At 72.2% G+C, this 55,801-nt stretch carries 51 protein-coding genes, 2 tRNA genes, 1 other RNA gene and 1 pseudogene (1 of these 55 cut by a window edge); 29 read left to right on the forward strand and 26 right to left on the reverse strand.

The window, feature by feature from the left end; all coding sequences use genetic code 11:
- A protein-coding gene (locus ASG70_RS06430; protein ID WP_056883001.1) for a metallophosphoesterase crosses the window boundary here: on the forward strand, positions 1 to 592 show its 3' portion. It extends 446 nt beyond the left edge of the window; only the last 592 of its 1,038 coding nucleotides appear in the window; its start codon lies beyond the left edge, outside the window; the stop codon is at positions 590 to 592.
- A 187-nt stretch (positions 593 to 779) separates the two neighbouring features.
- Here the strand turns inward: ASG70_RS06430 and ASG70_RS06435 are convergent, their stop codons facing one another.
- The 6 genes from ASG70_RS06435 to ASG70_RS06460 form a co-directional block, all read right to left on the reverse strand.
- The gene (locus tag ASG70_RS06435; protein ID WP_056883002.1) at positions 780 to 1,286 is read right to left on the reverse strand and encodes a hypothetical protein; all 507 of its coding nucleotides are present in this window, start codon (positions 1,284 to 1,286) and stop codon (positions 780 to 782) included.
- 31 nt (positions 1,287 to 1,317) lie between these two features.
- Positions 1,318 to 2,181 (reverse strand): SDR family oxidoreductase, encoded by an 864-nt coding sequence (locus tag ASG70_RS06440; RefSeq protein ID WP_056883003.1) that lies wholly within the window; start codon positions 2,179 to 2,181, stop codon positions 1,318 to 1,320.
- Positions 2,182 to 2,190: 9 nt separating this feature from the next.
- Positions 2,191 to 2,817, reverse strand: a complete 627-nt coding sequence (locus ASG70_RS06445) for an ANTAR domain-containing protein (protein WP_056883004.1) — start codon at positions 2,815 to 2,817, stop codon at positions 2,191 to 2,193.
- 166 nt (positions 2,818 to 2,983) lie between these two features.
- Positions 2,984 to 3,415, reverse strand: a complete 432-nt coding sequence (locus tag ASG70_RS06450; protein ID WP_056883005.1) for a hypothetical protein — start codon at positions 3,413 to 3,415, stop codon at positions 2,984 to 2,986.
- A gap of 24 nt (positions 3,416 to 3,439) precedes the next feature.
- The gene (locus ASG70_RS06455) at positions 3,440 to 3,967 is read right to left on the reverse strand and encodes a LytR C-terminal domain-containing protein (RefSeq protein ID WP_056883006.1); all 528 of its coding nucleotides are present in this window, start codon (positions 3,965 to 3,967) and stop codon (positions 3,440 to 3,442) included.
- 56 nt (positions 3,968 to 4,023) lie between these two features.
- Positions 4,024 to 4,320, reverse strand: a complete 297-nt coding sequence (locus ASG70_RS06460; protein ID WP_056883007.1) for a type II toxin-antitoxin system VapB family antitoxin — start codon at positions 4,318 to 4,320, stop codon at positions 4,024 to 4,026.
- 167 nt (positions 4,321 to 4,487) lie between these two features.
- On the opposite strand from ASG70_RS06460, the pseudogene ASG70_RS06465 reads away from it, so the two are divergent.
- Positions 4,488 to 5,953, forward strand: a pseudogene (locus tag ASG70_RS06465) (helicase HerA-like domain-containing protein); the annotation flags it as partial.
- Between the two features lie 128 nt (positions 5,954 to 6,081).
- Here ASG70_RS06465 and ASG70_RS06470 read toward each other — a convergent pair.
- The 4 genes from ASG70_RS06470 to ASG70_RS06485 all read right to left on the reverse strand — a co-directional run bounded on the left by ASG70_RS06470 (position 6,082) and on the right by ASG70_RS06485 (position 9,989).
- Complete coding sequence (locus tag ASG70_RS06470; protein WP_056883008.1) at positions 6,082 to 7,005, reverse strand: AEC family transporter; 924 nt, start codon at positions 7,003 to 7,005, stop codon at positions 6,082 to 6,084.
- Between the two features lie 9 nt (positions 7,006 to 7,014).
- The gene (locus ASG70_RS06475; protein ID WP_056883009.1) at positions 7,015 to 8,922 is read right to left on the reverse strand and encodes a propionyl-CoA synthetase; all 1,908 of its coding nucleotides are present in this window, start codon (positions 8,920 to 8,922) and stop codon (positions 7,015 to 7,017) included.
- Between the two features lie 121 nt (positions 8,923 to 9,043).
- Positions 9,044 to 9,424, reverse strand: coding sequence for a VOC family protein (locus tag ASG70_RS06480; protein WP_056883010.1), 381 nt, complete (start codon positions 9,422 to 9,424; stop codon positions 9,044 to 9,046).
- 7 nt (positions 9,425 to 9,431) lie between these two features.
- Positions 9,432 to 9,989 (reverse strand): hypothetical protein, encoded by a 558-nt coding sequence (locus tag ASG70_RS06485; RefSeq protein ID WP_056883011.1) that lies wholly within the window; start codon positions 9,987 to 9,989, stop codon positions 9,432 to 9,434.
- 159 nt (positions 9,990 to 10,148) lie between these two features.
- Here ASG70_RS06485 and ASG70_RS06490 point away from each other — a divergent pair, with 159 nt between their 5' ends.
- From ASG70_RS06490 to ASG70_RS06530, 9 genes are read left to right on the forward strand one after another with little or no spacing between them, the layout of a single operon-like run.
- Positions 10,149 to 11,969, forward strand: a complete 1,821-nt coding sequence (locus ASG70_RS06490; RefSeq protein ID WP_082590207.1) for a glycoside hydrolase family 3 protein — start codon at positions 10,149 to 10,151, stop codon at positions 11,967 to 11,969.
- Positions 11,970 to 11,987: 18 nt separating this feature from the next.
- Positions 11,988 to 13,355 carry an exo-beta-N-acetylmuramidase NamZ domain-containing protein gene (locus tag ASG70_RS06495; RefSeq protein WP_056883012.1) on the forward strand — a complete coding sequence of 456 codons (1,368 nt, stop codon included), beginning with the start codon at positions 11,988 to 11,990 and terminating at the stop codon, positions 13,353 to 13,355.
- A gap of 18 nt (positions 13,356 to 13,373) precedes the next feature.
- A complete protein-coding gene (locus ASG70_RS06500; RefSeq protein ID WP_056883013.1) occupies positions 13,374 to 15,098 on the forward strand; it encodes a serine hydrolase in 1,725 nt (574 codons plus the stop codon).
- Between the two features lie 29 nt (positions 15,099 to 15,127).
- On the forward strand, positions 15,128 to 16,021 hold the full coding sequence (locus ASG70_RS20250) for a MurR/RpiR family transcriptional regulator (protein WP_056883014.1): 894 nt from the start codon (positions 15,128 to 15,130) through the stop codon (positions 16,019 to 16,021).
- 49 nt (positions 16,022 to 16,070) lie between these two features.
- A complete protein-coding gene (locus tag ASG70_RS06510; protein ID WP_056883015.1) occupies positions 16,071 to 17,024 on the forward strand; it encodes an N-acetylmuramic acid 6-phosphate etherase in 954 nt (317 codons plus the stop codon).
- Positions 17,021 to 18,313: an ABC transporter substrate-binding protein gene (locus ASG70_RS06515; RefSeq protein ID WP_056883016.1), complete on the forward strand. Its 1,293-nt coding sequence runs from the start codon at positions 17,021 to 17,023 to the stop codon at positions 18,311 to 18,313. Before ASG70_RS06510 ends, ASG70_RS06515 begins: the two co-directional genes overlap by 4 nt.
- Complete coding sequence (locus ASG70_RS06520) at positions 18,310 to 19,209, forward strand: carbohydrate ABC transporter permease (RefSeq protein WP_056883017.1); 900 nt, start codon at positions 18,310 to 18,312, stop codon at positions 19,207 to 19,209. The genes ASG70_RS06515 and ASG70_RS06520 overlap by 4 nt, the downstream gene beginning before the upstream one ends.
- Positions 19,206 to 20,108 (forward strand): carbohydrate ABC transporter permease, encoded by a 903-nt coding sequence (locus tag ASG70_RS06525; RefSeq protein ID WP_056883018.1) that lies wholly within the window; start codon positions 19,206 to 19,208, stop codon positions 20,106 to 20,108. The genes ASG70_RS06520 and ASG70_RS06525 overlap by 4 nt, the downstream gene beginning before the upstream one ends.
- A gap of 13 nt (positions 20,109 to 20,121) precedes the next feature.
- The gene (locus tag ASG70_RS06530) at positions 20,122 to 21,078 is read left to right on the forward strand and encodes a BadF/BadG/BcrA/BcrD ATPase family protein (RefSeq protein ID WP_056883019.1); all 957 of its coding nucleotides are present in this window, start codon (positions 20,122 to 20,124) and stop codon (positions 21,076 to 21,078) included.
- Between the two features lie 201 nt (positions 21,079 to 21,279).
- On the opposite strand, the gene ASG70_RS06535 is transcribed toward ASG70_RS06530, so the two are convergent.
- Together ASG70_RS06535 and ASG70_RS06540 are read right to left on the reverse strand one after the other, a co-directional pair.
- Positions 21,280 to 21,367: transfer RNA gene (locus ASG70_RS06535), tRNA-Ser, on the reverse strand.
- A gap of 41 nt (positions 21,368 to 21,408) precedes the next feature.
- Positions 21,409 to 21,870, reverse strand: a complete 462-nt coding sequence (locus ASG70_RS06540; protein ID WP_056883020.1) for a DUF3817 domain-containing protein — start codon at positions 21,868 to 21,870, stop codon at positions 21,409 to 21,411.
- Positions 21,871 to 21,968: 98 nt separating this feature from the next.
- Between ASG70_RS06540 and ffs the strand changes: the two genes are divergently transcribed.
- Positions 21,969 to 22,067: signal recognition particle sRNA small type (gene ffs / locus ASG70_RS18800), an RNA gene on the forward strand.
- A 49-nt stretch (positions 22,068 to 22,116) separates the two neighbouring features.
- Here the strand turns inward: ffs and ASG70_RS06545 are convergent.
- Positions 22,117 to 23,523, reverse strand: a complete 1,407-nt coding sequence (locus ASG70_RS06545) for a hypothetical protein (protein ID WP_056883021.1) — start codon at positions 23,521 to 23,523, stop codon at positions 22,117 to 22,119.
- Complete coding sequence (locus tag ASG70_RS06550) at positions 23,520 to 24,218, reverse strand: ABC transporter ATP-binding protein (protein WP_082590209.1); 699 nt, start codon at positions 24,216 to 24,218, stop codon at positions 23,520 to 23,522. Before ASG70_RS06550 ends, ASG70_RS06545 begins: the two co-directional genes overlap by 4 nt.
- A 173-nt stretch (positions 24,219 to 24,391) precedes the next feature.
- Between ASG70_RS06550 and ASG70_RS06555 the strand changes: the two genes are divergently transcribed.
- The 4 genes from ASG70_RS06555 to ASG70_RS06570 are packed head-to-tail and all read left to right on the forward strand — an operon-like array spanning position 24,392 to position 28,484.
- Complete coding sequence (locus ASG70_RS06555) at positions 24,392 to 26,755, forward strand: DNA polymerase III subunit gamma and tau (protein ID WP_056883022.1); 2,364 nt, start codon at positions 24,392 to 24,394, stop codon at positions 26,753 to 26,755.
- 4 nt (positions 26,756 to 26,759) lie between these two features.
- The gene (locus ASG70_RS19625; RefSeq protein ID WP_056883023.1) at positions 26,760 to 27,314 is read left to right on the forward strand and encodes an SRPBCC family protein; all 555 of its coding nucleotides are present in this window, start codon (positions 26,760 to 26,762) and stop codon (positions 27,312 to 27,314) included.
- 26 nt (positions 27,315 to 27,340) lie between these two features.
- The gene (gene recR, locus ASG70_RS06565) at positions 27,341 to 27,940 is read left to right on the forward strand and encodes a recombination mediator RecR (RefSeq protein ID WP_056883024.1); all 600 of its coding nucleotides are present in this window, start codon (positions 27,341 to 27,343) and stop codon (positions 27,938 to 27,940) included.
- Positions 27,933 to 28,484 carry a DUF5063 domain-containing protein gene (locus ASG70_RS06570; protein ID WP_056883025.1) on the forward strand — a complete coding sequence of 184 codons (552 nt, stop codon included), beginning with the start codon at positions 27,933 to 27,935 and terminating at the stop codon, positions 28,482 to 28,484. Before recR ends, ASG70_RS06570 begins: the two co-directional genes overlap by 8 nt.
- 25 nt (positions 28,485 to 28,509) lie before the next feature.
- On the opposite strand, the gene ASG70_RS06575 is transcribed toward ASG70_RS06570, so the two are convergent.
- The 4 genes from ASG70_RS06575 to ASG70_RS06590 form a co-directional block, all read right to left on the reverse strand.
- On the reverse strand, positions 28,510 to 29,649 hold the full coding sequence (locus ASG70_RS06575) for an ABC transporter permease (protein ID WP_056883026.1): 1,140 nt from the start codon (positions 29,647 to 29,649) through the stop codon (positions 28,510 to 28,512).
- Entirely contained in the window at positions 29,646 to 30,560 is a 915-nt protein-coding gene (locus tag ASG70_RS06580) for an ABC transporter ATP-binding protein (protein ID WP_056883027.1), read from the reverse strand. The genes ASG70_RS06575 and ASG70_RS06580 overlap by 4 nt, the downstream gene beginning before the upstream one ends.
- Before the next feature lie 99 nt (positions 30,561 to 30,659).
- Entirely contained in the window at positions 30,660 to 32,270 is a 1,611-nt protein-coding gene (locus ASG70_RS06585) for a radical SAM protein (protein WP_056883028.1), read from the reverse strand.
- An 84-nt stretch (positions 32,271 to 32,354) separates the two neighbouring features.
- Positions 32,355 to 33,668 (reverse strand): MFS transporter, encoded by a 1,314-nt coding sequence (locus ASG70_RS06590; protein ID WP_056883029.1) that lies wholly within the window; start codon positions 33,666 to 33,668, stop codon positions 32,355 to 32,357.
- 373 nt (positions 33,669 to 34,041) lie between these two features.
- Between ASG70_RS06590 and ASG70_RS06595 the strand changes: the two genes are divergently transcribed.
- The 9 genes from ASG70_RS06595 (at position 34,042) to ASG70_RS19215 (ending at position 42,936) form a co-directional block, all read left to right on the forward strand.
- Positions 34,042 to 35,322 carry an aspartate kinase gene (locus tag ASG70_RS06595; protein WP_056883030.1) on the forward strand — a complete coding sequence of 427 codons (1,281 nt, stop codon included), beginning with the start codon at positions 34,042 to 34,044 and terminating at the stop codon, positions 35,320 to 35,322.
- Positions 35,319 to 36,410 carry an aspartate-semialdehyde dehydrogenase gene (locus ASG70_RS06600; RefSeq protein ID WP_056883031.1) on the forward strand — a complete coding sequence of 364 codons (1,092 nt, stop codon included), beginning with the start codon at positions 35,319 to 35,321 and terminating at the stop codon, positions 36,408 to 36,410. The genes ASG70_RS06595 and ASG70_RS06600 overlap by 4 nt, the downstream gene beginning before the upstream one ends.
- Before the next feature lie 230 nt (positions 36,411 to 36,640).
- Entirely contained in the window at positions 36,641 to 37,501 is an 861-nt protein-coding gene (locus ASG70_RS06605; RefSeq protein WP_056883032.1) for a LytR C-terminal domain-containing protein, read from the forward strand.
- A gap of 68 nt (positions 37,502 to 37,569) precedes the next feature.
- Positions 37,570 to 38,529: a M15 family metallopeptidase gene (locus tag ASG70_RS06610; RefSeq protein ID WP_056883033.1), complete on the forward strand. Its 960-nt coding sequence runs from the start codon at positions 37,570 to 37,572 to the stop codon at positions 38,527 to 38,529.
- A 326-nt stretch (positions 38,530 to 38,855) separates the two neighbouring features.
- Positions 38,856 to 39,401 (forward strand): L,D-transpeptidase, encoded by a 546-nt coding sequence (locus ASG70_RS06615; RefSeq protein ID WP_056883034.1) that lies wholly within the window; start codon positions 38,856 to 38,858, stop codon positions 39,399 to 39,401.
- A 44-nt stretch (positions 39,402 to 39,445) separates the two neighbouring features.
- Positions 39,446 to 40,645 carry a pyrophosphate--fructose-6-phosphate 1-phosphotransferase gene (locus tag ASG70_RS06620; RefSeq protein WP_056883035.1) on the forward strand — a complete coding sequence of 400 codons (1,200 nt, stop codon included), beginning with the start codon at positions 39,446 to 39,448 and terminating at the stop codon, positions 40,643 to 40,645.
- 12 nt (positions 40,646 to 40,657) lie between these two features.
- Positions 40,658 to 42,382, forward strand: a complete 1,725-nt coding sequence (locus tag ASG70_RS06625; RefSeq protein WP_056883036.1) for an AMP-binding protein — start codon at positions 40,658 to 40,660, stop codon at positions 42,380 to 42,382.
- A 65-nt stretch (positions 42,383 to 42,447) separates the two neighbouring features.
- Positions 42,448 to 42,696, forward strand: coding sequence for a DUF2630 family protein (locus ASG70_RS06630; RefSeq protein WP_056883037.1), 249 nt, complete (start codon positions 42,448 to 42,450; stop codon positions 42,694 to 42,696).
- A gap of 93 nt (positions 42,697 to 42,789) precedes the next feature.
- Entirely contained in the window at positions 42,790 to 42,936 is a 147-nt protein-coding gene (locus tag ASG70_RS19215) for a hypothetical protein (RefSeq protein ID WP_156399858.1), read from the forward strand.
- Between the two features lie 30 nt (positions 42,937 to 42,966).
- Here the strand turns inward: ASG70_RS19215 and ASG70_RS06635 are convergent, their stop codons facing one another.
- Positions 42,967 to 43,620 (reverse strand): MBL fold metallo-hydrolase, encoded by a 654-nt coding sequence (locus tag ASG70_RS06635; RefSeq protein ID WP_056883257.1) that lies wholly within the window; start codon positions 43,618 to 43,620, stop codon positions 42,967 to 42,969.
- 20 nt (positions 43,621 to 43,640) lie between these two features.
- Entirely contained in the window at positions 43,641 to 44,726 is a 1,086-nt protein-coding gene (locus tag ASG70_RS06640; RefSeq protein ID WP_056883038.1) for an S-(hydroxymethyl)mycothiol dehydrogenase, read from the reverse strand.
- Positions 44,727 to 44,921: 195 nt separating this feature from the next.
- On the opposite strand from ASG70_RS06640, the gene ASG70_RS06645 reads away from it, so the two are divergent.
- The gene (locus tag ASG70_RS06645; RefSeq protein ID WP_056883039.1) at positions 44,922 to 45,506 is read left to right on the forward strand and encodes a hypothetical protein; all 585 of its coding nucleotides are present in this window, start codon (positions 44,922 to 44,924) and stop codon (positions 45,504 to 45,506) included.
- Positions 45,503 to 48,532, forward strand: coding sequence for an EAL domain-containing protein (locus tag ASG70_RS06650; protein ID WP_056883040.1), 3,030 nt, complete (start codon positions 45,503 to 45,505; stop codon positions 48,530 to 48,532). Before ASG70_RS06645 ends, ASG70_RS06650 begins: the two co-directional genes overlap by 4 nt.
- A gap of 98 nt (positions 48,533 to 48,630) precedes the next feature.
- Here the strand turns inward: ASG70_RS06650 and ASG70_RS06655 are convergent, their stop codons facing one another.
- Entirely contained in the window at positions 48,631 to 49,128 is a 498-nt protein-coding gene (locus ASG70_RS06655) for an AAA family ATPase (RefSeq protein ID WP_056883041.1), read from the reverse strand.
- 182 nt (positions 49,129 to 49,310) lie between these two features.
- Here ASG70_RS06655 and ASG70_RS06660 point away from each other — a divergent pair, with 182 nt between their 5' ends.
- Positions 49,311 to 49,667 (forward strand): YciI family protein, encoded by a 357-nt coding sequence (locus ASG70_RS06660; RefSeq protein WP_056883042.1) that lies wholly within the window; start codon positions 49,311 to 49,313, stop codon positions 49,665 to 49,667.
- Positions 49,668 to 49,683: 16 nt separating this feature from the next.
- On the opposite strand, the gene ASG70_RS06665 is transcribed toward ASG70_RS06660, so the two are convergent.
- The 4 genes from ASG70_RS06665 to ASG70_RS06680 all read right to left on the reverse strand — a co-directional run bounded on the left by ASG70_RS06665 (position 49,684) and on the right by ASG70_RS06680 (position 52,502).
- Positions 49,684 to 50,397: a class F sortase gene (locus tag ASG70_RS06665; RefSeq protein WP_082590212.1), complete on the reverse strand. Its 714-nt coding sequence runs from the start codon at positions 50,395 to 50,397 to the stop codon at positions 49,684 to 49,686.
- Complete coding sequence (locus ASG70_RS06670) at positions 50,397 to 51,158, reverse strand: CHRD domain-containing protein (protein ID WP_056883043.1); 762 nt, start codon at positions 51,156 to 51,158, stop codon at positions 50,397 to 50,399. The genes ASG70_RS06665 and ASG70_RS06670 overlap by 1 nt, the downstream gene beginning before the upstream one ends.
- A gap of 189 nt (positions 51,159 to 51,347) precedes the next feature.
- Positions 51,348 to 51,422: transfer RNA gene (locus ASG70_RS06675), tRNA-Pro, on the reverse strand.
- Positions 51,423 to 51,572: 150 nt separating this feature from the next.
- Positions 51,573 to 52,502, reverse strand: coding sequence for a metallophosphoesterase (locus ASG70_RS06680; RefSeq protein ID WP_369818877.1), 930 nt, complete (start codon positions 52,500 to 52,502; stop codon positions 51,573 to 51,575).
- A 75-nt stretch (positions 52,503 to 52,577) separates the two neighbouring features.
- Here ASG70_RS06680 and ASG70_RS06685 point away from each other — a divergent pair, with 75 nt between their 5' ends.
- Positions 52,578 to 53,042: a GatB/YqeY domain-containing protein gene (locus ASG70_RS06685; protein ID WP_056883045.1), complete on the forward strand. Its 465-nt coding sequence runs from the start codon at positions 52,578 to 52,580 to the stop codon at positions 53,040 to 53,042.
- Between the two features lie 67 nt (positions 53,043 to 53,109).
- Here the strand turns inward: ASG70_RS06685 and ASG70_RS06690 are convergent, their stop codons facing one another.
- Entirely contained in the window at positions 53,110 to 55,566 is a 2,457-nt protein-coding gene (locus ASG70_RS06690; protein WP_056883046.1) for a transglycosylase domain-containing protein, read from the reverse strand.
- Positions 55,567 to 55,801 lie beyond the last annotated feature (235 nt).

Here is a 55,801-nt window from a genome sequence, read left to right on the forward strand (position 1 = left end):
GGGTGCCCCGGCGCGGGTGACGGTGCCGGACGCGGCATACCCGGAGAACGTGGCGCTGCGCCGCGATGGGGTCTCCTTCGCCACCCTCCACGTCGTGGGGAGCAACAACGACCTCCAGCCCTGGACCGGCATCGGGCAGACCACCGCGACACCCGAGCAGTTCGCCGAGGAGCGCGGGCGGATGGACGCCTCGATCGCCTCGCTGCGCCGGACGTTCGCGGAGGCGACCCAACGACACGACCGTGCCGTCATGGTCCTGCAGCAGGCCGACATGTTCGACCCGACCTACACGCCGACCGAGGCCGACATCTCCGCGTTCCGGCCGCTGGTGCAGGCACTCGCCGAGGAGACCAGCCGGTTCGACGGCGACGTCTACCTCGTCAACGGCGACTCCCACATCTACAACTCCGACCGCCCGCTCGCGCCCGGGTCCGTGTGGCTGGAGCGGTACGGCGTCACGCAGCCGGCCGCCGGCCTGGAGCGGATCACGGTCGACGGCTCGGACAACAACAAGGACTGGCTCAAGGTCACGGTCAACCGTCCCGGTGCGACGTCGACGCTGAGCTGGGAGCGCGTGCCCTACACGGGTTGAGTGCTCGTGGAGGTGCCTGTCCAGGCCGATTTCTCGGTGGTCGNGTGTGGGTTAACGCCCACCGTGGGTTCAAATCCCACCGCCACCGCCAGCCAGACGAAGAAGGACCCGACAAGCATTTCGTCGGGTCCTTCTTCGTGTGATTGAACGCTGATCGCGTCGACCTGGTGGCAAACCGCGGTCATCGTCAGGGACGAGGGCGATCTGCCACCACCTCGGTGCCGGGGTCAGGGCCGGGGCCGGTGTCGCGACGGGAACGAGGGCGGCGGGCGCGGCTGCGTACCGCCATCCCGAGGGCGAGCAGGACCAGGAGCCAGTGGGGCACCCCGACGAACCACACCCGGTCGGCGTGGGGAGCGGCATCGGTGGGCGAGTCGCCGGCGGCAGCGTCGGCGTGGACCCACCAGAACCCCAGCCGGTTCCAGGTGGAGCGGGTCCCGATCGGCCGTGCGGGCCGCAGGATCTCGGCGCCGAGGTCGAGCCGCTGCACCTTCGTGGCCGAGAGGTCGCGGTGCTCGTCGATGCGCCCGACCAGCATCGAGCCGTTGCCGGGCCAGCGCACCCGGTAGAACGTCTGGTCCACCCACTGGCCGTGCCGGCCCTCGAGGTCCAGGCCGACGGAGGTGTAGCGGTAGGTCAGCGGCCACGCGATCAGCAGCACCACCAGGACGACCCACCAGCCCCTGCGTACCACTGCGCCTCCCTGTCCCGCGCCCCCGCCGGCGTCAGAAGACCGGCTTGCCCCCGGTCACCCCGAGCACCGTCCCCGAAACATAGCTGGCCTCGTCGGAGGCGAGGAAGACGTAGGCGCTCGCGACCTCGACCGGGTGCCCGGCCCGTCCGAGCGGGGTGTCGGCGCCGAAGCCCTCCACCTTGTCGGGCGCCATCGTGGCAGGGATGAGTGGCGTCCAGATCGGTCCGGGCGCGACCGCGTTGACGCGGATGCCGCGCGGGCCGAGCTCCTGCGCGAGGTTGACGACCATGTTGGTCAGCGCCGCCTTCGTCGAGGCGTAGTCGAGCAGGTGCTCGCTCGGCGCATACGCCTGCACCGACGTCGTCATGGTGATGCTGCCGCCGCCCTCGAGCTCGCCGGCGAGCGCGTGGCTGAGCCAGAACGGCGAGAACACGTTGGTCTCGAAGGTCCGGGCCACCTGCTCGGGCGGGAACTCCTCGAGCGAGTCGTGGGTCATCTGGTACGCCGCGTTGCAGACGAGCAGGTCGATGCCTCCGAGCGCCTCGGTCGCCTTCGTGGCGAGCTCGGCGTTGGCCTCCTGCGTCCGCAGGTCGGTGGGGAAGGAGAAGCCGCGAGCGCCGGCCGCCTCGACGTGGCGCAGGGTGTCGTCGGCGTCCGCCTGCTCCTGCGGCAGGTGGGCGATCGCGACGTCGGCGCCCTCCTTCGCGAAGGCGATCGCGATCGCGCGCCCGATGCCGGAGTCGCCGCCGGTGACCAGGGCGCGCCGACCCGAGAGGCGGCCGTGCCCGGTGTAGCTCTCCTCCCCGTGGTCGGCCTGCGGGTCGAGGGCGCTCACCGAGCCGGGCCAGTCCTGGGACTGGGCGGGGATGCTGGACAGGTCGGGTCGAGTGGTCATGCCGGGCCCCTACCCGGCCGAGGCGCCCTCGAACCCCTCGGCGGACAGGAGCGTGTCGAGCAGGCTGCGTACGGGGTCGTCACTGGGGGCGCCGCGCTCGGTGAGGCCGGAGACCACGCGGTAGGCCACGGTCGAGAGCTTGACGTTGTGCTGGTTGGAGTGCGAGCGCAGGAGCTCGAACGCGACGTCCTCCTCCACCCCGAACCCGAGCATCAGGGCGCCCTTGGCCTGCTCGATGGTGGCCCGGTGCTCGGAGGCGGCGGCGACGGCGGCGTCGGTGCGCTCGCGCACGGCCTCGGTGATGTCGACGAGGAATCCCAGGAGGCGCACGACCCGGTCGCCGGCCTTCTCGCTGCGGCCCACGACGACGACCGTGCGCTGGGGCCCGCCGGCCGTGGTGAGCCGGTAGGTCCAGGAGAACGCGCCGGGCGTGGCGACGGCATGCTGGACGCGCGCCGCGACGGTGTCCCGCTCCCCGTCGACGACGTGGTCGAGCAGGAGGGCCGTGGTCGGCTCGGCGTCCGCCGGCAGCCCGTGCAGGGCCCGCAGCTCGGGTGACCACGTCCACCGGTCGGCGATGACGTCGTACTGGAAGTGGGCCGCCCCGGGTTCGGGCGCAGCGGCGTGCAGTGGCATCAGACCTCGATCTCACCTGGCCGCGCGAGAGCGGCGGGTTCACATGACCTGGCCGCTGTTTGACCGGCGGTGAGCATATGTCGGCTCGGGAGATGTCCTCAACTCACTGCCACTGCACCGCCGTTCGGGGTGGAGGACTGCTCCGCCTGCAGTCCGGTCTTCGACGTCAGACCAGGCTGAGCAGGGCCAGCGCGTAGGCGCACTCGGGGTCGGCGTCCCGGAACGTCGTGACCCCGCTCGACCCGTCGCCGTCGCCGTCGCCGTCGGCGTCGGCGTGGTCGGCCACGACGTCGACCAGCCAGTCACCACCCTCGCGACGCAGGCCGACGAAACGGTCGCCCAGCAGCACGCGGAGCTGGTCCTCGCGCGGCATCCACAGCGCCGTGTCGAGGGTGACCGAGTCGAGCGCCCACTCGGTCGTCCCGTTGAACCCCAGCAGCGGCTGCCCGTGGAACGTGTGCACGTCGATCGTGAGGTGGCTGATCCAGAAGACCTCGCCCACCACGTTGGGTTGGTCGATGGTGAACCGGTCGCCGGGCGCAGGCTCCCACAGCACGCCACCCTCGCTGAGACCGCGCGCGAGCTCGACGGAGATCATGCCCTCGAGCCTACGTCCGTCCGGTCAGCAGGGCTTGGTCGTCGTGGGCGACGGCTTGGCCTTGGCCGCGGCCGCCAGGACGGTGAACTTGTCGCCGAGGACGAGGTCCACCGAGGAGTCGGTACGGCTGTCCTTGACCGCCTTCGCGCCCTTGACCAGCGTGAGAACCAGGCGCGCACCGGGGCGGCCGGTCGTGCCGTACCGGACCTCGGCGGGGCCGGACACGGTCTTCTGGAGCGGGTCGTTGGCGACCGTCGCGATGCGGTAGCCGCGCTTGCGCACCGCGCTGGCCGTCGTGGCGGCGAGGCCGCTGCGGTCGGTGGCGTTGTAGACGTTGACCGTCACTCCGGCGGGGGTCAGGGCGGGGGCGGCGGTCGTCGTGCAGGTCGGCTTCGTCGCGGTGCTGGGTCGCCCGTCGGACGCCTCGAAGTAGGAGTAGGCGTACCAGAAGGCGAAGAACAGCATGAGGGCGACGAGGCCGAGCGTGATGAGGGCGCGGCGTCGTCGCGCGCGCCGGGAGCTCGACGCCCCCGACTCCACGATGTAGCTCACCGCCCACCTCCGCCCCGTCGCGTGCGGCACCTGCTGCGCGCAGGGCCTGGTCGGGGCTAGTCAAGCACGAGGACGCGGGCGTGCAGGGTAGGTCGCTGCTGAAGGGCGGCACGCAGGGCGCGGTGCAGGCCGTCCTCGAGGTAGAGGTCGCCCTTCCACTCCACGACGTGGGCGAACAGGTCGCCGTAGAAGGTGGAGTCCTCGGCGAGCAGCTGCCCGAGGTCGAGGGTGCGCTTGGTGGTGATGAGCTCCTCGAGACGCACCATCCGTGGGGGCACCTCGGCCCAGTCCCGCGGCGTCTGCTTGCCGTGGTCCGGATACGGCTTGCCCTCGCCCACCTTCTTGAAGATCACCCAGCCACCATAGGGGTACGTCGCGTGCGACCCCAGTCGCCCGCGTCGCCTCTCGTCTCCCTGCGCCCGGGATCGCTGCCGCACTAGAGTGCCGGAGGTGACCGAGAACGCGAGTGGTGACCAGTCCGCGAAGTCCACCGAGCAGCTCGACGCGATCCGGGCGGGGNACGCGCCCGTCAAGGTGCCGCTGGCGACGCTCAACCGGCACGGCCTGGTCGCCGGAGCCACCGGCACGGGCAAGACGAAGACGTTGCAGCTCATGGCCGAGCAGCTCTCCGGCCAGGGCGTGCCGGTCTTCCTCGCCGACATCAAGGGCGACCTGTCCGGGATGGCGACCGCGGGGGTCAGCAACGACCGGATCGCGAGCCGGGCGACCGACGTCGGGCAGCAGTGGGTGGGCACCGCGTACCCCACCGAGTTCCTGTCACTCGGCGGTCTCGGGCAGGGCATCCCCGTCCGCGCCACCGTGACGTCGTTCGGCCCGACGCTGCTGTCGAAGGTGTTGGGGCTCAACGACACCCAGGAGTCCAGCCTCGGCCTGGTCTTCCACTACGCCGACAAGAACGGCCTGGCGCTGCTCGACATCAAGGACCTGCGCGAGGTCGTCTCCTACCTCACCTCCGACGAGGGCAAGGCCGACCTCAAGTCGCTCGGCGGCCTGTCGTCGGCGACGGCAGGTGTCATCCTGCGGGAGCTCGTGGCGTTCTCCGACCAGGGCGCCGACGCGTTCTTCGGTGAACCCGAGTTCGACACCGCGGACTTGCTCCGCACGGCTGCCGACGGCAAGGGCCTGGTCACCTGCCTGGAGCTGCCCGCCGTGCAGGACCGGCCGGCGCTGTTCTCGACGTTCCTCATGTGGCTGCTCGCGGACCTGTTCCACGACCTCCCCGAGATCGGCGACGCCGACAAGCCCAAGCTGGTGTTCTTCTTCGACGAGGCCCACCTGTTGTTCAAGGACGCGAGCAAGGCGTTCCTGTCGGCGATCGAGCAGACCGTGCGACTCATCCGGTCCAAGGGCGTCGGCGTCTTCTTCGTGACCCAGAGCCCCAAGGACGTGCCCAGCGGGGTGCTGGCCCAGCTCGGCAACCGGGTGCAGCACGCGTTGCGCGCCTACACGCCCGAGGACGCCAAGGCGCTCAAGGCCGCGGTGTCGACCTACCCCCGCAGCGACTACGACCTCGAGGAGCTGCTCACCTCCCTCGGCACCGGCGAGGCCGTCGTCACGGTGCTGTCGGAGAAGGGTGCGCCGACCCCGGTCGCGTGGACCCGCATGATCGCCCCGCAGTCGCTGATGGCGCCCTCCGACGCGGCGACCGTCACCGCGCTCATCGCGGGGTCACCGCTGGCGGCGGAGTACGCCACTGCCGTCGACCGCGAGTCCGCCTACGAGAAGCTGCGCGCCCGCCTCGAGGCGGCACCCGCCGCGCCGCCGGCCGCTCCCGCTCCCGCTCCCCAGTCCGCTCAGTCCCCGGCGCCGGCCCCGCACGCCCCGAAGCCGGCGAAGGAGCAGCCCGGCATCGTCGAGCAGGTGGTGACGTCGAGCGCGTTCAAGTCGGCCCTGCGCTCGGCCGGCACCGTCCTCGGCCGCGAGATCACCCGCTCGATCTTCGGCACCGCCCGCCGCTCCCGCTGACCCGTCCGCCGACTCCGACCGCACCCATACCCGGCCGCCCTCCGACGCCGGTTCGAGGTATTCGGCGACCGGATCCCGGCGGCGGAATACCTCGAACGGCGAGGGCTCGCCAGGCGAACGCGGGGCGGTCAGCCGAGGACGGTGGCGACGAACAGGATGACGGGGACGGCGCCGACCGTCGTGATGAGGATCGTGTCGCGTGCCAGGACCGTGGCGCGGCCGTAGCGCGTGGCGTGGACGAAGATGTTCTGCGCGGTCGGCAGGGCCGAGGTGACCACGATGGCGAGCAGGGCGTGCCCCTCGACGCCGATGAGCTGTGAGGCGACGAACCACGCCACGAGCGGCTGCAGGACCAGCTTGAGAGCGGACGTCGCGGCCAGCTCCGTGACCGACCCGGCGCGGCCGAGCCCGGGCCCGAGGCGCAGCGCGATGCCGTAGGCGATGAGCATGCTGGGCACCGCCATGTTGCCGATCAGCCCGAGTGGACTGGCCAGCGGTGCCGGGAGCGTCCATCCGGTCACCGACAGCAGCACGCCGGCGAGCGAGCCCACGGTCAGCGGGTTCCTCAGCGGTCGGGACAGCACCTGCCACACCGAGCCCGAGCGTCCCCGGGCGTCGACGTCGAGGACGGCCAGGGCCAGGGGCTGCAGGACGAGCAGCTGCAGCAGGAGCGTCGGCGCGACCAGGGCTGCGTCGCCGAGGACATAGCTGGCGACGGGGATGCCGAGGTTGCCGGCGTTGACGTATGACGCGGAGAGCGCGCCGATGGTGGCGTCACCGAGGCGACGGTGCCAGACCCAGCGGGCGAGGGCGCAGTACGGCCCGGCGGTGGCGACCACGCCCGCACTGGTGGCGAGCAGGTTGGCCGACAGCACCGAGTGGACGTCGGCACGGCTGAGGGTGATGACCATGAGGGCCGGGCTGGCCACGAAGAACGCGAGCTTCGACAGGAGCCGCTGCGCCTGGAGGTCGAGCACGCGCAGGTGGGCGAGCAGCGCACCGACGCCGATGACGACGGCGATCGTGGCGAAACCGGTGAAGACCCCCTGCACGCCGTCAGGCTAGACGGGAGGGCGCAGCACAGGTGCGAGGGTCTCGAGAAGGCCGGCGTCCTCGATGGTGCCCGGCACGACCGGCGTGTGCCCGTCGGCCATCTCGCGCATCGTCTTGCGCAGGATCTTGCCCGAGCGCGTCTTCGGCAGGGCCGGCACGATGTCGACGCGGTGCAGGGAGGCGACGGCCCCGACCTCGTCGCGCACCCGCTGCACGAGCTCGGCCCGGATGCGCTCGCCGTCGGTCGCGCCGTCGACACCGGCCTTGAGCACCACCAGCCCGCGCGGCACCTGGCCCTTGAGGTCGTCGGCGACCCCGATGACCGCGCACTCGGCGACGGCCTCGTGCCCGGCGAGGGCGGCCTCGATGGAGCCGGTCGACAGCCGGTGCCCCGCGACGTTGAGGACGTCGTCGGTGCGGCCCATGACGTGCAGGTAGCCGTCCTCGTCGACGAACCCGCCGTCGCCGGTGAGGTAGTAGCCGTCGAAGGCCGACAGGTAGCCCGCGACGTAGCGCTCGTCGTCGCCCCACAGGGTCGGCAGCGTGCCGGGTGGCAGTGGCAGCTTGATGCAGATGGACCCCTCCCGACCCGCGGGCACCCGCTCACCACGCTCGTCCAGGACGTGCACGTCGTACCCCGGGCAGGGCACGCTCGGCGAGCCGGCCTTGATGGGCATGGGCTCGAGGCCGCGCAGGTTGGCGGCGACCGGCCAGCCGGTCTCGGTCTGCCACCAGTTGTCGACGACGGGCACCCCGAGCCGATCGCAGGCCCACGCATACGTGTCGGGGTCGAGCCGTTCGCCAGCCAGGAACACCGTCTGGAGCGACGAGAGGTCGTGCCCCTGCATGAGCCGCCCCTCGGGGTCGTCGCGCTTGATGGCGCGGTAGGCGGTGGGGGCGGTGAACATCGCCTTCACGCCGTACTCCGCGATGACGCGCCAGAACGCGCCGGCGTCCGGGGTGCCGACCGGCTTCCCTTCGTAGAGAACGGTGGTCGCGCCGGTGAGCAGCGGCGCGTAGACGATGTAGGAGTGGCCGACGACCCAGCCGACGTCGCTGGCGGTGAACCACGGGTCGCCGGGCCCGATGCCGAACACGTTCTCCATCGACCAGCGCAACGCCACCGCGTGCCCGCCGTTGTCGCGGACGATGCCCTTGGGCCGGCCGGTCGTGCCGGAGGTGTAGAGGATGTAGAGCGGGTCGGTGGCGGCCACCTCGACGCAGTCGGCCGGCTCGGCGTCGGCGACGAGCTCGTCCCAGTCGAGCTCCTCCCAGTCGGTGTCGCGCTCACCGACGGCGGCGCGGGCCTGCGGGCGCTGGAGCACGATGACGGTCTCGGGCTTGTGGCTGCTGCGGTCGAGCGCGTCGTCGAGCATCGGCTTGTACTCGACGACGCGGCTCGGCTCGATGCCGCAGCTGGCCGCGACGACCACGGTCGGACGCGCGTCCTCGATGCGGGCCGCGAGCTCGGCCGGCGCGAAGCCCCCGAACACGACGGAGTGGACGGCACCGAGGCGGGCGCAGGCCAGCATGGCGACCACTGCCTCCGGGACCATCGGCATGTAGATGACGACCCGGTCGCCCTTGGTCACCCCGAGCGAGTCCAGCGCCCCGGCGAAGGTGGCGACCTGTGCCAACAGCTCGGCATAGGTGAGCGTCTGCTTCGTGCCGGTCACCGGGGAGTCGTAGAGGAGCGCGGCCTGGGGACCGCGTCCGGCCGCGACGTGGCGGTCGAGCGCGTTGAAACAGGTGTTGAGGGTGCCGCCGGTGAACCAGCGGTAGAACGGCGGCCGGTCGTCGTCGAGCACCCGCGGGGGAGGGGTGACCCAGTCGACGAGCCGGGCGGCCCGCCCCCAGAAGGCATCCGGGTCGGCCAGGCTCTCGTCGTACGCCGCGCGGTAGGCACCGTTGCTCATGGGTCCATCGTGCGGCGCGACCCCTGACCGCGCCAGAGGCGTGGACGGCCGGCGCGACGGGAGCGCGGCTCGCTGCGGCGAGCGGTACCCGGTGCGCCCTTCCCGTGACGCGGACCGGTCGTCAGGTGGGGGTGACCGGGGGTGCCCAGCCCGGGCGCGGGATCAGGCAGAAGGGGTGGCCGGCCGGGTCGGCATACACGTGCTCACCCGGCGGGCTGAGCAGCCGCGCCCCGAGGGCGACCGCCTCGGCGCCCAGCACGACGGGGTCGTCGGCCATGACGTCGAGGTGCACCTGCTGCGGCCGGGCGGGGTCGCCCCAGACGGGTGGCTGGTGGTCGGGCGCGAGCTGGAACGCCAGTCCCGACGTGGTGTCGTCGACGGACACCACGACCCAGGTGTCGCTGGTGCAGGTCACGGGCAGGTCCAGGAGCGCCGACCAGAACGCGGCCACCGCGTGCGGGTCGCGGCAGTCGAGGACGACGTGGTGCAGGCGCCCGGGCACGAGCGGCCTAGTCGACCGGGCGGTTGCTGTAGCGGATCCAGGCCGAGGAGTCGCGGTGCCACCACCGGACCAGCGTCCAGGCGCCGATGAGCAGCAGGGACAGCGCGAGCGTCCTCGCGAAGAGCCCGGCGGTGGGCAGCAGGCCGCCGAAGAAGACGACCAGCGCGATGGCGAACAGCGCGCAGCCGAGCCACCGGGCCCACGACGACCCGCGCGAGGCCGCCTGCGCCAGGCTGAACCAGGCGACGGCCGACACCACGGCCCAGGCGATCGAGATGGTCAGGCTGAGGGCGACGATGCTGTCGAGGTCGCTGGCGTTGACGCGGGCTCCCTGCGACCTGGCCTCGGCGGCGAACGCGGTGTGGAGGGCGCCGCGGGTGAAGAAGGCGCGCGGGACCTCGAGCAGGCTGAGTACGGCGCCGACCTGCAGGAGGCGCACGGTCTCGAGGATCGACTGCGGCGGCACCACCGGGGAGCCGGGGCGCCACGTGGTGCGCTCGGCAGCCCGCCCGTCGCCCGCGGTGTCGGGGCTGAGGGCTCCGCGCCAGCGGATCTGTCGCGCCATGGGTCGACCCTAATCCGCGAAGGGGTGCTGGTCACCGGGTGACCTGACGAAATCCTGACCAAACCGGACACCTGAACCCCTTGTCCCGTCTCTGCAAACGTAGGTAAGTTCCGCAGGAAGTCATTCAATGGTGAATCGTTCACTTCCTTGGAGGAGCCCATGTCCGGGTCTGTCCTGTCCCGTCGTTCCGTTGTCGCCGGGGCCGCCGGCATCGCCCTCCTCGGCGCCGGGCTGTCCACCGCAGCCGCCGCGCCGACCACGGCGCCACCCCTTCCCCCCGCGGCGGAGAACGGCTGGGTGACCTCGACCCTCGCGCGGATGACGCTCGAGGAGAAGGTCGGGCAGCTGTTCATCCAGAACGTCTACGGCAAGGACGCCACCACCCCGGACGCACGCAACATCCCGCTGTACGGCGTCGCGAGCCCGGCGGAGGTCGTGCGCAAGTACCACCTCGGCGGGGTCATCTACTTCGCCTGGACCGACAGCGTCCAGAACCCGCAGCAGATCACCGGGCTGTCCAACGGCCTCCAGCAGGCCGCGCTCAGCCAGGACTCGAAGGTCCACATCCCACTGCAGGTGGCGACCGACCAGGAGCAGGGGGTGGTCACCCGCATCGGCCCTCCGGCGACGCAGTTCCCCGGGTCGATGGCGCTCGGCGCCGGCCGCAGCACCGACGACGCCCGCACCGCGGCGCGGATCACCGGTGAGGAGCTCAAGGCCATGGGCGTCAACACCGACTTCGCGCCCGACTCCGACGTCAACGTCAACGCCCTCAACCCCGTCATCGGCACCCGGTCGTTCTCCTCCGACCCGGCGCTCGCAGCCAGCATGGTCGGCGCCCAGGTGCGCGGCTACCAGGACGACGCCGGCATCTCCTCCTCCGCCAAGCACTTCCCAGGGCACGGCGACACCGCGACCGACAGCCACGTCGCCTTCCCGGTCATCACGCACAGCCGCCAGCAGTGGGAGCAGATCGACGCCCCGCCGTTCAAGCAGGCCATCGCCGACGGCATCGACATGATCATGACGGCGCACCTGAGCTTCCCGGCGCTCGACGACTCCGGCAACCCCGCGACGCTCAGCCGGCCCATCCTCACCGGCCTGCTGCGGGGCGAGCTCGGCTACAAGGGGGTCATCGTCACCGACTCGCTGGCGATGCAGGGTGTGCGCGACCTCTACGGCGACCCCGAGGTCGCCGTCCGAGCCCTGTCCGCCGGTGCCGACCAGCTGCTCATGACGCCGGCCATGGACGACGCGTACGCCGCCGTGGTCGACGCCGTGCGCACCGGCCGGATCAGCCGGGCGGAACTCGACGCCAAGGTGCGCCGCGTCCTGGAGCTGAAGTACTCGCGCGGCATCGTCGCCCACCCGTACGCAGACCCGGCCGCCCTCGACTCGGTCGTCGGCACCCCGGAGCACCTCGCTGCGGCCGACGCCATCACCGACCGCACGACGACGCTCGTGAAGAACGACGCCGGCACCCTTCCGCTCGCCACGTCCGGCCGCAAGGTCCTCGTCACCGGGTACGGCGTCACGACCACCCAGACCCTCGCCGGCGGGCTGGCGGAGCAGGGTGCGGTCACCACGGTCAAGCAGACCGGCACCTCGCCGACCGACGCCCAGGTCGCCAGCGCAGTCGCTGCCGCGGCGGGCCAGGACGCCGTCGTCGTGACCACCATGAAGGCCTGGGACACCTCGGCCACCGACCCGCGCGGTGGCCAGCAGAAGCTGGTCCAGGCGCTGCTCGCGACCGGCAAGCCGGTCATCGTGGTCGCCACCCGCGACCCCTACGACATCGCCTACATGACGCAGGCGCCGACCTACCTCGCGACCTACTCCTACAGCCCGGTCGCCATCGAGGCGGTCGCCCGCGTCATCGCCGGCAAGGTCACCCCGACCGGCAAGCTGCCGGTCGACATCCCGGTCGCCGGCGACCCGTCGACGGTCCTCTACCCCTTCGGCCACGGCCTCACCTACTGAGGCGCAAGGAGAGCTCCCATGGGCAACCTCGACCGACGACAGCTCCTCACCGCAGCGGGTGCGGGGGCACTGGCCCTTCCGCTGGGTATCGCGTCCGCGACCACCGCGGGCGCCTCCACCACCGCCCGGGTACCCGGTGGGGCCGGGCCGGCGGGCGCCCCCGCCGGCCCGGCTGCGGGCTCCTTCCCGCGGCGGCCGGTCACCACCGGCGCGGAACGTGCAGCAGCGGACCGGTGGTCGACGCTCGCGGGGCAGAAGGTCGGCGTCATCACCAACCCGACCGGGATCCTCGGCAACCTGCGGACGAACGTCGACGAGATGCACGAGGCGGGCACTGTCGACATCGTCGGGGTCTTCGGCCCGGAGCACGGCTTCCGCGGCACCGCACAGGCCGGCGGCTCCGAGGGGACCTCGACCGACCCGCGCACCGGCCTGACCGTCTACGACGCCTACGGTGCCGGGGTCTCCAAGCTCACCGAGCTGTTCCGGACCGCCGGGGTCGAGACCGTGGTCTTCGACATCCAGGACGCGGGCGCCCGCTTCTACACCTACATCTGGACCATGTACACGGCCATGCGCGCGGCCGTCGCCACCGGGGCGAGGTTCGTCGTCCTCGACCGCCCGAACCCGTTGGGCGGCAAGGCCTACGGGCCCATGATGACCACCGCGTACACCTCGGGCGTGGGTGCGAAGGAGATCGTGCAGGCGCACGGCATGACCGTCGGCGAGCTCGCGCGCTACTTCGACGGGGAGTTCCTCACCGCCGACGCCGGGAGCCGCCTCGAGGAGCTGTCGGTCGTGGAGGTCGGCGGCTGGCGCCGTGACGTGACCTTCGCGGCCACGGGCCTGCCGTGGGTCATGCCCAGCCCCAACATGCCGACGCCCGACACCGCCCTCGTCTACCCCGGCACCGGGATGTTCGAGGGGACCAACCTCTCGGAGGGCCGCGGCACGACCCGCCCGTTCGAGCTGGTCGGCGCCCCCTACGTCGACTACCGGTGGGCCGAACGCCTTGCGGCACTGGACCTCCCGGGCGTCGGCTTCCGTGAGGCCTACTTCACGCCGACCTTCAGCAAGCACGTCAACACCGTGTGTGGCGGCGTGCAGGTCCACGTCACGGACCCGTCCGCAATCGACCCCATGCGCGTGGGCGTGGAGATGCTCGTGGCCGCGAAGAAGCTCTACCCCGAGTTCGCCTGGCGCTACGACAGCTACGACCCGGCGCGCCCCTACTGGGTCGACAAGCTGTCCGGCTCGACCCGTCTGCGCGAGCAGGTGACCGCGGGTGCCTCCGCCGACGAGGTCGTGGGCGCCTGGCGCGACGAGCTCGCGGCGTTCGACCGTCGCCGGCAGCAGTACCTCCTCTACCGCGGCCCCGCCGCCTGACCCGATCGGTGCCCCTCCATGCGCCTGCGCCCAGCCCTGTCCGCGACCGTCGCCGCGTGCGCCCTCGTGGCCACCGGTGCCCTCGTGCCCACGCCCGCCGTGGCTGAGGACTTCAGCAAGCCGTTCCACGGCTTCGCCCCGCCCAGCACGGTGCTCGCCGACGCCTCACCGGCGTCCGTGGGCCTCGACCCGGCGCCGATCGCGACCGCGGTCGAGCAGATCCGGGGGCACGAGACGGCTCCCGCTGGCGGACACCCCATGTACGCAGGAGCGGTTGGGCTCATGGGCCACGACGGCAAGGTCGTCGAGCGTGACGCCAGCGGCTACGCCCTGAAGTACGCGGACGCGACGACCAAGCTGCCGCGCGACCAGTGGGTGCCGATGCGGGACGACACGGTCTTCGACCTGGCCTCGGTGTCCAAGCTGTTCACCTCGCTCGCCGTCGTGCAGCTCATCGAGGAGGGCAAGGTCGCCCTCGACGCACCCGTGGCGACCTACCTGCCGGAGTTCGCCGCCGCGGGCAAGGAAGCCGTCACCATCGGGCAGCTGCTCACGCACACCTCCGGGTTCACCTCGTGGCTGCCGCTGTGGAGCAAGTACCCGGACAAGGCGTCACGCATCAAGGCGGTCATGGACCAGCCGCTGACCAACCGGCCCGGGTCGACCTACCTCTACAGCGACCTCAACATGATCACCCTCGGTGTCGTCGTGGAGAGGCTGCGCGGCAAGTCCCTCGACCAGGTCGTCGCGGAGCGCATCACCGGTCCGCTCGGGATGAAGGACACCGGCTACAACCCGACCGACCGGACGCGCACCGCCGCCACGGAGTACCAGACCGCACCGGCCCGCGGCATGGTCTGGGGCGAGGTCCACGACGAGAACGCCTGGTCGCTCGGCGGAGTCGCCGGCCACGCCGGGGTCTTCTCCACCGCCGACGACCTCGCGGTGCTCATCCAGGCGCTGCTCAACGGCGGCACCTACCGCGGTCACCGGATCCTCAGCCGTGCCAGCGTCACCCAGCTCATCACCGACTTCAACGGCGACTTCCCTGGCGACGCCCACGGCCTGGGCTTCGAGCTGGACCAGCGGTGGTACATGGACGCCCTCTCCGGGCCGCGCACCGCCGGCCACACCGGGTACACGGGCACGTCGATCGTCATCGACTTCGCGTCGCGCTCGTTCGCGATCCTGCTCACCAACCGCGTGCACCCCTCGCGCAGCTGGGGCAGCAACAACCTGGCCCGGCGCGAGTGGGCCGGCGGCCTGGCCCAAGCGATGCGCGTGCGGCCGAAGCACGGTGACACCGCGTGGTTCTCCGGTGCTCGCGACGGCTCCACGTCGACCCTCGCCACCGCGCCGCTGCCGGTGCCCGCTGCGGGTGCGCACCTGGGGTTCGACCTCTTCCTCGACACGGAGGAGACCGACCTGCTGGTGCTGGAGCGGTCGACCGACGGTGGTGCGACCTGGGCGAAGGTGCCGTTCACGGTGCGTGACCGCGGCGAGACGACCGCCAGTGACGGGGTCGTCTCGGGCAGCGGCGACCGTCGCTGGGCCCAGGCGCGGGCCGACCTCCCGCCGGGCACGCAGTCGCTGCGCTGGCGCTACACCACCGACGGCTCCTACCTCGGGCGTGGCGTGTACGTCGACGACGTCAGGGTCGCGGGGCCCGGCGGGGCGCTGCTCGACGGTGAGTCCCACCCGGACGCCTTCACCGCCGACGGCTGGAGCCTGCAGTCACGCTGAGGCGGGCGGCCACGCCGTACGGTAAGCGCATGTCCACCCGCGCCTCCGACGCCACCGCGCCGCCCGTGCCCCTCCTGCTGCGGCTGCGGGGGATCCGCCCGTCGCTGTCGCCCGCCGAGGACCGGGTGGCCGAGCAGGTGCTCGCCGACCCGCGCGCGGCCGCGGCCCTGACCATCAGCGAGCTCGCGGCGACGGCGCGGACCTCGGAGACGACGGTGCTGCGGTTCTGCCGCCGGCTGGGGCTGCCCGGGTACCCCCAGCTGCGCCTGGGCCTGGCCGAGGAGAGCGCCCACCCGCGGTCCGCCGCCGCGGCCGACACCGACATCAGCGCCAAGGACTCGATCGACGACATCATCGCCAAGGTCGCCTGGGTCGACGCGAGCGCGGTCGAGGAGACCGCCCAGCAGCTCGACCGGCAGGCCCTCGCGGCCACCGCCGCTGCGGTGGCCGCGGCCAAGCGGGTCGACATCTACGGCATCGGCGCCAGCGCGATCGTCGGCACCGACCTCCAGCAGAAGCTGCACCGCATCGGTGTGGTGGCCTTCGTGTGGAACGACCCGCACATCGCCCTCACCAGCGCCACGCTGCTGTCGGCCGGTGACGTCGCGATCGGCATCTCGCACTCCGGCACGACGAGCGAGACCATCGCCGCCCTCGACGCAGCGCGGGGCAGGGGGGCCACGACGGTCGCCGTGACCAACTTCCCGGTCTCGCCGCTCGCGGGGGAGGCCGACCTGGTGCTGACCACGGCGGCCAGGGAGACCAGCCTGCGGTCGGGCGCGACGGCCAGCCGCATCGCGGCCCTGACGGTCGTCGACTGCCTGTACATCGCTGTGGCACAACGGAACCTGCCCCGGGCGCGCAAGGCGGTCAAGGAGACGCGCCAAGCTGTCGCGAGCCGTCACGTCGACCCGCAGACGTGACTGATTCACACCATTGACGCATACGGCGTAGGAAAGTAACCTCGGCCGCGTGACCAGCCACGTGAGCGTCAGCGCGCCCACCGAGGAACGCCATCCCGGGACCACCGCGATCGACACGCGGTCGACCCTGGACATCCTGCGGCTCCTCAACGACGACGACGCCAAGGTGGCCCCGGCGGTCGCGGGGGTGCTGCCAGAGCTGGCGGTGCTCGTCGACCGCGCCGTGGCCTCGATCCGGGCCGGCGGGACCGTGCACTACTTCGGCGCCGGCACGTCGGGGCGGCTGGCCGTCCTCGACGCCGCCGAGCTGCTGCCGACCTTCAACGCCCCCGAAGGCCTGTTCGTCGCCCACCACGCTGGCGGCCTCGGTGCCCTCCTGCGCGCCGTCGAGAACGTCGAGGACGACGTCGAGGCCGGGCGCCGCGAGGCAGAGAGCCTGCGCGCCGGCGACCTGGCGATCGGGCTCACGGCCTCGGGCCGTACGCCGTTCGTCGGCGGGGCGCTGGCCAGGGCCCGCGAGCTCGGCGCCGTCACCGCGCTCGTGACCTCCAACCCCGAGGCCGCCCTTGCCCGGCACGTCGACCACCTGCTGGCCGCACAGACCGGGCCCGAGGTCCTCACCGGCTCGACCCGCCTCAAGGCGGGGACGGCGCAGAAGCTCATCCTCAACTCGTTCTCGACGGCGGTGATGATCCGCCTCGGCCGGACCTGGTCCAACCTCATGGTCGACGTCGTCGCCACCAACGCCAAGCTCCGCGGCCGCGTGCTGCGGATCCTGCAGGAGGCCAGCGGCGCGAGCGAGGGCGACGCCCGGCTGGCGCTCGAGCAGGCCGACGGCGAGCTCAAGCCAGCCCTGCTGTCGCTGCTCGCCGGCACCGACGCGGCCACCGCCCGGGCCGCGATCGTCCAGCACGACGGCTCGGTCGCCCAGGCCCTGGCCGCCCTCGCTCCCACGACAACCCCGACCACCCCACCGCAGTCCCTGACAGGAGACCGTTCATGACTCGTCCAGCGCGCAGGTCCACCGCCCTCGTGGCCGTCCTCGGCGCCACCGCCGCCCTCGCCGCCTGTGCTCCTTCCGGCGGAGGCTCGGACTCCGGCAGCGGTGACAAGGGCACGACCCTGACGGTCTGGTCGTGGCGAGTCGAGGACGAGGCCGCCTACACCAAGATCTTCGACGCGTACGAGAAGGCCCACCCGGGCGTCACGGTGGACTTCAAGGCGTTCAAGGCCACCGAATACAACAAGATCCTCGCGACCGGCCTCGCCGGGTCGGACGGCCCCGACGTGCCGCAGGTCCGCTCCTACGGGCAGCTGCAGACCACTGTCGCGTCCGACGCGCTCGTCCCGCTCGACGGCAAGGTCGACCTGGCCGGCTGGGACGACAACGTCGTCGCCAGCGCCAAGGGCAAGGAGGACGGCAAGATCTACTCGGTGCCGCTCGCCCGCCAGACGACCGTGATGTTCTACAACGAGGACGCGTTCGCCAAGAACGGCCTCAAGGCACCCACGACGTGGGACGAGTTCATGGCCGCGAACACCAAGCTCGCCTCGGCCGGCATGACGCCGATCGCGGTCGGGGCCAAGGACGACTGGACCCTGCCGATCGTGCACGAGGTCCTGGCGGCACCGCGGTTCGGCGGCAAGGCGTTCCAGGACCAGGTCGCCAGCGGCAGCAAGGACTTCACCGACCCCGACTGGGTCGCCTCGGTCAAGGTCGTGAAGGACCTCGAGAAGTTCATGCCCAAGAACGTCACCGGCGTGGCCGTGACCGACGCCCAGACGCTGTTCACCGCCGGCAAGGCGGCCATGCTGCCCGGCGGCTCCTACGACCTCGCGGTGCTGCAGAAGGCCAACCCGCAGATGAAGATCGGCGTCATGCAGGTCCCGCCGCCGCCCGGCTCGCCGAGCGGCTCCGAGGCCACCACAGCCGGCTGGGCCGACGGCAACTTCGCCGTCTCCAAGAAGTCGACGCACCAGGCGCAGGCCATGGACCTCGTGAAGTGGATGTCCACCAAGGAGTTCGGCCAGATGGTCGCCGACGACGTCAAGCAGATCTCCGCGGTCCCCGGCGTCGAGTACAAGGACCCGCTGCTCAAGTCGATGAGTGACAACTACCAGAAGGCGGGCTCGCCCTACCTGCTGCTCACCGACTTCCGCTACGGCGCTCCCTCGGGCACCGACCTGCTCGGCAAGGGGATCCAGCAGCTGCTCCTCGGCAGCAAGGACGCCTCGGCGGTGAGCAAGGACCTCGACACCGGCGTCAAGACCTGGTTCAAGCCGGCCTCGTGACCCGTCGCACCGGACTGCTGTTCGTCCTGCCGGCCCTGCTGCTCTTCGGGATCTTCGTGCTCTACCCCATGGGCACGGCGTTCTCGTACGCGTTCTTCGAGTGGCGGGGCACGGCACGGGGCGCGTTCGCGGGCCTGGACAACTTCCACACCCTGTTCACCCGCGCGCCGTTCACCACCGACCTGCCCCGCGCGCTGCTGCACAACATCCTGTTCTTCGTCGGGACGATGGCGTTCCAGAACACCATCGGCCTCGGGGTGGCGTTCCTGCTGCACCGCCGGGCCCGCACCCGGCGGCTGCTGCAGACGCTCTACGCGATGCCCTACCTCGTGAGCCCGATCGTCATCGGCTACCTGTGGACGCTGCTGCTGTCGCCGACCTTCGGCCCGGTCAACCAGCTGCTCACCAAGGTCGGCCTCGACTCGTGGGCGCTGCCGTGGCTGGGTGACCCGAAGACGGCCCTGTGGGTCGTGGTGCTCGTGAGCGTGTGGCAGTGGATCGGCTTCCCGGTCCTGCTGTACGGCGCCGCGCTCGGTGGGGTGCCCGATGAGCTGACCGAGGCCGCCCGCGTCGACGGCGCCAGCAACCGGCAGGCCTTCCAGAAGGTGACGCTGCCGCTGCTGGTCCCCGCGATCGGCACGGTCTCGGTGCTGACCTTCATCTTCGCGATGGAGGCGTTCGCCCTGCCCTACGCGTTCGGTGGTTCGACCGGAAACCCCGCTGGGTCAACGGACTTCGTGTCGCTGCTGTTCTACCGCACCGCCTTCGACTCCGGCTCGGTCGACGCGATCGGCAGCTCGTCGGCACTGGCGACCCTGCTGTTCATCGTCATCTTCGGCGGGGCCGTGGCGGCCACGTCGGTGCTGCGACGCCACGAGCGGAGGATCACCGCATGAGCGTCGTCGCGCCGGCAGCCACGGCGGCCCCTGACGCCCCGGTCCTCGCGCAGCCGAAGGGGCCACGGCGCCGTACCGGTCAGAAGCCCGTCGGCGGCGTCGCGGCGAGCATCGTGCTGTGGGGGTACGCGGCCATCGCGCTGGTCCCGCTGCTGCTCATGGTCGTCAGCTCGTTCCGCACCAACGCCGACCTCATCACCGACCCGCTCGGGCTGCCGTCGCCGGTGTCGACCCAGAGCTACCGCGAGGCGTGGACGACCGGCAGCTTCGCCACCTACTTCGGCAACTCCCTGCTCGTCACCGTCGGAGCCGTCGCCCTCTCCACGGTCGTCTCGACGATGGCTGCCTACGCGCTGGCGCGGGTGCACTCGAGGGCGTTCCGCGCGCTGGAGTCGCTGTTCCTGTCGGGCCTGATGCTGCCCATCCACCTGGCGATCCTGCCGATCTTCTACCTGTTCGACGGCCTCGGCCTGATCGACTCCCGGTTCGGCCTGGCTCTCATGTACGGCGCGTCCGGGGTGCCGTTCTCGATCTTCGTCCTCACGACGTTCTTCCGGCAGCTGCCCGGGGAGCTCGAGGAGGCCGCGGCGCTCGACGGCGCGTCGCCGTGGCAGACGTTCTGGCGGATCATGGTGCCGCTGGTGCGTCCTGCGCTGGCGACCGTGGCCGTCTTCAGGTTCGTGCCGATCTGGAACGACTTCCTCTTCCCGCTCGTCCTGCTGCGGCGCGAGGAGAAGTACACGTTGCCCGTCGGCCTGACGACGTTCTTCGGCGAGAACGCGACCAACTACTCGGCCGTGTTCGCGGGCCTGGTCATCACCACCATCCCGCTCATCGTGCTGTTCCTGGTCGCCACGAAGCAGATCGTCGCGGGATTGACCGCCGGCATGTCCAAGTGATCCCATCGCCCGCGTGAGCAACGGGGCCTGGGTCGCGGCCGTCGACGCCTGTGTCGCCGCGGTCGACATCGGCGGCTCCGGCCTGCGGGTGCAGGTGCTGCGCGGTGGGCAGACCGGCCCGGTGCGCACTGCCCCCGGGGTGCGTATCCAGCCCGGCGGGATCGACGTGCCGACCCTGGCGCTCGCGGCCCGGGGTCTGCTCGCGCAAGAGCTGGAGGACAGAGCCCCCGACGTCGTGGTGTGGTCGATGCGTGGGCTGCTCTTCCTCGCCGACCGAGACGAGGTGCTGCGTACGGTGCGGTCGACCCTCAGAGCCGCGCGCACCGTCGTCGTCAGCGACGCCGTCGCCAACCTCGTGGGCGCCCTCGGCGGCCTGCGCCCCGGAGCCGTGGTTGCGGCCGGGACCGGGGCGGTCGCGTTCGGCACGGACTTCGCCGAGACCTGGCGTCGGGTCGACGGCTGGGGCCACGTGCTCGGCGACGTGGGTTCGGCTGCCTGGCTCGGCCTCGAGGGACTGCGGGCGGCCCTGCGCGCACACGACGGACTGCCTTCGGGTTCGCGGGCGCTGCTGCGGTCGAGTACGGCGGCGTTCGGTGAGCCGGCGACGTGGCCGCGGCAGGTGATGAACGCGCCCGACGCCCCCGAGCGGCTGGCAGAATTCGCCCCCGCCGTCGCGGACGCGGCAGCCACCGACCCGGTCTGCGCCGACCTGTGCACCCGAGGGGGAGAGGGACTGGGCGACGCGCTGCTCGCCGCGGCGGCGGGCCTGCCCGACCCCGTACTGGCCGCGACCGGAGGGGTGCTCGGTGCCACACCCGTGCGGGAAGCGTTGGAGCAGCGGCTCGCTCGCGACGGGCGGGCGCTCACCGCGGCCGAGGGCAGCGCGCTCGACGGCGCCCGGCTGCTGGGTGCCCACCTCGTGGAGACGGGCGGCCTCCCCACGCACGCGTCATACCTGCTCATCGGCTGACACCCCACGAACGGCCCGTGGGGCGAGCAAGAAGGGCAAGGAGAAAGGCCCCCGCGCAAGCTTGGGGGCCATCTCGTGTGGCGGAGGACAGGGGACCCGCCTTCGCGGCCGGCTCGTTCCTCGCCGCCCGCTCAGGCTCCCGTCACCACCTACCTCCGCACATGAGAAAGGCCCCCGCGCAAGCTTGGGGGCCATCTCGTGTGGCGGAGGATAGGGGATTCGAACCCCTGAGAGCTTTCACTCAACACGCTTTCCAAGCGTGCGCACTAGGCCACTATGCGAATCCTCCGCGGGCGAGGCTACACGGGCGGGGGCCCCGTCCTGAAATCGTCAGCTGGGGGAGCCTGCCGGGGGTCCCACGAGCAGCGCGAGAGTGGTCAGCGCAGCCACCGCGAGGAGCGCCACGGCGGCCGCGGCGAGGGGTCGGGCGAGCATGCGCGCCTGCACCCTCTCGGGCAGCGAACGCGGGGTCTCGCCCCCGACGGAGAGCCGCCAGCCGCCCTCGAGCAGGTGGCGGCGCTCGGCCCGCCAGTCGAACCACACGGTCATGAACGGCGGTACGGCGCTGGCGAGCCCGAGCAGCGTCACGCCCGCCGACCAGCGCTGGTTCACGGCGACGAACAGCGTGCCGAGGCAGTAGGCGATGAACACGATGCCGTGCAGCATGCCGAACACCTGCACGCCCAGCTCGGTGGTGCGGGTGGCGTACTTGAGCACCATCCCGAGCAACAGCAGGGCCCAGGTCGTGGCCTCGGCGACGGCGAGGCGGCGGAAGAGGACGAGCGGTGACATGGGGGCTCCGGGGTCGGTGCGGACGACGTGCGGGGGATGTCGGCCCATTGTCTCAAGAGGGGATTGGCTGCCACGGCACGGCCCCGTCTACACTGGCGACCGGCACCCCGCGTGGTGGTACCTCTCCGAACTCCCCCAGGGCAGGAATGCAGCAAGGGTAGGAGAGCTCTTCCAGGTACGCGGGGTGTCCCTGTGTCTGCGGGGCTTCAGGCCGGGGTTGGCTCACGCCCTGAGCCCGCGCGGAGGTCAGGCGCGGTGGGCCTCGTCGAGGCGGCGTACGCGGCGCATCCCGAAGATCGCGGTGCCGGCGGTGAAGAGCACCAGCACCACGAGCCCGTGGCCGACCCCCGAACGCCCCAGGGCCGCGGTCGCCGCGACGACACCGACGACGGCGAGCAGCAGCGGCCGTGAGTACCAGAACACGACCGAGATGACGGCCGAGCCACCCGAGAACAGCGACACCGGCGGCAGCCCGCGGAACGCCGCCATGAGGTGCGCCGCGGCGACGAGCCCGGTCACGGCCAGCGGCCACCAGATCGCGGTGGTCCCTGCCGACGGGGACGTGATCGTGGTGACCGCCCCGGTGAGGAGGGCCACGACGGCGTACAGGGCCGACGGCACGAGCAGGTGGGCCCTGGCCTCGTCGCGGAACGGCAGCCCGATGAGCGCCGGCGTCCCGGCGTTGTCGCCCTGCAGGCGCACACCCTCCGACCACGCGCCATACCCGAGGTAGGCGGCGAGGATGCCCACGAAGGCGACGATGCTGGGTACGCCCGGGGTCGTGGAGTGGGCCAGCGCCCAGGAGCCTCCGACGGTGAGGACCAGGCCGGCCACGACCGCCCCGGGGGAGCGGCGCAGGCCCAGGGCGTCGCGCGCGGCGACGACGCCGACCGGCCCGTGGGCGCGAAGGCGGGTGTGGCGCAAGCGGGTGTTGGGCGCCGCGACGTCGAGTCGTGCGGCGCGCAGGTCGCCGGCGAGGACGGCGCCACCGACGGTGACCGCCCGGGCCGACTGGGTGCGCAGGCCGACGTGGTGCAGGGCGCGCAGCGACCGCCGTTCGCGCAGGACCGTCGAGGGCCCCCGCATGCCGGTCGGCCACGAGCGCACCTGGCCCCACAGCCACGCGCCGGCGACGGCGAGGCCGAGCAGGATTCCGCCCAGCGTGGAGGGCAGCAGCGCGAGCGGCGAGGCGACCTTGGCCACGACCATGCCGGTGCCGACCACCGCGCCGGTGAGCAGCCCGCCGAGCAGGCAGGCCAGGAAGCTGAGGCGCCACCAGCGCCGCAGGACCACCGCGCGGTCGAGCGCGCTCGTCGCGACGTGGTCGAGGTAGGGCAGGTCGGGCACCACCGGTCCGCGGATCGACCCGACGCGGAACGCGAGCAGCACCAGGGCGAGCACGACGGCGCCGATGACCAGCACCCCCTGCACCCCCGTGAGGTGGCGCGACAGCCAGGCCGGGTCGACGAAGATGAAGAACGCGCGCGAGGCCGGGACCCCGTAGACCAGGGAGGCGATGACGGCGACGTAGGCGGCGTACACCGCGTTGCCCGCGCTCCGGTCGGCCTCGCCGCCGTGGATCACCTCGCGCGCCTGCGCGAGGCGCTCGCGGTCGGTGGTGGGCGCGCTGGCCGGGGTGGTGGTCGCGCTCATGCGCCGGTGATGTCGAGGACCTTGTCGGCCAGCGCCGAGGTCATCACCGGGTCGTGGCAGGCGACGACGAGCGCCGTGCCGGAGGCCTTGCGCGCGCGCAGGATCTCGGTGAGCAGCTCGCGCTTGTGGGTGTCGAGGCGCTGCTCGGGCTCGTCGAGCAGCAGCACCTGGGACGGCCGGAACAGCACCATCGCGAGGTGGAAGAGCTGCTGCTGCCCGGAGGAGAGCTCGTGGGGGAACCGCTCGGAGAGGTGGTCGATCTCGAGGGTGGCCAGCATCGCGTCGGCCCGCTCGTCGGCGGTGTCGATCGCCCCGCCCCACGTCGAGTCGATGAGCACGAGGTGGTCGATGAGCGTGAGGTCGCGGTATGCCGTGGGCGAGCCGACCAGCGCCGCGACCCGCGCGCGGGTCGCCGCGTCGCGTTCGTCGAGGGGTCCGTCGTCGAGGGTGGCGGTGCCGGTGGAGGGCTCGAGGGCGCCGGCGAGGACCTTGAGCAGGGTCGTCTTGCCGCTGCCGTTGGCGCCGCGCAGCACGACGCACCGGCCCGAGCGGACGGTGAGGCTGACCGGCGCCAGCAGCACCGCCCCCTCGATGTCCTTGCCGGCCTTGGACACCTTGATGGTGACCGGTGCGGCAGGGGTGCCGTCACCCGTGGCGGTGACCGCGTCGCCGGCCTGAGCTCGTCGTCCGAACATGGACCTCCCTCGTCACCGGCCAGTGTGTCACCGGGTCGCGGGCGGCCGTGCCGGCAGCCTCAGGAACGGTTCAGGGAGCCCGGGGTTGGCGCGGGGACGAGTCCGGCACGGGCCCCTGCGGAGCCCTCGGCGGCGGGTGCCTCGTGTCAGGCGCGGCGACTAGGGTTCCCCTCGTGAGCACCGCCCTGTACCGCCGCTACCGGCCCGAGTCCTTCGCCGACGTCATCGGGCAGGAGCACGTCACCGAGCCGCTCATGCAGGCGCTGCGCACCGGCCGCGTCAACCACGCCTACCTGTTCTCCGGCCCCCGCGGCTGCGGCAAGACCACCAGCGCCCGCATCCTGGCGCGCTGCCTCAACTGCGAGCATGGCCCGACCCCCGACCCGTGTGGCGTGTGCGAGTCGTGCGTGGCGCTGGCCCGAGGCGGCTCCGGCTCGGTCGACGTCATCGAGATCGACGCCGCCAGCCACGGTGGTGTCGACGACGCCCGCGACCTGCGCGAGCGCGCGTCCTACGGCCCGGCGCAGAGCCGCTTCAAGATCTACATCATCGACGAGGCCCACATGGTCACCCCGCAGGGCTTCAACGCCCTGCTCAAGATCGTCGAGGAGCCGCCGGAGCACGTGAAGTTCGTCTTCGCGACGACCGAGCCCGAGAAGGTCATCGGCACCATCCGCAGCCGCACGCACCACTACCCCTTCCGCCTCGTGCCGCCGGGCCAGCTGTCCGACTACATGCAGCGGCTGTGCGAGCAGGAGGGCGTCGCCGTGGCGCCGGGGGTGCTGTCGTTCGTCACCCGCGCCGGCGGCGGCTCGGTCCGTGACTCCCTGTCCGTGCTCGACCAGCTCATCGCCGGGTCCACCGACGAGGGCCTCACCTACGAGAGCGCCGCGGCCCTGCTCGGGTTCACCGACGGCGAGCTGCTCGACGCCACCATCGACGCCTTCGCCGTGGGTGACGCCGCCGGGGTGTTCCACCAGGTCGACCGGGTCATCGAGACCGGGCTCGACCCCCGCCGGTTCGTCGAGGACCTGCTCGAGCGGCTGCGTGACCTCATCGTCGTCGCGGCCGTGCCCGACGGTGCCTCCTCGGTCCTGCGCGGCCTGCCGGAGGACCAGCTCGAGCGGATGCGCGAGCAGGCGGCGGCGTTCGGCAACGGCGCCCTGTCGCGGGCCGCCGACATCGTCAACGCCGGCCTCACCGAGATGTTCGGCGCCACGGCGCCCCGCCTGCAGCTCGAGCTCATCTGCGCCCGTGTCCTGCTCCCGGGTGCGTCCGGCGAGAGCGGGTACGCCGCACGCCTCGACCGCCTCGAGCGTCGCCTCGACGTCGAGGGCGTGCCCACCGTGGCCGCCCGCGCTCAGGCGCCGGTCCAGCCGGTCGCGTCCGCCGCCGCCCCGGAGCCCGTACCCGCCACCCCGCTGTCCGCGCCCTCGAGCGTCCGGGTGCCGGAGTCGTCCTCGCCGGAACCCGCAGCCGTGCCGAAGTCGTCCCCAGCGCCGGAGACCGCCGCGGTGCCGGAGCCGGCCGCGGCGACCTCGGCGGCCGAGCAGTCCCAGCAGTCCCGACCCGAGCCGGTTCAGCAGTCCCGTCCCGGGCCGGTCGCGTCAGTGGAGCCCGAGCGCGTCCCGCAGGCAACGGTCCAGCACGCACCGGTCCAGCAGACGCCGGCCAAGCCTGAGCCGCAGGAGGCCGGTCGGCCGCAGGCCGGTGGCCTCGACACTGCTGCCATCCGTCGCGCGTGGCCGGACATCCTGGCCTGGATCTTCAAGCACAAGCGCACGACCTGGACGCTGCTGTCGGAGCACGCGACCGTCCACGAGTTCGACGGTCGCCGGGTCATCCTCGGCATCTCGACCGTCGGCATCGCCAACACCTTCCGGCACGGCCCCCACGCCGACCTCGTCCGCCAGGCACTCATCGACGTGCTCGGCGTCGACGCCCGTGTCGAGGGCATCCCGGTCCCCGACGCCCGCCTGTCGGCCCCCAGCGGCGAGTCCCACCCGGTGGTCGGTCGCGAGGAGACCTCCCAAGGCTTCCACGAGCCGGGTTCCGGAGCGTCGTCCTCGGGACCCGAGGCGGGAGGCGGACCCATGGCCGGGGCCGGTGCCTCCGGTCCGGCAAGCAGCGGGCACTCCAGCGGCGGGGCATCCTCCTCCGGTGACGCAGGCGGACGCGCAGCCGCCGCCTACGCAGCCACCGGTGCGGTGGCGCCCACGCCCGAGTCCGGAGACGGAGGCTGGGCCGGCGCCGCCTCCGCGCCGGGAAGCGGCCCCTCGTGGGCGACCGAGCCCGGCCCCGGCGCACCGGGTTCCCAGGGAGCGCCGGCCGTCGCCGTGGCCCCCGCCCCGCCCGGCTCCCTGCTGGCCCGAGCCAAGGCCGAGGTCGCCGCCGAGGAGCCCGAGCGCAAGCCGGAGACCTACGTGGCCGACGACAGCGCGGCCAGCGACGACGACGAGGACATCGAGGCGGTCGGCGACGTGGGTCGCCCCGTCATCGAGCGCATCCTCGGCGGCAGGGTCATCGACGAGGGCTGAGCCCGTGTTGACCCGGCCGACCGCCGCCGAACGAGCCGCCGCCCTCCCCGGTGACGGGCTCGTGGCCCCGGCGGACGTGGTCATGGACCGCGCGTTCAGCCTGCCGGCACCCCCGGATGCGGTCTGGCCGTGGCTGGTGCAGCTCGGCAAGCGGAGGGCCGGCTGGTACCTGCCGGGTTTCCTCGAGCGGGTCGTCCCGCCGTCGCGCAGGGGCCTGCGGCACCTCGACGACCGGCTCGGGCACCTGGCGGTGGGTGACGTCATCCCCGACTGGGGCGGCCGCGACGCCACGTTCACGGTGGCCTCGCTCGAGCCGTCGCAGCACCTGCTCCACACCTCCACCCGGGGACACACCCGCCTGACCTGGTGCCTGCGCCTCCGGCCCGAGGACGGCGGGGGCACCCGCCTGCACCTGCGGCTGCGCATGGCACCGGTGCGGCACCCGCTGCTCGCCGCGCGGTTCGGCGGCCTCGTCGACCAGCTGACGGTGATGGGCCTCGCGGCCGGGCTGCGCGAGCGCGTCCGGTCGGTGTCCGAGGCCCCACCGGCCGGTGGCTGACACCGTCAGGGCATAGGCTCACCCGTGTGTACGAAGGCGTGGTCCAGGACCTGATCGACGAGCTCGGGCGGCTGCCCGGGGTCGGCCCCAAGAGCGCCCAGCGCATCGCCTTCCACCTCCTGCAGTCCGACGCCGTCGACGTGAAGCGGCTGGTCGACGCGCTGACCGAGGTCAAGGCCAAGGTCCGCTTCTGCGCCACGTGCGGCAACGTCGCCGAGGGTGAGCAGTGCAAGATCTGCGCCGACCCCCGCCGCGACGCCAGCTCGATCTGTGTCGTCGAGGAGCCGAAGGACGTCGTCGCCATCGAGCGGACGCGCGAGTTCCGCGGTCGCTACCACGTGCTCGGCGGCGCGATCAGCCCCATCGAGGGCGTCGGCCCCGACGACCTGCGCATCAAGGAGCTCATGACCCGGCTCGCGTCCGGCGAGGTCACCGAGGTCATCATTGCCACCGACCCCAACCTCGAGGGCGAGGCCACGGCGAGCTACCTCGCCCGGTTCCTGCGGCCCATGGGGCTCAAGGTCACCCGGCTCGCCTCGGGCCTGCCGGTGGGTGGAGACCTGGAGTACGCGGACGAGGTCACCCTCGGCCGCGCGTTCGAAGGAAGGCGGTTGCTCGATGTCTGAGGACCTCAAGGTGCTGGCCGACGAGTCCGCCGGCGACGCGCGGCACTACCTGGCCACCGTGACGGAGGTGGCGTCAGGGTCGGCGCCCGACGCGGCCATCCCCATGACGCTGCTGGCGCTCTCGCAGGCCCTGGTCATGGGCACACGGCTCGCAGCGATCCAGGACATCGTGCCCGCGGAGCGCTTCGAGGCCGACACCACCGAGGCCGAGCTAGACCCGCTGCGCACCGGGTTCGCCAACCTGTTCGAGGGCCTCGACGAGTACGCCGACGTCGTCGACCCGGTGACCTCGCCCGAGCTGACCACCGGTTCCCTGTCCAACGACGTCGCCGTGGTCGCCGGCGCGCTGTCGCACGGGCTGCGCCACTTCGACGAGGGGCGGCTGTCCGAGGCCCTGTGGTGGTGGCAGTTCAGCTACCTGTCCGACTGGGGCGAGCGTGCCGCCTCAGCCCTGCGCGTGCTCCAGTCGCTGCTCAGCCACATCCGCCTCGACGCCGACGCGGAGACCATCTCCGAGGCGGAGTTCGACGCGCTGCACCCCTGACGCTGGGTGGCTCGACCGCGCCTCCTCAGGCGATCCGGGTCCCGTTCGGCAGCCGGCGGACCGGGGTGCGCAGCCGGCGCCCGGCCACGGTCGCGGCGCCGGTGCCTGCGAGGAGCAGGAAGGCCAGCCCGTAGGGCCAGACCGGGGCGGTGCCCAGCGCCTTCTCGATGGGGTCCTGGTTGCTGGAGCTGCTCGCCTCGTCCACCCAGCACTCGTCGCTGACGCCGCCGGGGCCGTTGCGCGCCAGCCTCGCCCCGCCGCTGATCCAGCGCATCGGTGTGAAGCCGGCGGAGGTGGACACCTCGTTCCGCTGCGGCGGGCGGGGCTTGGACGGGGCCGCGTCGGCGACGACGACGAACGGGTTGAGCGGGAGCATCCACCAGATCCGCTCGGTGTGGGCCACGTCGGTGGTCCGCGTGAAGGTCGTGCAGTCGGCCCGGGTGGGCTGGCCGGCCTTCATGAGCTGGTCGATCTGCTCCTGCGTCAGCGTCGGGTCGGAGGGGTCGACGTTCGGCGGCTGGTGCGTGTCGTACCAGTTGTCGGGGATCCCGAAGACCGTCTGCTGCTCCTTGTCGGTGACGAGGAACGCCGACAGGGCGAAGCCGATGGTCGTCCCGAAGACGAGCGCACCCATGGCCAGGTAGGTCAGCACCGCCGACGCGATGGGCCGGGCCGTCAGGGTCGAGAACATCAACCCGACCGTGCAGATGACGGCGAGCACGAGCACGAGCACCAGCAGTGACAGCAGGATCCGGCCGAACGAGACGCCGCCCTCGAAGAAGGCCCAGGCCATGAACGGCAGCGCGCTGACGAGGAACGCCATCGACAGCGCCCAGGCGGCCACCAGCTTGCCGAGCACGATGTCCCAGTGCGTGAGCAGCGTGGTCTGCAGCGTGGCGAGCACCCCGTGCTCGCGGTCCCCGTTGACCGAGGTCGCGGTGAGCGAGGGCACGATGAGCATGGCCAGGCCGAGGACGAAGAAGACGACGACGTCGTACATCGCCTCGCCGGAGCGCAGCTGCTCGTCGTTGGTGGCGTAGTAGGCGAGGAACGCCACGAGAGCGATCACCGCGACCCAGATGCCGAGGACCACCGGCCACTTGGAGGTGCGCACCCGCTGGCGCAGCTCGAGGGCGGCGACCGTCCTGATCCCGTGCCAGCTCATCGCCGGTCCTCCGTCGCTGCGAGGTAGGCCGACTCGAGGGCGCCCTGGCTGCGCGCGTAGCCGGTGACGCGGATGCCGTCGCGGACGAGGTCGGCGAGCAGCCGGGCGGCGTTCTCCTCGCCGGCCACCTCCACCTCGGTGAGCCCGCCGCCGACGCGACGCGCGGGCACGTGGTGGTCGGCCAGCCAGGCCGTGAGGCCCTCGAGGTCGAGGGAGTCGATGCGCCACGACGCCGTGGCCGTCAGCGCGTGCTCGTCGTCGAGGCGCTGGGTCTCCAGGCTGCGGCCGCGCGCGACGATGACGGCGCGGTCGGCCACCTCCTGCAGCTCGGTGAGGATGTGGCTGGACACCAGGACGGTCTTGCCCTGGGCGGCGAGGCCGCGCAGGACGTCGCGCAGCTCGATACGGCTGCGGGGGTCGAGGCCGGAGGCCGGCTCGTCGAGCAGGAGGACGCTCGGGTCGTTGATGAGCGCCCGGGCCAGGCCGAGGCGCTGCTTCTGGCCGCGCGACAGGACGCGCGCCCGGCGGTCGGCGAGGTCCTCGAGGTGCACGGTGGCCAGGAGCGCGTCGGTGCGGGTGCGCGCCCGGTCGGGCGCGATCCGGTACGCCGCAGCGACGGTGAGCAGCACCTCCCTCACCGTGAGCGCGTCCCACGTGCCGAACCCGTCGGGCATCCACCCGATCCGCGCACGCACCTCGGTGGGCTGCGTGACGGGGTCGAGCCCGTCGATGCGGATCGCACCCTGGTCCGGGACCAGGAGGGTCGCGAGCATGAGCAGCAGCGTGGTCTTGCCGGAGCCGTTGGGACCGATCAGCGCAGTGACCTCACCGGGGTTGGCGGTGAGGCTGATGCTGTCGACCGCGAGGACGTCGCCGAACGCGCGGCGGACCCCCTGTACCTCGATGGTCATGGGGGGAAGGTAGTGCCTGGGCGCGGCCCCGACGCGGCTTTCGGCGAAGTGGTGCCGAACCGGCGACCGCCCCACCGACCGGCCCAGCCCGGCCGGCGTCTACCGGTGGACCGGCGGCGCGGGGGCGGGGGACAGGGGGGTCGCCTCCGCGAGGTCCGGCCGGTCGTTCCACCGCGCGATGAGGTCGACGGACTTCAGGAGCCGGGTCGAGACCGGCCCCGCTGTGCTCGCGACGTCGACGACCTCACGCACCCAGGTGTCGACGTCGACGCCGGCCGCGACCAGACGGTAGGCGACCGCGATGACGCCGGTGCTCTTCCAGATGCTCTCGCCCGAGGGGATGCCGTGGACGTTGGGACGGCCGCCGAGCAGCTCGTTGAGCCGGCGGCCCACCGCCCGCGGCGGGCCGAGCGGGCAGTAGAGGCTGGGCTCCTCGAAGCTCGGCCCCGCGCCGGCATACACGTGCTGGGGCTCGACCGCGGCGATCCTGGACACGGGCAGGCCGGGCAGGATCCGCACCCCGACGCCCCACGTCACCTGCACCGCCTCGGGCACCTGGCGGGCCCAGGCGACCGTCTCCAGCGCGGTCTCCCAGGTCTCGCCGGGCATGCCGAACATGATGTTGAGCACGGAGGTGACCTCGTGCCGCACCAGGACGTCGACGAGCTGGTCGAGGTGGCGCCGTCGCACCGGTCGGCGGTTGGCCACCAGGACGCTGTCGACCGCCGAGTCGACCGTGATCTCCGGGAAGCCGTTGGTGGCCTTGACGAGCTCGGCCAACCGGTCGGAGAACGGGCGCGGGTTGAGGTATCCGGACCACCGCAGGTCGGGTGCGTAGCCGCGGTCGACGATGCCCTGCAGCACCGCGACGGCGTGGTCCTCGGTGGGCAGGTTGAGCTCCTCGTCGGCGAAGTGGATGTCGCCGACGACCCCGATCTCCCGGGACCGGTCGACGACCTCGCCGATCTCGTCGAGGACGAGGTCGAGGGAGTAGTTGGCGTTGACGCCGGAGGTGTTGGACGAGGTGCAGTAGGAGCAGAACATCCCGCAGCCGGTGCGGGTGCGGACCGGGGCCGAGAAGACCGGGGCGAACAACGGGTCGCGCCGCGTGGTCGTCGCCAGGGCGGCGGTTGCGGGGCGCACCGGCAGCGTGCAGCCCCGGTGGACCAGGCCGTCGACCCCCGACAGGGGTGCCGACGTCCGGATCCGGTGCGCGAGGTCGACGACCGCGGCCTCGCCGTTGCCGAGGATGCCGAGGTCGACGCCGAGCGCGTCGAGGAGCATCTGCGGTGCCGTCGGGAACGCCGCGCCGCCCACGACGAAGGTGGCGTCCGGGGCGCCGCGCCTCGCGGCGTCCACGAGGCCCCGGATCTGGCGCAGGAGCGGGGTGCTGTCGCTGGAGGTGTCGGCGCCGTCCGTGGTCTCCACCGGGACCAGGGTGTCGACGACGCGCAGCGAGAAGCCGACGAGGTCGGGGGCCAGCTCGCGCAGGCGGGTGGTGAGGTGCCCCTCGGCCTCGTCCTCGGGCCGTTCGAGGTACGGGTCCACGATCGTCACGACCGCGCCGGAGTCCTCGAGGGCGGTGCGGAGCCGGTACAGGCCGTACGGGGGCACCGGCCGCCAGGTCTGCCAGGGGTTGGCGTGCACCAGGGCGACCCGCATCCCGCCGAGGTCGGCCCGCATCACCGGGGCCGGCGTCTGGCTGCGCATGGCTCGGGCTCGTCCTCCCTGTCGGGTTCGGTCAGCGGTGGTGTCGGGCGGGCGCCCGGGTGGTGCGCCCGGATCGTCGCACGTTCACTCCGTACGGCGGTCCGACCACTCCGCAGGCCGGTCCGGCCGGGCTTCGGCGCCGGCGTCGCGGGGGATGTCGGTGCGGGCGTCGGTGGGCGTCGCCGCACCGGCCAGCAGCACGACGTCGAGGTGGTGCCAGCTGCGCGCGGCCACCGCGAGGGCGGTGAGCCCGGCGAGCGCGAACGACCACCGGGGGCCGAGGTAGCCACCGGCGAGCGCGCCCAGGCCGAGGGCGACCATCGACGCGAGGCGGCTGGCGCCGTTCGCCGCGGCACTGACCTTGCCCCGGTCGGCCTCGACGGTGCGCGTGAGCAGCACCGGCCAGAGGCACACCGTCGAGGCCATCACGAACACCCCGATCCCCGCGAAGGAGAGGGCGAGCACCAGCTCGTCGGGAGCGGCGCCCGCCACGAGCATGGACGCGCCGGCCCCCGCCACGCCGCCGATCGCCAGGCGCACGCGTGAGCGCTCGGTGCGCATCTGGGAGGCCCAGGCGGCGCCGGCCACGGTGCCGGCGGCGCTCGCGGCCTGGACCAGGCCGAAGACGGTCGTCGACGCGTCGAGGCTGTCCCGGACGAGGAAGACCTCGAGCACGTTGGCCGTCTCCAGGGCCAGCACGAAGGGCACCATCGACGACAGCAGGGTCCAGCTGACGGGGTCGGCGTGCAGCACCCGGAAGCCCGCCGCCGACCAGACCTGGGCGGCGAGGGTGAGCGGGGCGGCGTGCCGGTCACCGCGCCGCCGGGTCCGCACGGCGGCTGCGGCGGCGGCGAGGGCCACGAAGGCGCCGAGGGCGATCCACAGGGGTGCGTCGTGACCGAAGTGACCGGCGCTCACGCCGGCCACCGCGGCACCGACCACGCCGGTGACGGCGAGCGCCCCCTGCTGGACGGCCGTGGCCCGGCCCAGGTTGTGCTCGCCGACGGCTCGCGGCAGCAGCGCGGCCCAGGTCGGGTTGGCGAAGGACTGGCCGAGCTGCAGGGCGATGACGAAGAGGTACATCTGCGGTCCGGTGCCGGTCAGCACGAGGCCGGCCAGGGCGGCGGCCTGCACGAGCGAGGCGGTGACCAGGACCCGCCGGGAGTCGCAGCGGTCGGCGACGTGCCCGGCGATCCCCACGGTGAGCGCCATCGGCAGGGCGAAGGCGGCGAGGAGCAGTGCCATACCGCTGGCGCCGCCCCCCTCGTCGTGCACCCGGAGGGTCAGCGCGAACAGCGTGAGGGTGTCGCCGGTGTAGGACAGGACCCGGGCCGGGAGGATGACGCGCAGGTCGCGGATGCGCCAGAGCGCGCCACGGCCTCGGCTCCTGGCACCCATGGTCACAACCCCTGACATGTCCAACCCGCTGCGTGCGCGATGGCATCGGCGGGGCCCCTGCTTGACCCGCGGCGCCTCGACGCGAAGCCGGAGGAGCCACATTCCGCCTACGGTGCAGCAGGTTGCACTGTAAACGGCACGGGGGCCTCGTGCCGCTCGAACGAGCAGGTGAATCCGTGGACCGCGGCCCACCCCGGCTGGGTACGGCGTCCGCGTGGCTGCCGCCCGCGCGGCCCGACGCCCGTGGGGTCCGGCGTCCGGTATGCGGCGGCCGCGTCCCACCATGAGGACGGTCGTTAGACTGGCCGCTCCGCGCGGACGTGGACCCCACGTGCGCCCCCTGCACCGTCGTCTGGTCCCCAGGAGTCCCACCGTGCCGATCGTCGTCCAGAAGTACGGCGGCTCATCGCTGGCTGACGCCGCCAGCATCAAGAGGGTCGCCCGCCGGATCGCCGAGGCGAAGAAGGCCGGCAACGACGTCTGCGTGGCCGTGTCGGCCATGGGTGACAGCACCGACGAGCTGCTCGACCTCGCCAACGAGGTCAGCCCCCAGCCCCCGCCGCGCGAGATGGACATGCTGCTCACCGCGGGTGAGCGCATCTCGATGGCGCTGGTCGCCATGGCCATCGCCGACCTCGGCTACACCGTGCGCTCCTTCACCGGCAGCCAGGCAGGCGTCATCACCGACTCCTCGCACGGCAAGGCGCGCATCATCGACGTGACGCCGGGCCGGGTGACCGACGCCCTCGACAAGGGCCACATCGTCATCGTCGCCGGGTTCCAGGGCGTCAGCCAGGACACCAAGGAGATCACCACGCTGGGCCGTGGTGGCACCGACACCACCGCCGTCGCGCTGGCCGCCGCCCTCGGCGCCGACGTGTGCGAGATCTACACCGACGTCGACGGCGTGTTCACCGCCGACCCGCGCATCGTCCCCGCGGCCCGCAAGATCGCCCGCATCTCCAACGAGGAGATGCTCGAGCTCGCCGCCTCCGGCTCCAAGGTGCTGCACCTGCGCAGCGTCGAGTACGCCCGCCGCTTCGGCATCCCGATCCACGTCCGCAGCTCCTTCTCCGCGAAGGAGGGCACCATCGTCACGGACACCCCCACCACCACCACCGCAGGAGAGACCGTGGAAGCCCCCATCATCGCCGGTGTCGCCCACGACCGGAGCGAAGCGAAGATCACGGTCGTCGGCGTCCCCGACCACCCCGGCAAGGCCGCCGAGATCTTCCAGACCTGCGCCGACGCCGAGATCAACATCGACATGATCGTCCAGAACGTGTCGGCGACCGAGACCGGCCTGACCGACATCTCGTTCACCTGCCCCAAGACCGACGGGCAGACCGGCGTGCAGGCCCTGCGCAAGGTGCAGGACTCGGTGGGGTTCAGCTCGATCCAGTACGACGACCAGATCGGCAAGCTGTCGCTCGTGGGTGCCGGCATGCGGTCCCACCCGGGCGTCTCGGCCACCTTCTTCAAGGCGCTGGCCGACACCGGCGTCAACATCGAGATGATCTCCACCTCCGAGATCCGCATCTCCGTCGTCACCCGTGCGGAGGTGCTCGACGACGCCGTCCGTGCGGTCCACACGGCGTTCGGGCTCGACTCCGCCGACGGGGAAGCCGTCGTCTACGGGGGCAGCGGCCGGTGAGCTCACTCGCCTCGAGGGCCCCCAGGCCGACCCTGGCCCTGGTGGGTGCGACGGGCGCGGTGGGCTCGGTCACCCAGCAGGTGCTTGCGATGCGGGCCGACATCTGGGGGGAGATCCGGGCTGCCGCCGCGCCCGAGGACGCCGGCACCGAGCTGACCGTCTGCGGTCGCGACGTCGTCGTCCAGCACCTCACGCCGGAGTTCTTCGACGGGGTCGACATCGCCCTCGTGGACCTGCCCGCACCGGTCGCCGCCCACTGGGCCCCGGTCGCGGCGGCCCGTGGCGCGGTCGTCATCGACAACAGCTCGGCGCTGCGCGGCGACCCCGACATCCCGCTGGTGGTGCCGGAGGTCAACCCGCTCCAGGTCCGCAACCGCCCCAAGGGCATCATCGCCAACCCTGGTGCCACGACGCTCACGATGATCGACGCGCTCGGCGTGCTGCACACCGGGTGGGAGCTCACCGAGCTCGTCGTCGCCACCTACCAGGCGGCCTCTGGTGCAGGACGCGCCGGTATGGCGCGCCTGCACGACGAGCTCGAGGTGGTGGCCGGCCACCGCGAGCTGGGCCAGCAGCCCGGCGACGTGCGCCGCCTCATCGAGTTCGAGCTCGGCACCGAGTCGCCCTTCCCGGCTCCGCTGGCCCTCAACGTGCTGCCCTGGATCGGGACCGCGGCCGAGGATGGCTGGACCACCGAGGAGCTCAAGATCCGCAACGAGACCCGCAAGGTGCTCGGCCTCCCTGACCTGCGCGTGTCGGCGACCTGCGTCCGCGTCCCGGTCGTCTCGACGCACTCGGTGGCGGTGCACGCGACGTTCGCCCGGCCGATCGACGTCGACGAGGCCCGGCAGGCGCTCATCGAGGCGCCGGCCGTCGTCGTGCTCGACGACCCGGAGACGACCGAGTTCCCCACGCCCAACGACACCGTGGGCTCGGACCCCCGGTTCGCGGGGCGGCTGCGCCAGGCGCTCGACTTCCCCAACACGCTCGACTTCTTCATCTGCGGCGACAACCTGCGCAAGGGCGGGGCGCTCAACATGGTGCAGGTCGCCGAGCTCGTCGCCCGAGACCTCGCCGTCGCCGCCTGAGCAGGCCGGTCCCACCCGCTGAGCGGTGGGGTCCCACCGGCTGGGCACCGACCCTGGGCCCGGTGCGCATGCCGGACACTGTCCGTGGGGTCGGCCGTGGGGTCGGTTCGTCGGATGCTTCGTCACGGCTCGGTGACGAACGCGCCGGCGGGCGTGTCGCTTGACATGTGACTCGTGTGACTGATGTGACGATTGGGGCTCCACCGTTGATGAGCCAGGGGGCAGAAGACATGGACGACGAGGACCGCACTCCGACCCGCGTCTGGCGGCGGCACCGGCTGCGCCAGATCATGCTGTTCGTCACCGTCCCGGGGGTGCTGCTCGGCACCGCGAGCATCACCGCTGCCTACTCCAGCGGGTGGATGACGCCGGCCCCGCCCAAGGCGGCCTGCCAGCCCACCATCGTGCCGGCGCCGGCCCGTGGGTCCTTCACGGTCAACGTCATGAACGCCACCGGGGTCAGCGGCACCGCGGCCCAGGTCGCGGCCGGCCTCGGCAAGCGCAAGTTCACCGTCGGCGGCATCAGCAACGCCCCGGACTCCTGGTACGTGACCCCGCCGGCCGTGATCCACCACGGGCCGCAGGGGCTCGACCAGGCGCTGCTCACGGCGACCCAGATCCCCGGCGCCAAGCTCTTCGAGGACACCCGCACCGGCACCACCGTCGACGTCGTCGTCGGCCTGGGCTACAAGGACCTCGTGCCGCTGCCCGCACGGCTCAAGCCGATCCCGTCCGAGGTGGCGGTCAACGTCTACAACACGACCTACAAGACCGGTCTGGCCAAGACCGTCGCCGACGAGGTCGCGGCCCGCGGCTTCAAGGTCAAGGACGTCTCCAACGACCCCCTGCGCACCATGCAGCTCGGCACCGCCGTGATCCGCTACGGCGAGGACGGCGACCTCGCCGCGGCCCTGCTCAAGCAGCACGTCCCCGGCGCGCAGCTCGTCAAGGACGACCGCCGGGGCGCCGGCCTCGACCTGGTCATCGGCAACGCCTACACCGGCCTCACCCCCGCGGCCGACGTGCCGCCGCTGCCCGCGCGACCCAAGCTGCCGACGCCCACGGTCGCCCGCCCCTGCTCCGACAGCTGAGCTGAGCCGTCGCCCGGCGGCGGACCGTGGTTGTCCGGAGGGGACGAACCGGGCACAGTGGTGGCCCGATGCGCCTCCCACACCGGTATGCCGTGCCCCTCCTGGTGCTGCCCCTCGCCCTGGTCGCCGGGTGCGGAGGCGACCCCGCGTCCCCCGCGGCGGACGTCACCGGGGCGATGACGAACACCACGACACCGCCATTCCCCACGACCCCTCCTGGTAGGACCACGACCGCCACGAAGGCCCCGACGAAGGTCACCAAGGCCACCAAGGCGGCCACCGCATCGACCAGGACCACGCGCCGTACCGCGTCGCCGTTGCCCACCCGGGCGGCCGCTCAGCCACCGAAGCCGGTGACCTCCCTCGCGCCCGTGCCGCGCGCCGGTGCCGAGCCCACCACCCGCTTCCCCGCCAACGAGCCGGCGGTCGGTTCCGGGGCCAACGCCACCGTCGGGCCGGTTCCCGACTCGGAGTGGTCGCGGATGGCCGGGTACTCGTGGACCCCGGGCTGCCCGGTGGGGCGTACGCAGCTGAGGTGGGTGCGCGTGAACTTCTGGGGGTTCGACGGCAAGCGCTCCCGCGGGTCCCTGGTGGTCAACGCCTCCATCGCCGACGAGGCCGCGGCAGCCTTCACGAGCCTCTACGGGGAGCGCTTCCGGATCCGCCAGATGAAGCCGATGGACTCGCGCTGGGGCCACAACCCCAAGGGGCCCGGTGCCGACGACTACGCCGCGATGGAGGCCGACAACACCTCGGCCTTCAACTGCCGCTACGTCGGTGGCCAGGAGGCGAGCAAGGTCTACAGCAAGCACGCCTACGGCACGGCCATCGACGTCAACGACTTCGAGAACCCGTATGTCGCCGACGACGGCACCGTGTACCCCGACCGCTACTGGCTGACCCGGCGCGGACCCGCCGCCGGGGTGTTCTCCTCCAGCGGCAGCGCAGCCGTCCGCGCGTTCACCTCCCAGGGCCTGCACTGGGGCGGCCTGTGGAGCAACCCCGACCTGCAGCACTTCGACCGATGAGCCGCATCCGTCCGGTGCTCGTCTCGGCCACCGTCGCGCTCGCGGTCCTCGGCGCCGCAGGCTGTGGGGGCGAACGACAGGCCGCCGCGCCGACGACCTCTGCTCCCAGCGCCACCTCGAGCACGACTACCGTCGCGCCGGCACCGACGTCGCCGACCACCCCCACGACGACCCGGGCGAAACCCGCACCCAAACCCAAACCCAAACCCGAGCCGAAGCCCAGGCCCAAGCCGTCGCACCGCCCGACGACGACGAGGCCGAGCGCGCAGCCATCCAGCAGGCCCGCACCCAAGCCGTCCCCAACTCCCGCGGCCGCGACCTGCCAGGTGCCGTCAGGCGTCACGGCGTCGCAGGTCGTCCTCGTCACCTCGGCCGGGTCCTCGGCGACCGTCCGCGCGTGCCGACGGTCCGGCGGCCGCTACCTGCTGTCCCTGGGCCCCTACTCGGGACACGTCGGCCGCAACGGGGTGAGCTCGGCCAAGAGGGAGGGCGACCTGCGCACGCCGGTCGGCACGTTCCCGCTGCGCGGCGGCTTCGGCGTGCGCGCCAACCCGGGCCTGGCCATGGGCTGGTTCCGTGTCGACAGCCAGGACGTCTGGGTCGACGACAGCGGGTCCTCGCTCTACAACACCCACCAGCGCACGCCCACCAACGGCCGGTGGGACTCGGCCGAGGAGCTGCTCAACAGCCCGGCCTACGACTACGCCCAGGTCGTCGGCTACAACGAGTCGCGCACGCCCGGCCGGGGTTCGGCGATCTTCTTCCACGTCGACCTCGGCCACGGCACCGCGGGCTGCATCTCGCTGCCGGCGGGCCCGCTCCTCGCGGTGATGCAGTGGGAGCGGCCCGGCGCCGTCATGTCCATCCGCTGAGTGGCGCTCTGGCCGGACCCGCGAACACGCGGCAGAGTGGACCCATGCCAGTGCAGACCGTCGCCATGCTCACCGCGGGCGGACTCGCCCCCTGTCTGTCCTCGGCCGTCGGTGGCCTCATCGAGCGCTACACCGAGATCGCCCCCGACGTGCGGATCATCGCCTACCGCAACGGGTATGCCGGGCTGCTCACCGGTCACTCGGTCGAGGTCACCGAGGAGGTGCGCGCCCACGCCCACCGGCTGCACGCCTTCGGTGGCAGCCCGATCGGCAACAGCCGGGTCAAGCTCACCAACGTCAAGGACTGCGTGAAGCGAGGGCTCGTGCGGGAGGGGCAGGACCCGTTGCACGTCGCTGCCGAGCAGCTGACGAGGGACGGCGTGGACGTGCTGCACACCATCGGCGGCGACGACACCAACGGCACGGCCGCCGACCTCGCCGCCTACCTGCACTCCAACGGCTACGAGCTCACGGTCGTCGGCCTCCCGAAGACCATCGACAACGACGTGGTCCCCATCCGTCAGTCGCTCGGGGCCTGGACCGCAGCGGAGCAGGGCGCGGTCTACGCCCGCAACATCGTCGCCGAGCACTCCTCCAACCCCCGCATGCTCATCGTCCACGAGGTCATGGGGCGCAACTGCGGCTGGCTGACGGCAGCGACCGCCCTCGAGCACCACCGCTGGGTTCAGCAGGCCGACTTCGCCGGCTGGCTGGAGAACGCGCCGGAGCGCTGGGACGTGCACGGCGTCTTCCTGCCCGAGCGGCCCTTCGACATCGAGGAGGAGGCCAGGCGCCTGCGCGGCGTGATGGACGAGCTCGACGGGGTCAACCTCTTCGTCTCCGAGGGGGCCGGGCTGTCCGAGATCGTGGCGTCGATGGAGCAGTCCGGCGCGGAGGTGCCGCGGGACCCCTTCGGCCACGTGCAGATCGACAAGGTCAACCCCGGGCAGTGGTTCGCCAAGCAGTTCGCCGAGCTGCTCGGCGCCGACAAGGTGCTCGTGCAGAAGAGCGGCTACTTCTCGCGGTCGGCGGCCCCGAACGCCGCCGACCTCAGCCTCATCCGGGAGTGCACCGACCACGCCGTCGACGCGGCCCTGCGCGGCGAGTCCGGGGTCGTCGGGCACGACGAGGAGCGCGGCGACGAGCTGCGGGCCATCGAGTTCTCGCGCATCAAGGGTGGCAAGGCCTTCGACCCCTCGGTCGAGTGGTTCACGACGCTGCTTGCCGACCTCGGCCAGTCGTAGCAGGGTCGGGGCATGACGACGACGTCCACCCCGTCCTCCGGCACCGCTGCCTACCGCGAGGCGCGCGACACCCTGCTGCGCCTCGCCGGCCAGCACGACCGTGCGCTCACCGAGTTCCGTTGGCCCGACGTGGGCGAGCGGTTCAGCTGGGCCGTCGACTGGTTCGACGCCGTGGCGCGCGGCAACGACCGCCTCGCGCTGTGGATCGTCGAGGAGGACGGGTCGCAGACCAAGGTCACCTACGACGAGATGGCTGGCCGGTCCGACCAGGTTGCAGCGTGGCTCGAGGGGCTGGGCGTCGGGAAGGGTGACCGGGTCCTGCTCATGCTCGGCAACCAGGTCGAGCTCTGGGAGACGATGCTCGCGGTGGCCAAGCTGGGGGCGGTCATCATGCCCACCACCGCCGCCCTCGGACCGGCCGACCTGCGCGACCGGGTCGACCGTGGCGGTGCCCGCGTCGTCGTGGCCAACGCCGCCGACGCACCCAAGTTCGAGGAGGTGCCGGGCGACTATCTCCGCGTCGCCGTGGGCGATGTCGACGGCTGGCACTCCTACGCCGACTCGTATGCAGCGCAAGGACATCCGTTCGACGGCGTCACCGCCGCGACCGACCCGCTGCTCGTCTACTTCACCTCCGGGACGACCAGCAAGCCCAAGCTCGTCGAGCACACGCAGGTCTCCTACCCCGTCGGGCACCTGTCGACGATGTACTGGATCGGCGGCCGGCCCGGCGACGTGCACCTCGCGATCAGCTCACCCGGCTGGGCCAAGCACGCCTGGTCGTGCTTCTTCGCGCCCTGGATCGCGGAGGCGACGATCTTCGTCTACAACTACACGCGGTTCGACGCGGCCGCACTGCTTGACCAGATCCGCCGGGCCGGGGTGACGACCTTCTGCGCGCCGCCGACGGTGTGGCGCATGCTGATCCAGGCTGACCTCGGGGGCGGCAGCGGGTCGCTGCGCGAGCTGCTCGCCGCGGGGGAGCCGCTCAACCCCGAGGTCATCAGCCAGGTCGAGAAGGCCTGGGGCCTGACGATCCGTGACGGCTACGGCCAGACCGAGACCACCCTGCAGATCGGCAACATCGCCGGCGACCGCGTGAAGCCGGGGTCGATGGGCCGGCCCATGCCCGGCGTCCCGGTGGCGCTCGTCGACCCCCTCACCGGCGAGGTCGGCGACGAGGGCGAGATCGTCCTGGACCTGTCCAAGCACCCGGTCAACCTCATGACCGGCTACCTCGGCGACCCCGAGCGCCAGGCCGACGCGATGGCCGGCGGTTTCTACCACACCGGCGACGTGGCCCAGCGGGACGCGGACGGCTACATCACCTACATCGGCCGCACCGACGACGTGTTCAAGGCCAGCGACTACAAGATCTCGCCGTTCGAGCTCGAGAGCGTGCTCATCGAGCACCCGGCCGTGGCCGAGGCGGCCGTCGTGCCGGCGCCGGACCCGACGCGGCTCGCCGTGCCCAAGGCCTACGTCGCGCTGGCGGCAGGGTGGGAGCCTGACGCCGAGACGGCCAAGCAGATCCTGGCGTACGCGCGCGAGCACCTCGCGCCGTACCTGCGCGTGCGTCGGGTCGAGTTCTTCGAGCTGCCCAAGACGATCTCCGGGAAGATCCGCCGGGTGGAGCTGCGCGACCGCGAGCAGCGGGCCTTCGACGGGGGGAGGTCGCTGTCGGAGGAGTTCCGGGACGACCAGTTCCCCGAGCTGAAGGGCGCTCCCCGCTCCTGACCGTGGGGTCTCGCGCACCGCGCGCAGCCCTCGCCAGCGCTGTGGGCCGGTGCGATAGTGGGCGGATGGCCGACGACATCGACATCCAGCAGCAGATCAGGGGCCTCCTCGACGAGGAGCACGGGCTGCGCACGCAGCTCGGCGCCGGCAAGATCAGTGTCGAGGAGGAGAACCAGCGGCTGCGGACCATCGAGGTCGAGCTCGACCAGTGCTGGGACCTGCTGCGCCAGCGGCGGGCGCGGCGCGAGTTCGGTGAGGACCCGACCGGTGCACAGGTGCGGGACGCCAAGGTCGTGGAGAGCTACCAGGGCTGATGCCCGCGGCGTGGCGCGGCGTCGTCCGGCGCCCTCGGCGTACGCTCGAGGTGGCCGGGTACCCGAGGTGAGGGGGTGCGCACCATGCGCACGATGTCCACGACACACGACCGTCTCCACGTGACCCACCACTCCTCGCGGTGGTGGGTGGGCCACACCGCCGCCTACGTCGCGGGCACGGTCGTCATGGTCTACCTCGCAGCCGTCGCCGTGACGCTGCTCGCCGTCTACGTCCTGTAGCCGGGTCTGACGGCAGGTCGGCAGCCTCGGTCAGTGGCCGCGGTCGAGCCACTCCTGGAGGTGCGGCGCCTCCGCAGCGATGACCGTCGAGTCGCCGTGCCCGGTCAGCACGACCGTCTCGTCGGGCAGGGTGAGGACCTTGTCGCGGATCGACTCGATGATGGTCCCGAAGTCGCTGTAGGACCGCCCCGTGGCGCCGGGGCCACCGTTGAACAGGGTGTCGCCGGTGAAGAGGACGCCGAGCGCCGGCGCGTAGAGGCAGCACGAGCCCGGGGTGTGGCCGGGGGTGTGGATGACGTGCAGGTCGACGTCGCCGACCCGGATGACCTGGCCGTCGGCCAGCTCGTGGTCGGGGGTGACGGGGTAGAGCTCGTCCCACAGCATCCGGTCCGCGGGATGCAGGTAGGCCGGGGCGCGCGTGCCGTCGCAGACCTCGCCGACCGCGTTGATGTGGTCGTTGTGGGCGTGGGTGGAGATGACCCCCACGACCTTGCGCTGCCGGTCGATCGACTTCACGATGGCGCGGCCGTCGTGCGCGGCGTCGATGATGACGCACTCCTTGTCGTCACCGACGACCCAGACGTTGTTGTCGACGTCCCAGCTGCCGCCGTCCAGCTCGAACTGGCCCGACGTCACCAGCCGCTCGACCCGCACGCCGCCCGCGGAGGGAGCGATCGACGGCATACCGGAGTCGCTGGAGTCGCTCACAGCACCACCACCGACCGCAGCACCTCGCCGCGCTCCATCTTGTGGAAGGCCGCCTCGACGTCACCGAGGCCGATGCGCTCGCTCACGAAGGCGTCGAGGTCGAACCGTCCCTGCCGGTAGAGGTCGACGAGCATCGGGAAGTCGCGCGAGGGGAGGCAGTCGCCGTACCAGCTGGACTTGAGCGCGCCGCCTCGACCGAAGACCTCGATCATCGGGAGGGTGACCTCCTTGTCCGGGGTGGGGACGCCGACGAGGACCACCGTGCCGGCGAGGTCGCGGGCGTAGAACGCCTGCTCGTAGGTCTCGGGGCGGCCGACAGCCTCCACGACGACGTCGGCGCCGAACCCGCCGGTCAGCTCGCGGATCCGCTCGACGACGTCCTCGTCCTTGCCGTTGACCGTATGGGTCGCGCCGAACGACCTCGCGCCCTCGAGCTTGCGGTCGTCCACGTCCACGGCGACGACGGTCGTCGCGCCTGCGAGCACCGCGCCGGCGATGGCGGCATTGCCGACGCCTCCGCAGCCGATGACGGCGACCGAGTCGCCGCGCCCGACGCCACCGGTGTTGACGGCCGCACCGAACCCGGCCATCACCCCGCACCCGAGCAGGCCGACGGCGGCCGCGTCGGCCCCGGGGTCGACCTTCGTGCACTGCCCGGCGGCCACCAGGGTCTTCTCGATGAACGCGCCGATGCCCAGCGCGGGCGAGAGCTCGGTGCCGTCCTCGAGCGTCATCCTCTGCTTGGCGTTGTGGGTGTTGAAGCAGTACCAGGGCTTGCCCTTGGCGCAGGCGCGGCACTGCCCGCACACGGCACGCCAGTTGAGGATGACGAAGTCGCCGGGGGCCACCTCGGTGACGCCCTCGCCGACCGCCTCCACGACCCCGGCGGCCTCGTGGCCCAGCAGGAAGGGGTACTCGTCGTTGATGCCGCCCTCGCGGTAGTGCAGGTCGGTGTGGCAGACGCCGCACGACTGCACCTGCACGACGGCCTCTCCGGGGCCCGGGTCCGGCACGACGACGTCGACGAGCTCGACCTCGGCGCCCTTGCTGCGGGCGATGACGCCCTTGACGGTCTGTGGCATGGGACGACCCTATGCGCGGCCCCCGGGCCCTGCCACAGTGCAGCAACGGTGCAGCGCATCGGCCGATCGGTCCGGATGCGGGGCAGCGCGCGGCAAGAGACCGCGAAGGCATACAGACCGCACATATCATCCTCCACACCACGCAGGGTGCCTCCCGCACCAGGCACGCGTGACCGAGCCGCTGGAAGGAGCACCATGCTGTTGCACGCTGCGTTCTTCCCGCCGCACGAGGCGGTGGCCGAGCTGGCCGACGTGGTCCGATCCGTCGCGGGGAACCAGCGGGAGTTCACGCCCGTGTCCGTGGATGACATGCACGTGCACGTGACCAGCTTCGGCAACCTCGCCCGGGCCGACGCGGCCGGGCTGGCCGACCGCCTCGTGGCGGCGGCCGCCGACTGGGCCCCTGCGCCGCGACTGTCGATGGCCGGCTGCTCGGCCCTGGCGGGGGAGGGGGACCTCACGGTGTGCGCCCCGCTCGCCGGCCAGGTGGACCAGCTGCGCAGCATCGCCCGGGCGATCCCCGAGGTGGTCCAGACCATGGGCCTGCACGTGGACCGCCGCCGCTTCAAGCCGCAGGTCCCGGTGGGGGAGGTGACTGCCGACACGAGCCTGCCCTACCTCGAGCGGCTCGTGGGCGCCCTCGAGGGCTACCGCGGCCCGGAGTGGGTGCTGCCCGACCTCGTGCTGCTGAAGCCGAGCTGGGCCAGCGCGGACCACGAGACGTCGACGGCCGACATCTACGCGGTCATCCCGCTCGGCGCGCCCCAGGCGTCGGCGTGACGACCGGGACGACGCGCCCGCGCAAGCACGCCGTGGTCGTCCGGGTCGCCAGCACCTTCACGCGAGCCGCGACCGGTGCACGCCCCACCGAGCAGGACGTCGTGCCCTTCGCCGTGCTGCTCCTCGGTGCGGTCGGGGCCATCCTGGCGCCCTCCCGGCAGCAGCTGTCACCACAGGCGGGGTCGGCGCTCGCCGTGCTCGGCATCGCCCTGGTGGCGATCTGGGTGGCGGCGCGGGGACGGCGTCGGACCTGGGTGGACCCCGTCGGGCCGTGGCTCGTCCTGCTGTGCGTGGGCCTGCTCCGTGACGCGCTGGGAGGTGCGGCCTCGGGCGTGGGCTCGCTCGTCGGCGTACCGATCGTGTGGCTGGCCCTGTTCGGGACGTTCGGTGACCTCGCCGTGGCCGCGCTGCTGGCGGCGCTGGCCTTCCTCGGCCCGGCCCTGCTGGCCGGGGACGCCCGCGACGCCGGGCTGGAATGGCGTCCAGCCCTGGTGTGGGCGGGCGTCGCGCTGCTCGCCGCCCCGGTCGTGCAGTCCGTCGTACGCCGCTTCGCCCGCGAGAGCACGACCGAGCGGGAGGCCGCAGCCCAGCTGCGCGGCATCATGGGCGGCGCGACGCTGACCAGCATCATCGCCACCGACCCGCAGGGCCGGATCACCGACTTCAACCTCGGCGCCGAGCAGATGCTGCGATACACCGCCGTCGAGGCCGTCGGGCGTCCCGTGCACGAGCTCATCCACGACGCCGAGGAGCTCGCCGCCGCCGCTGGACAGCTCGGTGTGGCGCCCGGGATCGAGGTGTTCGCGACGCTTGCCGAGCACCAGATGCCCAGCCGCGAGTGGACCTACATCCGCCGGGACGGCCGACGGATCTCGGTGCGGCTCGCCGTGACCGAGATCCGCAGCGACGACGGTGACCTCGTCGGGTACCTGGGCGTGGCCGTGGACACCACCGCTGCCGTCGAGCTGCGCCGGGAGCTCAAGGAGGCCCAGGCCCTCTGGCGGCTCTCGATGGACCACCTCCCCGACACCAGCGTGCTCGTGCTCGACCGCACCCTGGAGGTGTCGCTGTCCACCGGAGGCGGGGCGCGGCGGCAGGGCCTGGCCCACGCCGCCGGCCGCCAGGTGGACGAGGTGTTCAGCCCGCGCAACGCCGCTCTGCTCCAGCCGCTGATCGAGGCGGCCATCGAGGGACGTGAGGGTGTCGTCGAGCTCACGGCCGTGGAGACCGGTGACGAGCACGAGGTCTGGGTCAGCCCCCTGCCGGGCACCTCGACCACCTCCGGCGCGGCCCTCATCATGGCGCGCGACGTCAGTCGCGACCGTGCCCGCGAGCGCGAGCTCCGGGCCAGCCACGACCGCGTGCAGCGCCTGTTCGTCGACGCGCCCCACGGCATCGCCGTCCTCGGCCGCGACGGCGTCATCCGCCAGGTCAACCCCTCGCTGTGCGTCCTCCTCGGCCGCGACGAGGACGACCTGGTGGGTATGCCGCTTGCCGGGCTCGGCGCCGCCCAGGACGAGACCGTCGCCGAGCTGCTCGCCGGCGCGACCGACGGTGACGCGGCCGCCGGCCGGGCGGACTGGACCGTCGTCACCCCCGCCGGGGGCCAGGTGCACCTCAGCCTCTCCAGCACGGTCCTGGCCGGCGCCGAGGACGAGGTACTCGTGAACTTCGCCGACGTGTCCGAGCGCTTCGTCTACGAGCAGCAGCTGGCGCACCTCGCCGACCACGACGTCCTCACCGGGCTGGCCAACCGGCGCAAGTTCTCGGCCGAGCTCGACCGCCACCTGGCCTACTGCCGCCGCTACGGCGCCCGCGGTGCGCTGCTCCTCATCGACCTCGACCACTTCAAGGAGGTCAACGACACCCTCGGCCACGGCGCCGGCGACGAGCTGCTCGTCGGGCTGGCCGGGGTGCTGCGGCGCAGCGTCCGGGCCAGCGACGTCGTGGCCCGGCTCGGTGGTGACGAGTTCGCGGTCCTGCTCATCGAGACCGACCTCGCCGGCACCGAGCTCGTCGCCGCGAACCTCGTGGCGGCGGTCCGTGCCCACGAGACGACGCTCGGGCCGGCAGCCGACGCGGTGACCGCCAGTGTCGGTGCCGTCGTCATCGAGGGCGACAGCCAGTCGGCCGAGGAGCTGATGTCCAGCGCCGACGCCCTGATGTACCAGGCCAAGAACACCGGTCGCGACGGCTGGGCCGTCCTGCCGACCGGTGCCGAGTGCCCGCCGGAGGCCGGCGCGGCCGCCGACGCCCCCGTCCTCACGCTGACCGAGCGGCTCGAGCAGGCGCTCGCCGAGGGAGGCTTCCGGCTCCAGCTGCAGCCGATCTGGGACGTGCGTGCCGGACGGGTCATCGGCGCCGAGGCGCTGCTGCGTCTCGGTGAAGGAGACACCGCCGTGTCCCCGGCGCAGTTCCTGCCCCACGCGGAGCTCTCCGACCTCATCCTCGACGTCGACCGGTGGGTCGTGGAGCACGCGGTGCCCCTGCTGGCCCGGTGCCGGGCCGTGCAGCCCGACTTCGAGCTGGCGGTCAACCTGTCAGGGCGCAGCGTCGGTGACGCGGTCCTGGAGCGCGTCGTCCTCGACACGCTCGACCAGCACGGGGTCGACCCCTCCGGGCTCGTCCTGGAGGTCACCGAGACCGCCGCGGTGGCCGACCTCGAGGCTGCCCGGGGGTTCGTCGAGCGGCTGAGTGCCGAGGGGTGCCGGTTCGCGCTCGACGACTTCGGCGCCGGGTTCGGGTCCTTCCACTACCTCAAGAACCTGCCGTTCGACTACGTCAAGATCGACGGCGAGTTCGTGACGGCCTGCGACGTCAACGCCACCGACCGCGCCATCGTCAGCTCCGTCGTCGCCATCGCGCACCGGCTCGGCAAGCAGGCAGTGGCCGAGTTCGTCGGCTCTCCCGAGATCCTGCACGTGCTCGAGGAGGAAGGCGTCGACTTCGCGCAGGGCCACCACATCGGCCGCCCCGCCGACCCCGACGCCTTCCTCGAGGCCCTGGCCGAGCCCGCCCGGGCCTAGAACCAGCCGAACCCGCCGGCGCCTGGAACCAGCCCGTTGGGGACTGCTCCCTCTCGACCCGCAACCGTGCCCACCGACCTCGCCACCGAAGGACCTGGTCACGACCGTCCGACGTGGAACAGGATCGCGTCGACGACGTGGTCGAGCGGCGCCGTGGCGTCGATCGTGGTCGCGCCCCTCGGTGTGTCCTCCTTCGTGCGGTGGAGTCGGAGGACCAGTTCACGCTCGGACTGGGTGCCGCCGAACTCGTCCTCGGGTCGTTCGTCGAGCCTCAGCTGCAGGGTGTCGAGGTCGACCTCCAGGACGAAGACGCCGTCGAAGAGGTCGAGGAACGCCTCGACGTTGCGGGAGCCCCCGCAGAAGAAGGTCACCGGCTCGCGCCGGTCGGCGACCAGCGCACGGACGCGGTCGACGGCCCAGATGTGGTGCCAGTGCGAGGGCGGGCCGTCGGTCGGTCGACCGGTCGCGGGGTCACCCTGGTAGGCGAGGTCGGTGTCGCCGTTGACGGCCTCGAAACCCCGGCGTCGCAGCTCGTGGCACACCGAGGTCTTGCCGGTGCCGGAGACGCCCTCGACAAGGTAGTTGCGCACGCCCATCCGTGGACGCTATCCGACGGGCGCTCAGAGACCGGTCCGGCTCGTGAGCGGAGCGGTTCAAGGTCCTGTGCCGTGACGGACTCGTGTTACATGGGCCGGGAGACCGTGTCGGAATCGCCGCTCGCCGTTCGTGGAGTGGGTGAAGGCGGGCCACCGGGCCTGCTCGAGCCGAAGGAGCAGTCATGACGGAGTACCTCCTGCACTTCAACCAGCAGTGGGTGGGCGACCACACCGAGGAGTGGTTCGGGTCGCGTGCGCCGCTCGCGATGGCGGTCGTCGAGGAGATGAAGGCCGCCGGGGTCTACGTCTTCGCCGGGGGCCTGGAGGAAGACGGTCCCGTCTTCAACGTCGACCCCACCGGTGGGACGCCCATCGTGAGCGACGGCCCCTACGTGGAGACCAAGGAGTTCCTGGGCGGGTTCGCCGTCGTGGACGTCGAGACGGAGGAGGACGCCAAGTACTGGGGGGCCAGGATCGCCGAGGGGTGCGGCTGGCCGCACGAGATCCGCCGCTTCGGGAGGCACCCGCAGCTCGACTGACCCCGCGGCCCGCTGGTCAGGACGTCAGGTGGGCGAAGGCGACGATGTTGTCGACGTAGTGTCCGGTGGCGTGGTCGAAGGCGCCGCCACAGGTGATGAGGCGCAGCTCGGCGCGTCCCTTGGTGTCGCCGTAGACCATGGCCGTGGGGAAGTCGGCCTTGGAGTAGCGGGCCACCCGGTCGACGACGAACCTGGCGGTCGAGCCGTCCTTGCGGTGCACGGACACCTGCGCGCCCTTCCGCAGGGCGCCGAGGCGGTAGAAGACTGCGGGGCCGGACTTGCTGTCGACGTGGGCGCCGATCACGGCCGGGCCGAACTCGCCTGGGGTGGGACCCGCGGCGTACCAGCCAGCCTTGGCGAAGTCGGTCGGCGCCTGGAGCTTGCCGTCCTTGTCCAGTGCGAGGTCGACGATGCCCTTGGTGCCGACCCCGATGGAGGGGATGTCGAGTGACACGGGCGGGCTGGGCTCCATGATCGGCCCGAAGTCCGGGCTGGAGGCCGACGAGGGCTTGGCCGGGCCGGCGCCGGGCCTCGTCGTAGGAGTCGTCGCCTGCGGTGCGACGGGTGGGGCGGTGGTCGGTGCCACGGCCTCAGCGGCAGGAGGCTGCGCCGGCGCCTCGGGCCGGGTCAGCGCCTTGGCGACCAGGCCGCCACCGAGGAGGAGGAGCAGCACGGTGACCGCCGCGGCAATGCTGCCGCGGCGGTCACCGAACCGTGTGAGGTGGGCCATCAGGCGCGGTTGCGAGCCTTGCGAGCGGTGAACGTGCCCGTGCCGGCAGCGGCGAGGAGCAGGCCGCCACCGAGGGCGAGCATGCCCGTGCTGCTGTCGGACGTGCCCCCCGCGCCGGTGTCCATGCCGCCTGCCGGAGCAGCCGCCAGGACGCCGCAGATGGCCGGGTCGGTGGCCTCGGTGGGCAGGCTGGGGTCGAGGTCGCTCTTGGTGTTGCCGTCGTACTTGCCGTCGTTGTTGTGGTCGACGCCGTGCACCACGACGACCGACTTGCCGTCGACGATGGCCTGGGCCACGTCGGAGGAGACGTTGATCGAGCCGCGCTCGTACTGGATCTTGCCGCCGGGAGCGGTGTCGAAGCGGTCGACCGCGAGACCGCTCTTCGGGGAGGTGTCACCGGTCTTGGTCAGGGAGACGACGATGTCGCCGTAGGCGGGGCCGCCCTCGGTGGTGTTCAGGGTGCCGTCGCCGCTGGTGTCGTCGCTGGCGGTCGGGCACTCGTGACGCGCGGAGGCGCCGAAGTGGATGTGGGCCGCGTGGGGGTTGTCGGGCAGCAGGCCGGAGGCGGCCATCGTGACGTTGATGCGGTTGCCGGTGACGGTGACCATCGCGGTGCCGTTGGCCGGAACCCCGTTGAGCGCGACCGGGCGCAGGGTGGCCATGGTGCTGCCGTCCGCAGCCTGGGCGACGCCCGCGCCGAGGAACGGGACCAAGGCTGTGGTGCCGAGTGCTACGGCGGCGATCTTGGAGGTGGTGCGCATGCGTGGACTCCTTTGTCGGGCGACCCGAGCCGCCGTCGTGTGGNTGCGCTGACGGCTTGCGGTTCGTGTCCGAGCGGGGCAACGGATTGGTGCACGGGTGTCGCCGGCACGTCGCTGACCGGGTCCTGAGCACGACGAAGGCCCTCCCCGCTGGTGCGGTGGAGGGCCTTCGTCGTGTGGATCCCAGGGTCGGGGTGACAGGATTTGAACCTGCGGCCTCTTCGTCCCGAACGNAAGCGCGCTACCAAGCTGCGCCACACCCCGTGGCAGTCACTGCCGGACCGGCGCTGACGAGGTCAGGCGCCAGTGTGGGCAGCGACAAGGAATGCTAGCCCACCCCCCACCGTGCCTCCCAATCGGCCCCGACCGGTCTGGTTGGGGAGGCGCCTACGCAGTCCGGCCGCGAGCGCCGGCCTACCGCGGCAGCAGCGTGAGCAGGGTGGCCTCGGGTCGGCAGGCGAAGCGCACCGGCGCGTACGGCGAGGTGCCGAGCCCCGCCGACACGTGCAGCCACGCGGCGTCGTGCGGGGCCCGGGACGACGGCGTCGAGCCGGCGCCCGGCCACCACCGGGACAGCCCCTTGGCGCGGTTGGTGGGCAGGTCGCAGTTGGTCACCAGGGCGCCGTACACCGGCAGCGCGAGCTGCCCCCCGTGCGTGTGCCCGGCGATGAGCAGCCGCGCACCGTCGGCGGCCATGGGGTCCAGGACCCGCTGGTACGGCGCGTGCGTCACGCCGATCGTGAGCGCGGCCGAGGTCGACGCCGGCGCCGCCACGGAGGAGTAGCGGTCGAGCTGGATGTGGGCGTCGTCGGTGCCGACCAGCTCCAGGTCCAGCCCGCCGACGTGCAGGTTGGTGCGCACGTTGTCCAGGTCGGTCCAGCCGCCGGCGACCATGCCGGCGCGCAGGTCGTCGACGGGCAGCAGCGTGCGACCGGGAGGCGCCTGCGCGTGCCGACGGGTGAGGTAGCGGGCCGGGTTCTTCGGCACGGGCGCGTAGTAGTCGTTGGACCCCATGACGAACACGCCGGGCACCTCGAGCAGCGGCTCCATGGCGCGCAGGGCGCCGGGGACGCTGTCGACCGAGGCGAGGTTGTCGCCGGTGTTGACGACGAGGTCGGGCGCCAGGGCCGCGAGCCCGCGCACCCACTCGACCTTTCGCTGCTGCGCCGGCATGAGGTGCAGGTCGGAGACCTGCAGGACCCGCAACGGGCGGGCGCCCCGGGGCAGCACCGGGACGGTGAACCTGCGCAGGGTGTACCAGTTGCGCTCGACGAGGCCGGCCCACCCGAGCCCGGCCGCACCCAGCGCGGCCACGCCGCCCACCGTCCGCAGAAGTGTCCTCACCGGCCCCATCCTCGCAAACCGGTGCCCGGGACCAGTCGGTTGGGGCGCGTGCACCTCGCCTGCGAGACTGGGCCCATGACCGAGCAGAGCCTCAAGGCCACCGTCCAGCGCGACCTCACCGACGCCATGCGCGCGCGCGACCAGGTGCGCTCCGGCACGCTGCGCATGGTCCTGACCGCCATCACCACCGAGGAGGTCGCCGGCACCGAGTCCCGTGAGCTCACCGACGACGAGGTCCTCAAGGTGCTCGCGAAGGAGGCCAAGAAGCGCAAGGAGGCGTCGGCTGCCTACACCGGCGCCGGCCGGCCGGAGCTCGCGGCCACCGAGGACGCCGAGCTCGCGATCCTCGAGGCCTACCTGCCCGCCCAGCTCTCGGACGACGAGCTCGCGGCCATCGTCGCCGCCGCCATCGAGCAGACCGGCGCGACCGGTGTGCAGCAGATGGGCCAGGTCATGAAGGCCGCCTCCCCGGTCGTGGCCGGTCGCGCGGACGGCGGCCGGGTCGCGGCCGTCGTCAAGGCGGCGCTCGCCGCCCGCTGACCGCGGCGCCGCACCGACGACGAAGGCCCCCACCGCGCGCGGTGGGGGCCTTCGTCTCGCCTGACGCCTACTTCTTCGGCGGCGGCGGCTTCTTCGTCTTTGTCGGCTTCGGGGTCGTCGCCGTCGGCTTGGGAGTGCTCGTCGGCTTCGGCGTGGACTTCGGCGGCGGCGGGGGGACGTAGCCCGTCGAGGTGTAGAGGCTCACCGTCGAACCGCGCATGGCCGTGCCGCTCGGGTCGGTGTAGACCACGATGCCGCGGGAGTAGCCGCTGTTGGTGCTGCCGGCGACCTGGGCGTTGAACCCGGCCTCCTTGAGGCGGGCCGTGGCCTCCTCGACGGTCATGCCGCCGACGAAGGGGACCGCGACCCTGTCGCCGTTGAGGATCTTGTCGCTCGGGGTGTCGAAGTCACGGATCGGCAGCCCCTGCGACGCGGCTTCCGTGAGGTCCTTCCAGATCGGCGCGGCGATGTCACCACCGAAGACGCCGGAGTAGGACTGGCCGGCGAGCGTGATGTGGCGCATCCCCTGCTGGGAGTACGGCGTGCCGACCCATACGGCCGTGGCGCGCTGGGCGGTGTAGCCGACGAACCAGGACTCGACGTGGTCGTCAGTCGTGCCGGTCTTGCCGGCCGCAGGACGGGCGCCGAGCTTGGCCCGCACGCCGGTGCCGTTCTTGATGACGCCGGTGAGCAGCTCGGTCGCGCCCTTGGCCACGTCGGGGTCGATGACCTGCTTGCAGGTGGGGGTGCCGATCTTGAGCGGCTTCTTGTCGGCCGTCGTGATCGACAGGATCGGGTTCGGGGGGCAGTACTTGCCGTTGTTGGCGAGCGTCGCGTACGAGGACGCGAGCGTCAGGGGGGTGACCACCCCGGTGCCGAGCACCGCGGAGGGGTTGCAGCCGATCTTGCTGCCGTCGCCCTGGAGCAGGTGCATCTTGGTCATGGTGTCGCGGACCTTGGTGGTGCCCAGCTTCATGGACAGCGACGCGAACGCGGTGTTGATGGAGTCGGCCGTGGCCTTCTTCAGTGGGATCGGCTTGCCGCCGACGGCGTAGTCGTTGTGGACCGACCAGCCCTTCGGGTCACCGCAGGGCCCCTGTTCCTGGTACGAGTAGTACGCAGGCTTGGTCGGGCTGGCGAACTTCGAGGGCACCGTGCCGCTGACGGGGGTGCCGGTCTCCAGCGCCCGCACGATCGCGAACATCTTGGCCGTCGAGCCGAACTGGAACCCGGTCGTGCCCTGGTACTTGGTGTCGACGTTCCAGTTGACCTGGGTGTACCCGTAGGAGCTCTGCTCCTTCTTGGTGGTCGGGTACTTGCTGTTCTGCACCATGGCGAGGACACGGCCCGTGCTCGGCTCGACGATGGAGGCGGCGCTGCCGACCATCTGCGACAGGCCGAGCTTGGTCTTGTCTGCCGCGTCCCTCGGCAGGGCGTGGTTGGCGAACGGCACCTTCTTGAGGACGTCCTGCCGTGCCTGCGCCTGCACGGTGGCGTCGAGGGTCGTCTGGATGGTCAGGCCGCCCCCGGTGAGGTTCTTGATCCGCTCGGGCGTGGACTTCCCGAGGGCGTCGAGGCCGTGGTTGCTGGTGTCCTTGAGGTACTCCATGACGTAGTTGCAGAAGTACGGCTCGCTCGAGGCCATGCAGTTGCTGACCGGGTTCTTGACCTTGAGCATCTTCTTGACCGGGACGGCCTTCGCGGTCTTCCACTGCTTGTCGGTGACGATGCCCAGGTCGTGCATGCGGTCGAGCACGACGTTGCGGCGCGCCTGCGCCCGCTCGGGGAAGTGGATCGGGTCGGTGCGGCTGGGGTTCTGGACGAGGCCGGCGAGCAGGGCCGCCTGCGACAGGTTGAGCTTCGCGGACGGGATGCTGAAGTAGTGCTGCGACGCGGCCTCGACGCCGTACGCCAGGTCGCCGTAGTAGGCGAGGTTCATGTAGCCCTGCAGGATCTGGTCCTTGGTCATCTCCTTCTCGAGGGTGACCGCGTACTTGATCTCCTGGATCTTGCGGGCGGCGCTGACGCGGACGGCAGCCTTGGCCGCCTCCTCGTCGTTGTTGCGCAGCGCGTTCTCCTGCAGTGTGAGCTTGACGAACTGCTGCGTCAGCGTCGAGGCGCCCTGGGTGTCGCCGCCCTGGGCGTTGGACACGGCCGCGCGCAGGATGCCGCGGGGGTCGACGCCGCCGTGCTCGTAGAAGCGGCTGTCCTCGATGGCCACCTGCGCCTTGCGCATGATGGGCGCGACGTCCTTGAGGTTGACGATGATGCGGTTCTCCTGCTGAGGCGTCGCCAGCACGTTGCCCTTGGCGTCGACGATCCGCGACTGCTGGGACAGCGCCGAGGCGGTGAACTCGCCCGGGAGGTCGTCGAACATCTTCACCCCGGAGGTGGCAGCGCTGCCCGCCGCACCCACTGCGGGGATGAGCAGGCCGGCTGCCAGCAGGCCCATGACCATCGCCGAGGCGACGAAGGCTCCGAGCAGGCTGACGACATTGCCGAGGTTGGTGGCGCGTCCAGACATGCCGACAGGGTAACTGCCGAAGGTGAGCAGACCGGCCGTGCGCGCCCGGGGAGGTGCGGCGCCGTGTCGGGCACGTGCAGCCTGGACGGCGCCGACCGGTGGTGCGGTGGGTGGTCCAGAGGGTGGTCCCAGAGTGGTCCGAGGGTGGTCCGGTTGGGCCGTCTGGCGGGTCCTTTCGGACCCCTCGGGACCTGGTCATCGGGGTCCACCGGACATGGCTAGGAATGACTAGTCC

The sequence above is a fragment of the Phycicoccus sp. Soil748 genome, assembly GCF_001428025.1.
Lineage (GTDB): Bacteria > Actinomycetota > Actinomycetes > Actinomycetales > Dermatophilaceae > Pedococcus.

Excerpts from the sequence above, each read along its gene's own strand:
- ASG70_RS06440 (WP_056883003.1), bottom strand. The coding sequence starts at position 2,181 with ATGACCACTCGACCCGACCTGTCCAGCATCCCCGCCCAGTCCCAGGAC.
- ASG70_RS06445 (WP_056883004.1), bottom strand. The coding sequence starts at position 2,817 with ATGCCACTGCACGCCGCTGCGCCCGAACCCGGGGCGGCCCACTTCCAG.
- ASG70_RS06450 (WP_056883005.1), bottom strand. The coding sequence starts at position 3,415 with ATGATCTCCGTCGAGCTCGCGCGCGGTCTCAGCGAGGGTGGCGTGCTG.
- ASG70_RS06475 (WP_056883009.1), bottom strand. The coding sequence starts at position 8,922 with ATGAGCAACGGTGCCTACCGCGCGGCGTACGACGAGAGCCTGGCCGAC.
- ASG70_RS06485 (WP_056883011.1), bottom strand. The coding sequence starts at position 9,989 with ATGGCGCGACAGATCCGCTGGCGCGGAGCCCTCAGCCCCGACACCGCG.
- ASG70_RS06490 (WP_082590207.1), top strand. The coding sequence starts at position 10,149 with ATGTCCGGGTCTGTCCTGTCCCGTCGTTCCGTTGTCGCCGGGGCCGCC.
- ASG70_RS06495 (WP_056883012.1), top strand. The coding sequence starts at position 11,988 with ATGGGCAACCTCGACCGACGACAGCTCCTCACCGCAGCGGGTGCGGGG.
- ASG70_RS06500 (WP_056883013.1), top strand. The coding sequence starts at position 13,374 with ATGCGCCTGCGCCCAGCCCTGTCCGCGACCGTCGCCGCGTGCGCCCTC.
- ASG70_RS20250 (WP_056883014.1), top strand. The coding sequence starts at position 15,128 with ATGTCCACCCGCGCCTCCGACGCCACCGCGCCGCCCGTGCCCCTCCTG.
- ASG70_RS06515 (WP_056883016.1), top strand. The coding sequence starts at position 17,021 with ATGACTCGTCCAGCGCGCAGGTCCACCGCCCTCGTGGCCGTCCTCGGC.
- ASG70_RS06525 (WP_056883018.1), top strand. The coding sequence starts at position 19,206 with ATGAGCGTCGTCGCGCCGGCAGCCACGGCGGCCCCTGACGCCCCGGTC.
- ASG70_RS06540 (WP_056883020.1), bottom strand. The coding sequence starts at position 21,870 with ATGTCACCGCTCGTCCTCTTCCGCCGCCTCGCCGTCGCCGAGGCCACG.
- ASG70_RS06545 (WP_056883021.1), bottom strand. The coding sequence starts at position 23,523 with ATGAGCGCGACCACCACCCCGGCCAGCGCGCCCACCACCGACCGCGAG.
- ASG70_RS06550 (WP_082590209.1), bottom strand. The coding sequence starts at position 24,218 with ATGTTCGGACGACGAGCTCAGGCCGGCGACGCGGTCACCGCCACGGGT.
- ASG70_RS06570 (WP_056883025.1), top strand. The coding sequence starts at position 27,933 with ATGTCTGAGGACCTCAAGGTGCTGGCCGACGAGTCCGCCGGCGACGCG.
- ASG70_RS06575 (WP_056883026.1), bottom strand. The coding sequence starts at position 29,649 with ATGAGCTGGCACGGGATCAGGACGGTCGCCGCCCTCGAGCTGCGCCAG.
- ASG70_RS06580 (WP_056883027.1), bottom strand. The coding sequence starts at position 30,560 with ATGACCATCGAGGTACAGGGGGTCCGCCGCGCGTTCGGCGACGTCCTC.
- ASG70_RS06585 (WP_056883028.1), bottom strand. The coding sequence starts at position 32,270 with ATGCGCAGCCAGACGCCGGCCCCGGTGATGCGGGCCGACCTCGGCGGG.
- ASG70_RS06590 (WP_056883029.1), bottom strand. The coding sequence starts at position 33,668 with ATGGGTGCCAGGAGCCGAGGCCGTGGCGCGCTCTGGCGCATCCGCGAC.
- ASG70_RS06605 (WP_056883032.1), top strand. The coding sequence starts at position 36,641 with ATGGACGACGAGGACCGCACTCCGACCCGCGTCTGGCGGCGGCACCGG.
- ASG70_RS06610 (WP_056883033.1), top strand. The coding sequence starts at position 37,570 with ATGCGCCTCCCACACCGGTATGCCGTGCCCCTCCTGGTGCTGCCCCTC.
- ASG70_RS06620 (WP_056883035.1), top strand. The coding sequence starts at position 39,446 with ATGCCAGTGCAGACCGTCGCCATGCTCACCGCGGGCGGACTCGCCCCC.
- ASG70_RS06625 (WP_056883036.1), top strand. The coding sequence starts at position 40,658 with ATGACGACGACGTCCACCCCGTCCTCCGGCACCGCTGCCTACCGCGAG.
- ASG70_RS06630 (WP_056883037.1), top strand. The coding sequence starts at position 42,448 with ATGGCCGACGACATCGACATCCAGCAGCAGATCAGGGGCCTCCTCGAC.
- ASG70_RS19215 (WP_156399858.1), top strand. The coding sequence starts at position 42,790 with ATGTCCACGACACACGACCGTCTCCACGTGACCCACCACTCCTCGCGG.
- ASG70_RS06635 (WP_056883257.1), bottom strand. The coding sequence starts at position 43,620 with ATGCCGTCGATCGCTCCCTCCGCGGGCGGCGTGCGGGTCGAGCGGCTG.
- ASG70_RS06640 (WP_056883038.1), bottom strand. The coding sequence starts at position 44,726 with ATGCCACAGACCGTCAAGGGCGTCATCGCCCGCAGCAAGGGCGCCGAG.
- ASG70_RS06645 (WP_056883039.1), top strand. The coding sequence starts at position 44,922 with ATGCTGTTGCACGCTGCGTTCTTCCCGCCGCACGAGGCGGTGGCCGAG.
- ASG70_RS06655 (WP_056883041.1), bottom strand. The coding sequence starts at position 49,128 with ATGGGCGTGCGCAACTACCTTGTCGAGGGCGTCTCCGGCACCGGCAAG.
- ASG70_RS06660 (WP_056883042.1), top strand. The coding sequence starts at position 49,311 with ATGACGGAGTACCTCCTGCACTTCAACCAGCAGTGGGTGGGCGACCAC.
- ASG70_RS06665 (WP_082590212.1), bottom strand. The coding sequence starts at position 50,397 with ATGGCCCACCTCACACGGTTCGGTGACCGCCGCGGCAGCATTGCCGCG.
- ASG70_RS06670 (WP_056883043.1), bottom strand. The coding sequence starts at position 51,158 with ATGCGCACCACCTCCAAGATCGCCGCCGTAGCACTCGGCACCACAGCC.
- ASG70_RS06685 (WP_056883045.1), top strand. The coding sequence starts at position 52,578 with ATGACCGAGCAGAGCCTCAAGGCCACCGTCCAGCGCGACCTCACCGAC.
- ASG70_RS06690 (WP_056883046.1), bottom strand. The coding sequence starts at position 55,566 with ATGTCTGGACGCGCCACCAACCTCGGCAATGTCGTCAGCCTGCTCGGA.